Below are 56,249 nucleotides of genomic sequence, written 5' to 3' on the forward strand. Positions count from 1 at the left end.
CGGCGCAACTTGCATGCCCAACTTCTGCGCGACGTCAGCGATGTCGAGCCGGGCAACCTCTACTTTCCAATCCGGCATCGCCGACCTGTCTTGTACTTCGCCCCGATACGGTGCCCGAAATCGTTGGAGCCCTTCGTACTATCGAACACTGCCAAGCGCTACGGCACAGGTGGTGCGTGCAGCGCAAAGCCGGCACAATCAACAATTGGTGATACCGAACCGCGTGCCTTCGTCCTGAAAAGGCGGACGTAACGGTCGGGCTTCGGCGCAGATGGTCGCTGGTCGCTGGTCGCTGGTCGCCGGTCGCAGATGCGCTCCCATGCCGGCAGGTTCTCTTTTGTAGCCGCTGATTTCTTGGCGGATTTGGCTGTTGAGGCCGTCGCGAACGCGGTCTTCTTACTCGTCCCCGTGAACAACGGGGATGCGCCGTGGAGCCTTCCAAATCCGATCCGGAGATGTCGCGCAGCCATCGCATGCTGCGGACGGCCTTAGGCCCACTGCTGCTTGCGCGGCTGGAAGATCCTGGCGTCGCCGAGGTCATGCTCAACCCCGATGGGTCGGTCTGGATCGACCGGTTCGATGTCGGCCTTCGACCCGCTGATCTGACACTGAGCGCCGCCGACGGCGAGCGGATCATCCGGCTAGTCGCCCACCATGTCGGGGTCGAGGTGCATGCCGGTCGGCCACGTCTGGCGGCCGAGCTGCCGGGCGGCGGCGAGCGGTTCGAGGGGTTGTTGCCGCCCCTGGTCTCGGGCCCGACCTTTTCCCTGCGCAAGCCCGCCAGCGTGGTCTTTCCGCTCGGAGCCTATGTCGAGCAGGGCGTGATGAGCGCCGAGGCGGGCAGGGCGCTGGCCCTGGCGGTCGTCGAACGGCGCAACATCCTGGTGGCGGGCCCCACCTCGAGCGGCAAAACGACCCTGGTCAACGCGCTGTTGGCGCAGGTGGCCGCGCTTGATGAGCGCGTGATCCTGATCGAGGACGTTCGGGAGCTGCAATGCCCGGCCCGCAATGTCGTGGCCCTGCGCACCCGTGATGGCGTGGCCTCTCTGGCGGATCTCGTGCGCTCGTCCCTACGCCTTCGGCCCGACCGGATCATCATCGGCGAGGTTCGCGGGCCCGAGGCCCTCGATCTGATCAAGGCCTGGGGCACGGGGCATCCGGGCGGCGTGGCGACCCTGCACGCCGGCTCCGCGCTCGGCGCGCTGCTGCGCCTGGAGCAACTGATCCAGGAGGCGGTGGTCACCGTGCCGCGGGCCCTGATCGCCGAAACCATCGACCTCGTGGCGGTCATCACCGGCCGCGGCCGCCAGCGTCGCCTGGTCGACCTCGTGCGTCTCCAGGGCCTTGGCCCGGACGGCGCCTACCAGCTCACCCCCGCCCTGACCTGAAGGAGAGACCCCATGTCCCATAGTCTCGTCGCGCCTGGCGTTTCGTTTCAATTGCCGCGTCCGCGGCTCTCGCGTCTGACCCTGCGATCGTTGGGAGCCGGCCTCTCGGGGATGGCCATTCTCGTCGCCAGCCACGCCCAGGCGGCCGGTTCGTCCATGCCCTGGGAAGAGCCGCTGCAGCGGATCCTGGAGTCGATCGAGGGGCCAGTCGCCAAGATCATCGCGGTGATCATCATCATCGTTACGGGGCTGACCCTGGCGTTCGGCGACACCTCGGGCGGCTCGCGCAAGATGATCCAGATCGTCTTTGGCCTGTCGATCGCGTTCGCAGCCTCCAGCTTCTTCCTCTCGTTCTTCTCGTTCGGCGGCGGGGCGGTCATCTGATGGCCGGCGATCGCGCTATGGGGTTCGCCGCGCCCGTGCATCGGGCCCTGACTGAACCGATGCTGCTCGCCGGCGCGCCTCGCGCGATCGCTTTGGTCAATGGCACCCTGGCTGCGGCCTTGGGTCTCGGTCTTCGCCTGTGGCTGGTTGGCCTGTTGGTCTGGGTGACTGGTCACGGGCTGGCCGTCTGGGCCGCGCGCCACGACCCGCTGATCTTCGATGTCGGGCGGCGGTCTGTTCGCATTCCCGCCCGGCTGGAGGTCTAGCGATGCTGGATCTTCGCGAATACCAGCGCCGACCCAAGCTCCTGTGCGACTACCTGCCTTGGGCGGCCCTGGTCGCTCCGGGCGTGGTCCTCAACAAGGATGGGGCGTTCCAGCGCACCGCCGGCTTTCGAGGGCCTGACCTGGCGTCGGTCGGTGACGCCGAGCTGGCCGCCGTCGCCGCGCGGCTGAACAACGCTCTGCGTCGATTGGGTTCGGGCTGGGCGCTGTTCGTCGAGGCCCGCCGCGATCCAGCCATGGCCTATCCCGACAGCGTGTTTCCCGACCCGGCCTCGGCTCTGGTCGATATCGAGAGGCGGCAAGCCTTCCTGGAGGAAGGCGCACACTTCGAGAGCCGTTATTTCCTGACGCTGGTCTACCTGCCGCCAGCCGAGCGGACGGGTCGCCTGGAGAACCTCTTCGTCGAGGGACGAGAGCAGGCAGGCGTTGATTGGCGCGCTCAGTTGGCCGGTTTCGTCGAGCGCTCGGACCGTCTGCTGGCGCTGATCCAGGGGCTGACCCGCGAGGCGGCCTGGTTGGACGACAGCCAAACCCTCGGCTTCCTGCATGGTGCGGTGACGACCCAGCGCCAGACGGTGCGCGTTCCCGAAATCCCTATGCAGTTGGACGCGCTGGTCGCGACCCAGCCGCTGGACGGAGGCCTGGAGCCCCGACTGGGCGGCGCACATTTGCGGACACTGACGATCGTCGGCTTTCCGAGCCAGACCCTGCCGGGCTTGCTGGATGAGCTCAATCGTCTGGCCTTCTCATACCGCTGGTCAACGCGGGCGCTCTGCCTGGACAAGGCTGACGCCAACCGGCTGATCGGCAAGATCCGGCGTCAATGGTTCGCCAAGCGCAAGTCGATCGGCGCCTTGCTGCAGGAGGCGTTGACGCAACAGCCCTCGGCGCTGGTCGACAACGATGCGACCAACAAGGCGGGGGAGGCCGACCAGGCCCTGCAGGACCTTGGCGGCGACGCCGTCGCCTATGCGCTGGTCACCGCGAGCCTGGTCGTCTGGGACGACGATCCCGTCCAGGCCGACGCCAAGCTTGCCTTGGCCGAGAAGGTCATTACCGGCCGCGACTTTACGATCATCAAGGAGCGGATCAACGCAGTCGAGGCCTGGCTGGGGACCTTGCCGGGTCAGACCTATGCCAATGTCCGCCAGCCGCCGCTGTCGACGTTGAACCTGGCCCATATCGCGCCGCTGTCGGCGGTGTGGGCCGGGCCTAGGTGGAACGAGCATCTAGGCGGTCCGCCGCTGCTGATGGCCAAGACCGAGGGTTCGACGCCCTTTCGGCTCTCCACCCACGTCGGTGATGTCGGCCACATGCTGGTCGTGGGGCCAACCGGCGCGGGCAAGAGCGTGCTCCTGGCGATGTTGGCCTTGCAGTTTCGGCGCTACGCCGGCGCACGGATCGTCGCCTTCGATTTCGGCGGTTCGATCCGCGCGGCGACGTTGGCCATGGGCGGAGCCTTTCACGATCTCGGCGGCGTCCTGCTCGATGCGGACCGACCAGCCGTCGCGCTTCAGCCCTTGGCCGACTTGGACGATCCCGCCCAACGGGTTTGGGCGGCCGATTGGATCGTCGGACTCTTGACGGCCCAAAGCGTGGACGCGACGCCGGCCATTCGCGATCACGTCTGGTCGGCCCTGGCGAGCCTGGCGTCCGCCCCGGTTCAGGAGCGCACGCTGAGCGGACTTGTCGCGCTGCTGCCAACCCTCGAGCTGAAGAACGCCTTGGCGCCTTACACCCTGGTTGGGCCCTGGGGGCGCCTGCTGGACGCCGAGCATGAAGCGCTCGCCGATCATGCGGTTCAGGCCTTCGAGACCGAAGGGCTCCTGGGGACACCCGCCGCCGCGGCTGTGCTCGCCTACCTCTTTCATCGCATCGAGCGCCGCCTGGATGGGCGTCCGACCCTGATCCTGATCGACGAGGGTTGGCTGGCGCTCGATGATCCGGCGTTCGGCGCGCAACTGCGCGAGTGGCTCAAGACACTGCGCAAGAAAAACGCCTCGGTGGTGTTCGCCACCCAGTCCCTGACTGACATCGACGCCAGTCCCATCGCGCCGGTGATTGTCGAGAGCTGTCCGACCCGGATCTTCCTACCCAACCCGCGCGCCTTGGAACCGCAGAGCGGGGCGATCTACGCCCGCTTTGGCCTCAGCGCCCGCCAGGTGGAGATCCTCAGTCGGGCCACACCCAAGCGCGACTATTACGTCCAGTCGCGGGCGGGCGAGCGTCTGCTCGACCTGGGCCTTGGGCCGATCGCCCTGGCGCTGTGCGCGGCCTCCTCGAAAACCGACCAGGCCGACATTGCCTCGGTTCTCCAAGCCCATGGGCCCGAGGGCTTCGCCGCTGCCTGGCTACGTCACCGCCGGCTGCCATGGGCCGCCGACCTCCTGCCTTCCATCACGCTTGCGGAGTCCTCCCGATGAGCTTTTCCCGACGCCGTCTGGTGGCGCTCCTGTGCGGCGCGACCGCCATCCTTGGCGCGCCAGGTCTTGTTCCCCACGCCGCGGCGCAGGTGGCGGTCTATGACCCCAGCAACTACGCCCAGAATGTCCTGCAGGCCGCCCGCGCCCTGCAGCAGATCAACAACCAGATCACCAGCCTGCAGAACGAGGCTCAGATGCTAATCGGCCAGGCGAGAAACCTGGCCAGCCTGCCGTATTCGTCCCTGTCGGCCCTTCAAACCCAGGTCGCGGCGACCCAGGCGCTGCTCGGTCAGGCGCGAACCCTGGCCTACAATGTGCGCGATATCCAGGACGCCTTTCATCGGCGCTACGGGCCGGCCGATCTCCTGGCTAGCGACGCCGACCTCACGCAGCGCGCCGACGAGCGCTGGACGACCTCGGTCGCCGGATTTCAGGACGCGCTGACCGTCCAGGCCGGTGTCGTCGAGGGGCTGGAGACCAGCCATGGCGAGATGCAAAGCCTGGTGTCGGCCAGCCAGGACGCCAGCGGAGCGCTGCAGGCCGCGCAGGCCGGAAATCAACTTCTGGCGCTTCAAGCCCAGCAGCTATCCGCGCTGACGGCGGTGGTTGTCGCCAACGGCCGTGCTCAGGCGCTGGAGGCCGCCGATCGCGCCGCGGCCAGAGCTGACGCCAAGGCGCGCTTTTCCAAGTTCATGGGAGCCGCGCCCCAGCCATGACCCGGTCCCTCATTTGGGGGACCACATTGATCATCTTGCTTGGGGCCGCTGTCTTGGCGGGCAGAGCGTCCCAGGCGCCACAACCGATCAAGGCTGCGAGCATCGCGCCGGTCGATACCGAACTGGCGCGATGCCGGACGGCCGGGCAGGGCGACCTTGCTTGCCAGGCGGCCTGGGCCGCAGCCCGTGACCGCTTCTTCGGGCGACCGGCGTCATGAGCGACACCGGCGTCATCGACAGAATGCTGGACGTCTTCAACCAGCACATCGACAGCGGCTTTGGCCTGCTGGGCGGCGAGGTTGGTTATCTGTCCACCACCCTGGTGGCGATCGACATGACCCTGGCTGCGCTCTTCTGGGCTTGGGCGCGGGAGGATGTCACCGCGCGCCTGGTCAAGAAGACGCTCTATGTCGGCTTCTTCGCCTTCCTGATCGGCAACTTTCACAGCCTGAGCCTCGTGATCTTGAAGAGCTTTTCAGGGCTGGGCCTGAAGGCGTCGGGGGCGGGCGTCTCAGGTGATGACTTCCTGCGGCCGGGCAAGCTGGCGGCGTTGGGGATCTCGTCCTGCAAGCCGATCCTCATGGCGGCCAGCGAACTGGGCGGCTTCCCGGGGTTCTTCGAAAACATCGTCCAGATCGTCATCCTGTTGGTCGTGGCTCTGCTGGTGATCGTCGCCTTCTTCGTGATCGCGGTGCAGATCTTCGTGGTGTTGATCGAGTTCAAGCTGACCACCTTGGCCGGCTTCGTCCTCGTGCCTTTCGCCCTTTTCGGCCGCACCGCTTTCCTGGCCGAGCGCGTGCTGGGCAACGTCATCGCCTCGGGCGTGAAGGTCATGGTCCTGGCCGTGATCGTCGGCATCGGATCGACCCTGTTTTCGGAATTCACCAGCGCCGCTTCGGGTCAGCCAACCTTGGAAGAGGTCCTGGCCATGGCCTTGGCGGCCCTGACCTTGCTGGGCCTGTCGATCTTTGGTCCCAGCATCGCCTCGGGCCTGGTGTCGGGCGCGCCGCAACTGGGAGCGGGCGCGGCGGTCGGCACGGGCCTGACGGTCGCGGGCATGGCCATGGTCGGCGCCGGCGCGGCCCAGATGGTTGCGGGCGGTGGGGCGAGTCTGGCCTCGGTGTCCGGCGCGGCCGGCGCGGCGGGTTCGGGTCCCGGTCCCGCAGCCCCGACACCGGAAGGACCGACCGGCGGCGGACCTGGTCCCACGTCCGGCGGTGGCGCGCCCGGGGCCGCGGGCGGTCAGCCCAAGGCCGCGCCCGTCTCCGGCGGCGGGGATTCCGGTTCAGGAAGCGCGTCTGTTGGGTCCGATAACCCAGAGCCGCCCGATTGGGCGCGCGACCTCAAGCAACAGCAGACCCTGGCCCACGGCGCGAGCCTGGCCGCGCACGGCCTGGCCAGCGGCGACGACCACAGCGGCGGCGCTAGTCCCTCTCTTTCGGAGCAAAGCTGATGAACCCCTTCAAGGGCGGCTCGCGCATGGGCGCGACCCCCGTTCCCGAAACGCCGTACCAGCGAGCCGGCCAAGCCTGGGACGAACGTATTGGCGCGGCCCGGGTCCAAGCCGCCAACTGGCGCTTGATCGCCGTTGGCCTCCTGGCCAGCAACATCGTCCAGTCAGGCGGCATGATCTGGCAGGCCGCCCACGGCACGATCACGCCTTGGGTCGTGGAGGTCGATCGACTGGGCCAGACACTGGCGGTCGGCCCGGCCACGCGCGGCTACCGGCCGCCGGATCCGGTGATCGCCTGGGCGCTGTCGCGGTTCATCGAAAACACCCGCTCGGTGCCGGCTGATGCGGTGGTCCTGGGCCAAAACTGGCGACGAGCCTACGACTTCACAGACGCGGGCGGCGCGGCGGCGCTTTCCGACTATGCGCGCGGCGCAGATCCCTTCGCTCAGATCGGCGAGGCGCAGGTCTCCGTCGACATCGCCAATGTGGTGCGGGCTTCACCCGACAGCTTCCGCCTGGCCTGGATCGAGCGGCGCTATGTCGAAGGCCAACTGGTGTCCACCCAGCGCTGGAGCGCAATCTTGACCTTGACGATCGTTACCCCGAGCTCGGCGGACGCCTTCGTCAAGAACCCGTTCGGCATCTACGTTCGCGCCGTCTCCTGGTCACGGGAGTACAGCGCATGATCGCAACCATGCTGATCACCGTCCTGGCCGCGGCGACGGCCACGCCTGGAGCCGCCGCGTCCAGAGCAAGGCCGCCTCGCCAGCCACAGGTCGTGGCCGCGACGGAATACCTTTTCGTGGATCGGGCGGTCTATGAACTGGTCGCTTCGCCGGGACGGATCACCGACATCACGCTCGAGGCCGGAGAGACCCTGGTGGACTCCAATCCGATCGCGGCGGGCGACACCGCGCGCTGGGTGATCGGCGACACCACGAGCGGGGAGGGCGCCAACCGCCGGGTCCATGTCCTGGTCAAACCTGTCCAAGGCGACCTGTCGACCAATCTGATCATCAACACGACCCGTCGCACCTATCACCTGCAGATGCGCGCTTCTGATCGAGCCTTCCTGTCTCAAGTCGCCTGGCGTTATCCCGCGTCATCGGAAGCCGCGCCGGCCATGATCGGCGCACCTGTCATCGCCGTGCCGGCGCCGTCGGTTCCGCCTGTTGCTGAACCCGCTTCAGCCAGTCTCAGCTTTGCCTATCGCGTTACGGGCAATGCGCGGTGGCGGCCTGTGCGGGTCTATGACGACGGCGTGCGCACCTTCGTGGAGTTTGGGCCCAGCCTCGTGCTGAGCGATCTGCCGCCCCTGTTCCTGGTCAGTCCGGACGGCAAGAGCGCCGAGTTGGTCAACTACCGGATTTCCGAACGCCGCATGGTGATCGACCGGCTGTTCGACCGCGCCGAACTGCGGTTTGGCCTCAAGCGGTGGCGACAGCGCGTTCGCATAGAGCGGCTGGCCACATCGCCGGAGGTGGTCCGATGAGCGAGACCATCGACGAGGAGCAAAAGGCCATCGCCAAGGACCTTCGCTTGCGCGGTGCGCCCAAGGCGGCGACCCGGGTCTCGCGAAAAGCGCTAATCATCGCGGGCGGACTGATGGTGATCGGAGTTTGCGCCGCCTTGGGCTGGTCATTGCGCGAGCGCGAACGCGCTGTGTCCCAGCCCGTCTTTCAACCGGCGGCGCCACCGCCAGAGCAGATCTCGGCTCTCCCCAAGGACTATCTGCAGCGGCGGGAGGCAGTTCCTGTTTTGGGGCCGCCGCTGCCGGGCGATCTTGGTCGGCCCATCCTCAGCGCTCAACGGGCGCGCGGCCTCGGCGAGGTGCAATCGGGCCCCGCGGACTTGGCGACGCCGAACCTGGCCAATCCGCCCGGCTATGTCGCGCGGCCCGTCGCGTCAGAGGAGGCCGACCGAAGCGTTGCCGCCAGGAGCGCCGCGCGGGCCAGCGATCTGTTCGCGACCCGGGCGGGGCGATCGGGAACGGCTGCTGGGCCTGCGCTCACGACGCAGCAGGCACCGGTGCCGGACGAGCGTTTGACCAGCCCCGAGCGATTGCAGGCGCCGGTCTCTCCCTATTTGCTTCAGGCCGGCGCCGTCATTCCTGCCGCCCTGGTCACGGGACTTCGATCAGACGCGGCGGGCTTGGCCATTGCTCAAGTCACTCAGGACGTCTTCGACAGCCTGGGCGGCCATCACCTGCTCATTCCGGCCGGCGCGCGTCTGATCGGCGAGTACGCGACCACGACCCAAGCTGGGCAGAGCCGTATGTCCGTCGCCTGGACGCGGCTGATCCTGCCTTCGGGCCGATCCATCGTCCTGGACAAGCTTCCTGCCACGGATCCGCAAGGCATGGCGGGCCTGCAAGATGGCGTCGACCGGCATGGGGGAGCGGTGCTCGCGGCCGCAGCGCTCAGCACCGTTTTGGCCATCGGCGCGGAGGCTGGGCAGTCGAGCAACGGAAGCGATCTGGAACGCGCGATCCGCCGCGGAGCTAGCCAGTCGGTCAGCGACGTCGGCCAGCAGGCGGTGGGACGCAGTCTGTCCTTGACGCCCACCCTGACCATTCGCCCTGGCGCGCCGCTGCGGGTCTTGTTGACCCGCGACCTGGTGCTCGAGCCCTATCCGGAGAGCAAGATCCGATGAGCAAGCTGAAGCTGGGACCGCTTGAAGACGAGACGCCCGTCAAACTCAGCCTGGACCTTCCGGCCGCGATTCATCGTGACCTGTTGGCCTACGCCCAGGCCCATGCGGCTCAGAATGGCGGAAAAGCGGTGGAGCCCGCCAGGCTGATCGGGCCGATGCTGGCGCGGTTCATGGCCACGGACCGTGTTTTCGTGCGCGGCCGGCGCGCTAGGGGCGAGGTTTGAGACCAAGGAGCAATCTTGTTGGCGCTAGCGACCGCTCCGGTCGTCATCGATTGGTCAAACCCCTCACGCGCTTCAAAGACCGGCCTGCCGCGGGCCACGGCCGACAATCGCCACTGGCGCAGCGTTAATGCCACAGCAACGAAAGAGGGCCGACGCTAAGGTGAAGCTTATGCGTATGTCCGGGCGCGCACGTGCCTGCGATAGATTACGATCGGGGCACGATGACGTCGTACCGTTGGACGATGCACAGGGTCTACGACGCGACCGGTAACGATACGTTGGGACCCGCGGCGATCAGCATGTGGTGGCTGGCCCGCGCGGCCGCCGAAGAAACCCTTCAAGGCTCGCCTCTAGCCTCAGCGTGGCTCAAGCTCTTTCGATCGCATCTGAGCGTGGATGACCCCTACTGGTTTCGCTGGGCTGAGGACCTGGCCCAGAGCGCTGAACTGCGGCGAGCCTATTCTGGCCTCTATGGGCGGTTTGTCGCGCGGGCGCTGTTGTCGGCGCATCTGGGTATCAACCGCTTCGTTTCGCTCAAGCGCAACGGCGTGGTCATTCCGGGCTCGGTCGCGGTGACGCGGATCAGCAAGGGCGACATCCCTGATTGGATCGCTTGGGATGATCGCGCGTCGCGTCATGTCCTGTGCGAAGCCAAAGGCAGTCTGACGTCGCGCGACTTTCTGGCCCCTGGCGTCCCCAAGTGCGTAAAGGAAGGAAAGGCTCAGTTCGACCGCGTTGAAACCACCGGCGCGAGCGGCAAGCTGTATCCGGCGCGCTGGGTAGCGGCGACCCGGTGGGTTACCGATCACCGTGGTGGCACTCCCGCGACGCTGCTCTGGGATCCACCGCAAGACCACCGCCCGTTCAGCGAAGACGAGGCGGCTCGGCACCGGGAGGCCATGACTCGCGCGTGGCTTGACAGTATCGCACCGGGTCTTGGCTGGCGTGACGCCGACGAACTATTGGCCCCAGACCGAAGCCGCATGGCGATCGTCGTCAACGCCGAACCCGGCCCGGTCCCGCCCAGCCAGGACTGGCCTGAGTTGCCCGATAATGACCTCCCGTTAATTGCGAGGCTGACGGAAGTCGCGCGGCTGGACAGGTTTGTTGCGCAGCGGCGGCCAGTGCCGTCCGATGGGCCGCAGGACGTAGCCGACCTTGCGGGAGCCCAATCGGGATCTCAAACCTATCAAGCCTCTTGGCTGCCCCGGCCGAGAGGGCCGGAGGCTAAGCCCCATCAAGGCGACTACATCGCCGCGCTCGCCACGCCGTTTGGGCTAAGGCCCATGCGGACAAGAGCTGACTTTGACCTCCTACGCCGCGCGCAGGACAGAGCGCGGGATCTGGAGGAGCCTGCAATGATTATCGGCCTGCCGGTCGGCATGGACCCTGGCGCTGCGCCAGCGCAGACCACCTGGCTGGACGGCGCGGGAATTTCCAGAAAGCAGGATTTGGCGGTGTTTGACCTTCGCCGTGTGAAGGTCGACCTGCTCGATAGCGGGCCTACCGGTTAGGCCCCCGTAGCCGAATGTCACGTCTCGCAGGACAGACCCGTCGCCGGGTCAGTTGCGCGCCCAAGATCGAGGTCCCGTTCATATGGAGTATGCGTGATGTCCATCAGTGACGACGACTACCGCGAACACATGGAAACCGTGATGCGCGAGGGGTTCACGTTAAGCCCCCCCGGCTACGAGCGGCTCACGCAGTGGACCCACCTGCTCATGCATATCGTCAATGCGCGTCATAATTTCGAGCGCGTGCGCGACCATGCCGGCGTGAAGACTGGCGAGTTGGCCGACTTTTTCGACCAGCAAGCCTTCTTCGTGGCGGGCGTCATGGCCTACTGTCGGTGCTACGCCGCGTCTGGAGCGCAGATCTCCAAGCTCGACGCAAAGCAGGTCTATGCTGGAAGCGACCAAGGCAAGGCGGTGCACGAGCGTTTGATAGAGCTGCGCAATAGGGTCGCGGCTCACACCGATCACTCCGACCTGATCCAGTTGACATTGGCCGTGAAAGAAGGCGCTGAAGAAATCACTGTGCGGCATCTGTCGACGACGGTGACTCCGATCAACGAAATCAGTGATTTTCTGGAGGCGGTCGCCCACTCCGAACATTTCGTCATACTGAGCATCAATAAGCTGCTCGATCATCTGGGAACGAAGGTCGGCAAGAAGATCATTCTGGACTGAAGGAGCGGCCGGGGCGGCCGCCCGTCTATCGGCTTTGCTGGCCCGCGTTTCTGCCTTGGTGCTGAACGGGCTCGCGGTTCCATCGGCCAAACGGCGCACGCCGTTCGCGAACTGAAAAACGGAGGACGCCCTGACCAAGCCGATCGATCCGACAAGCCTGGCGGCGGCTGACCTTCTCCAGACCGCCTCGGAGGCGAATGTCAAAGCCACGCGCGCCTGGATGCTCAGGATGCTGCGCTGGGGCGCGGGCGCCAGCAATCTTGGCCTGCTGACAAGTCTTCTGACCCAGGTCGGCGTGCGCCAGACCCGTGACTTCGTCCAAACTCAGGGGCAATGGCTCGCCCAGAACGGCTACGTCGAAACCAAGATGTTCGACAAGACCGTGGTCTATGAGTTGACGCGCCTTGGCGACGAGGTCGCGCGCGGCCTGGTCCTGGATCCGGGTGTCGAGGCGGTTCAGCTAGCCGATGTCGCGGACGACGAGTTCGTGATGAGTTCACTTCGCTCCAGATGAACCTTTGGGACTAGGGGCGTTGGTCGATCCAGCCCAGATCAGGAAGTCCAGCTTCTTCATCGGGCCGATGGCGAGGCCGCCGGTCGGCGTGGGGAAGGTCTGATCGAACCATTGCGACCAGGACCGGGCCTCCGCTGTGGCCTGCATCCGCCGCAGGATCTCGTCGAGCGCCTTGTAGTACGCAGCGGCGCTGTCTGGAGCTCGCCTTAACACCGGTTTTGGCAAACGTTTGGCCATGAACTTGGAGACGATGCTGTCGATGATCGGCGCTTCAGGCCGAAGCGTCGCCACCAGTTTGCTGACGAACGAGGCTTCAACCCGGCCTGTCTTCGCATAGAGGTCCAGCAGCACCGTCTCGAACAAAACCTGGTGGGTTTGCTCGGAGGTTCTTGCCGCTTCGAACAGGTCGTAAAATTGGCCGCGCCAATCGGCGTTGCGGCGCACGCCGTAAAAGCCGTTGAACCTGCGTTGAAACTCGATGGCGCTTGGGCCGACGACACTGGCCTTGGCGTCCTGGACGAGCGCCCGATAGGTGGAGACCGGATTGGGCTTGCGTTCCAGCAACTGACCGCGTGCCTGTTTCGCCAAGCCCGAGAGCGAAGGCGGCCTGATCTGGGCCGCGCGGTCAGGTGACATCAGCGGCGGGGACCACGACGTTGGGATCGGGTTTGAAGGTTCTATAGACGCTGAAGGCGACGTTCTGGATCTGGCTCTTTTCGAGATAGATGTTCGGAATGCCTTCGGTCTTGGTCAGCACCGTGCGCTTGAACTCGCCCGGCTTCATGTCGACGTAGAAGGCTGTGACATCCTTCAGCGAGATCGAGATGATCTCCTTGTCCGGGTTGAGCGCCATGTTCTGCAGCATGCCCTCATAGCCGAACATCGCGCCCTCATGCTCGATGGTCGTCAGCACGAAGGCCGTCGCGACGCGAACATACTTGGGATCTTTCTCGCGCATCTGGCCGACGAGGTCAGCTGCCCAGCCATAGAGCAAACCCGACAAGCGCTTTTCGACGGCCGCATTGGACATCAGGGCCAAGGTGACCAGGAAACCGCCGACGCACAGCACGACCAGGCTGGCGAGAAAGGAAAAGATGCCCCAACCGTTGAGCGTGAAACCCGGTTTCCCTGCCGCGAGCAGATCGACATAGATATTGGGGTCGTAGTCGACCGTCAGGCGCCACCATCCGGCCTTGACCCACACGGCTTGGAGGCACAGCGCCAGCGCCCATGCGGCGTGCAGCAGCAGGGTGGCCAGCGTGACGAGGGCCAGGGTGACGATCGAGCCCGGCGCCGGCGGCGCAGGGTGAAGACGCCCATCTTTTTGGCTGGTGAAGAAAAGGCCGGTGTAAGCCGCGAATCCGGGCGCGAGGAGAAACAGCGCCAGAACGAGGTTGTAGCTGAACGTCAAGCGCGGCGCGCGCGCCCGTTGGCGGACTTGGTCTGGTCGCTGGATTTAGGCTGCGTCAGATCAATGACGCCGTCGGGCAGTTCGCGGCCAGCTCGTCGCACTTGCGACCAGTCGTTACCGTGCTCTTCATAGAGCCGACGGCCTGCTGCTAGCGCTTGGTCGGAGTTGAACTTCATGGGGAAAATATGCCGTTGTTCGCCTCTGGAGGCAAGTATGGCGCTCGCGGCTTTGGCGCAACGGTACGGACCGCCTTGCACAAGCGGCGCTGTAAGGTCCTGATGGCGCTGTAACAACTTACAGGTGCGCGATTCGCGCCGTGGGCGTCGAGCATGGCGAGAACTTTCAGCGGATCGACGATCAAGTCCTGGTTCCAGTACCGCTGTGAGCGCAAGACCCGCTACGAGCTGTTCACCGACGCTGAACTGGACGCCGTGCCGGTCGTAAAGATCGTCAAGGAAAACACCTGGGCGGTCCTGGGAAACGAGTTCGAAGCGCGGGTCGTCGGCAAGCTCGATCGCACCGATGGCGTACTCCTGCCAGCCTCGCCCAAGCGTCCGCTGGACGAGCGCCTGACCGCCTCTTTCCTGCAAGGCCAGCAGAGCAAACCCTACGCCGCTCAAGCCAATCTCACGCCGCGGTCTCAGCCCAAATTCCTTGAGGGCACGGATCTGGCGTTGAAGCGCAATCTGCCCGACCTGATCCGCTTCGCCGCGCCGGCAGGGCATGGCGATCGCGTCTTCACCATCATCGACGTCAAGGCCACGCGACGCGCGACCGCGTTCCACAAGACGCAAGTGGCCTTTTACGTGCGGGTGCTGGAAGAACTGTTGCGAGAGATGGGTTTGTCGGCGCAAGCCCGCCTAGATGACCATGGAGAGATCTGGCGCATCCCCGATCACGGCGTCGCCACGGGCGAGGACCACCAGGTCGAGCGTTTTGCCCTGGCGCCCTATCTTCGGATGGTTGACGACTTTTGCCGCAACATCCTGCCCGGCATCGCCAGGAAGAAGGTGCTGCCCACCTTCGACGAGACCTTCTTTCACCTCTATTTCAAATGCGAGCAGTGTGAGTTCATCGATCACTGCGCTCGCAGCATCGACCCGCAACTGCCGCCGGAGAAGCGGGATGTCTCGGCCGTGGCGGGGCTGACGCATGAGGCCAAGCGGTCCTTGCTTCGCTTGGACGTGCGATCGGTCGCCGATCTTTCCAAGGCTGCGGGACTGGCCAAGCAGCCGGGGATTGGCTGGTCGCTAGGACGTCGCGCCGAAACGCTGAAGGCGCGCGCTCAAGCTCTGGCGACCAACCAGATCATCCGCACCGTCGACGAGCACACGTTCCTGATGCCGCCGCGGGCCGACGTCATCCTTTTGCTGTCGGTCGACCACGACCCCGTCGACGACCGCATCGCCGCCATAGGGTATCGGCGGGTCGAGGGCGGCAAGGTCGTCAGCCAGAAGATCGAAATCCCAAAGAGCGGTGAGGCCGAGGACGAAGCCTTGGCGATGATTACCGTCCTGGCCGCCCTGATCGACGACCTCACCGCGATCGACCAGGCCAACGCCAGTGCGCCAGCTGGGCAGGGGGTCTTCGCCCACATTTTCTTCTACGAGCCGACCGAAGCCACGGCCCTGCAAAACGCCCTTGGCCGGCACCTGGACAACGCCCAGATCCGCGGCGGCTTGCTGCACCTGGTGCGCTTGTTCCCGCCCGACGAGGTCGTGCCCGAGCCTGAGTTCAAGGGCGTCCATCATCTTCCGGCCACCGCCGTCCGCAGCGTTGTGGAGCAACTCTACGCTCTGCCGGCCATGGTGGCCTATGACTTGCGGCAGGTCAGTCGCGCTCTCGAGGGCGTCGGCGGCGGCCCCGCCTATCAGCCCGCGTCCGGTTTCCAACGACAGTTTTCGTCACTCTTGTCGATCGACGTCATCCGGCCCATCCGCGAGCAAAAGCTCGACGCCAAACCCGTCAGCGCCGTCGAGGCTGACGTGGCCGCGCGTCTGGACGCGCTGCAAGGCGTCATCGCTTGGCTCTACATGCAAAATCAGGCGTCGACGGCCAAGGGCGCACCGTTGCTGCGACTGGCCAAGAAGCCCTTCCGCTTCCACGCCAGCTTCGACCCGCTCAACGCCGTCGATCTCGATATCCTGGTGGCGTGTGAGTTGCTCGAAAACCGCGCGGGTCTCTTGGAAGCGCTGGTAGGCCTGGCCCAGCCCGCCGAACGCAGACGTGATACCGGGCGCTGCATGGCGGGTCTGACGCTGATCAACCACGCGGTCTACGGCCGCTCGGCGATCCTGACTTTCAGCGTGCCCGAGGCGAGCCGCGCAAGCGACCTTGGCCCTGGATCCTTCAACCTCATCCTAACCGACAATGATCCGGATCTGCGCCTAAATCTTGGAAACTGGCGGTCGGTCAGTTGCTCGATCCTGGCGCCGTCAGCCGATTATCAGGATCGACCCGATCGGGTGTCCGTACGCATGGAGCCGGCGATTTACAGGGCGCCGGAATTTGACGCCCTGCTGCGCCGCACCGCCTCGAACGGGTGGTTCATCGATCAGGCGTTCGGCGACATCAACAGCGTGCGCGCCGCGCAGTTCCTGACCAATCTGGCGAGCGCCCAACCATGAGCGGCCCCGGTCAACTCGTCAGGTTTCTGCGCGATCCCAAGGCTTTCGCGTCAGGCGCGGCCGATCCGGAGGTTTGGCGCGCGGCGCTGGAAACGTTCGTAAGCCCCCAACTGAAAGCTAAGGACGACTACCCGCTGCGACCGGCTCAGATCGCGGCCTGGCAGGGCTTGGCGACGACACGGGCGGGCCTTGTGCTCGGGCCCCCGGGCACCGGCAAGACCCATTTACTGGCCTGGCTCGTGGTCGGCTATATCCAGGCGCGCGCGGCGGCGGGCCTGTCGACTCGGATCTTTGTCAGCGCCTTCACCCGCAACGCCATAGGCAACTTGCTGGACGCCGTGGCCAAACGTGCGTCCGAGTACGCCCCGGGTCTTTGTGACGTCCGCTACATTGGCGCGGGACCCCCAGCGGGCCTCTCGGGCCTGGTTGAACATCGTGAGCGTCTTAGCGCCTCGGAGGCGGATGCGGCTCTGGCCGACCTGCAGGCGCCCTATGTGGTCATGGGCGGTTCGATCTGGTCGCTTGCGCGCCTGACCGCCCGCAAGGCGGCAGGAGGCGACGGTTTTACGGCGGACCTCTTTGACCTGGTGTGCATCGACGAAGCCTCGCAGATGGTGGTCAGCCACGGGTTGATGGCCCTGGCGGGTTTGAAGGCCAGCGGACGGGTGGTCGTCGCCGGCGATGACCAGCAATTGCCGCCCATCCGCTCGGCCCGCGACATCCGGGTCGACACTCGCGACCTGGGCGGATCGCTCTACAGCTTCCTGAAGTCTGGTCAGGTTCCGGAGTTTCCTCTGGACGAGACCTTCAGGCTCAACGGCCCGTTGGCCGAGTTTCCCGAGCGCGTTTTCTACAAGGACAATTATCGCTCGGTCGACGAGGTGCGCGATGCGCGTCTGGCCCTGATCGACACTTGGCGTGACGGGCTTGATCCGTGGGAAGCCGACCTCCTGGACCCTGACTGGCCCGTGGCCGTTCTGCTGCACGAGGGACCGCCAGCGGCCAGCCAGAACGAATTCGAAGCCGGTTTGGCCGCGAATTTGGCGCAGAAGCTGGCCGAGCGGATGGTCGGCGCCAAAACGGGTGGCACGCTGGCGCCGGAGTTCTGGAAAGACGGATTGGCGGTCGTCAGTCCGCACCGGGCGCAGAACAACGCCATCCGCTCAGCCCTGCCAAACAGTTTGGCCAAAGGCGCGTTCGTGGAAACCGTCGATCGTATCCAAGGCAAGGAGCGCGACGCGGTCATCATGTCCTATTGCGTGGCCGACGCAGAATTTGCGGTGGCCGAAGCTGACTTCATCTTCGCGCCCGAACGGCTGAACGTGGCCATCACGCGCGCCAGAACCAAGCTGATCATCCTGATCAGTCGTCGGCTGTTGGACGCCGCGCCGGGCGATCAGGACGCCATGGACAAGGCCGAACTCCTTCGCGAGTTCGTCTTCAGCGCCAAGCCTCGACGCTCCTGCAACCTTCAGAACGGCGGCGGCGGTCAGGTCGGCGTCCAGATCCTGCTACGCGGGTTCGACGCACCGCCGCTGTTCGACGACAGCCCCCAGGTCGCGCCGGGGCCGACGGCCGCCGATGAAGACCTCACACAGGATCAAGCACGACTCCTGGCGGCGGTGCGTGTCTGCGTCACGCAGTCTGCGAACGGGGCGGCCAAGATCAAGGACCTGCAAGCCAAGCTGGCGACGCAGCGCGACCTCTTGCCCGATCTTGCCCGGCTTCACGCCTTGGGCTGGATCAATCTCACCGAATCCACGCGATACGGTAGTTTCTGGCAGGCCCGCATCGTCGATCCGCGTCGTCAGGTCTTCGCGGTCGATATTGAGACCGTCCGGGCCAGGCTCGAGGGCGTCATCAGCCAAACGCGCTCCGGCCGCGCGCCGCCTTTCTATGACAAGGTGCGTCAGCGCTTTGCCTGGATGAACGGCAAAGGTGTGGACGTCCTTAAGCCGACACTGGATGTGCTCAAGGCCGAAGGGCTGATCGTCTTTGCGACCGCCAATAGCGCCATGACGGTCGATTGGGTCGAGACCGAAGTCCCAGACGAGAGCGAACCGCCTGAGCCGCCGCCGGCGTTGTCCGATCAAGACTTCGTTGTCCTCAACGCCCTTGAGACCCTCGAGGCCACGACGATCAATTTTGGCGTCTTCGAAGCTTGGACATCGATCGCCACCTTGGCCGATCAGGGCGGTCTGGATCGGGAAGTGGTCGCTGGCGCGGTTGGTCGTCTGGCCGCGCAAGGCTGGCTGATGTTGGCCGATGAAGGCCGTGTTCGAAGCCGCATGAGCGAGATGGCGCGCGAGCTTCGCTATGTGAAGCAACGCTTCAAGCCCGACGACGCCGACACTCGGCCCTATCTGGTCCGCAGCCTGAAGATAGAGTTGCGCGATCGCGACAAGCCCGAGCGGCGCGATGTGGTCGGCGATACGGTCGAGCGCGCCGCCGAAGGCCTGCCCAAAGCTCATCAGCAGGCGCTCTTTGCGCTGCGGGACATGTTGCAGCGGCGTTGGGGAGAGAAAGCCGCGGTCGCGGGTTTTCAAGCCCGCAGCCTGATCGCGATCAGCCAAGCCTGGGCGGGTCGGGCAGCGAACGCCTACGTCATCGCCGCCGATACCGGGTCGGGCAAGACCGAGGCGGCGATCTTCCCATTGATCGCCGGCGCCGCCGCCGACCGCCTGGAGGGTGTACGCGGGGTCCGCGCCATCTTGGCCTATCCGCGCATTCGCCTGGCGACCAACCAGGCCCAGCGCTTGGCGGGCTATCTGTCCGATTTCGCCCGCGAGCCGGGCATGCCGACCGTGACGGTGGGTCTGCAGGTCGGGGCCGTGCCTCGGACCTTCGGGCAACTGCAAAAATGGGATGAGGACGCCGGCTGGCGCCAAGTGAGCGATCGCACCTACACCTTCCCCTTCTTTGCCTGCCCCACCTGCGAACAGGAACTCCTCCTGTCTCACGGGCAGGGGGTAGACGGCGCCGACAAGCTTTCCTGCACCCATTGCGCCTGGACGTTCTCGGGTTGGGTGGGCTCAAAGCAGGCGCTTCGCGACAACCCGCCCGCATTGTTCCTGCCGACAACGGACTCGCTGCATCAGTGGATGCACAACGTCGACTACGGGCGCTTGTTTGGGGACGATGACGGGTTCGCGCCGCCGCGCGCGGTGCTCGCCGATGAGATCCACCTTTATTCCCATGTTCACGGGGCGCAGGTCGGTTACGCGCTGCGACGCCTGGTGGCGCGGGCCGCCGTCAACGCCAAGAGCGCTCTTCCACTCCTGGCTATCGGTATGAGCGCCACGCTCGGCGATCCGGCAAAGGCCTGGGAACGCCTGGTTGGCCATCCGGCCCAACTGATCACGCCCCTCGACGGCGAAAAGACCGTCAATCCACGAGGGCGGGAATACTTCTACTTCGTCCAGCCCGAGGTGGAGTCCCGCGGCAAGGACATCGCCGGCGCGTCGACGACCATTCAGAGCCTGATGTGTCTGGCCCACGGCATGCGGCGGCGCACGGGGTCGCAAGGCGGGTTCCGCAGCCTGGTTTTCCTGGATTCAATCGACAAGGTCCGCCGTCTGCACGCTGCCTATGCCGACGCTGAGACCTATAAAAAACTCGCGAAGCTGCGGACACGGGACTATCCTGACGATCCCCTGACAGGGCAGGCGCGCCAAGGCTGCTGTGGGCAGCCCCATGGCTGCGATGTCTTCCAGGAGGGCGAGTGCTGGTGGTTCGCCGCGCAAGACAGCGCCCAGACGGGCGCGACGGGGCGCCGTCGTCCAGGCGCGCCGCTCACGGTGGCCGAACAGCCGGTGTTCTCGGGCACGTCCGGCCGTGTTGAGGGCATGATCAAGCGCTCGGACATCGTCTTTGCGACCTCGTCCCTGGAGGTCGGTTACGATGATCCCGACATTAATCTGGTCTACCAACACTACGCGCCGCGCGACTTGGCCAGCTTCATCCAGCGCAAGGGTAGAGGCGGGCGCGGGGTCGATGATCGGCCGATCACGGGCGTCACGCTGTCGCTCTATTCGAGCCGCGACACCTGGTGGTTCCGCAAGCCTCACGAGATGATCTCGCCGGCGGGTTTCGACAGCCCGCTCAATCCCGACAACTTCTTCGTTCGTCGTGGGCAGGTGCTGGCGGCGGTGTTGGACGCCTTTGCGCGACGAGAGCGCCGTGGCCGGCCCGTCGATCTGGAGGCGCCGGATCAAGACGCCTGGAACGAGGCGCAGATCTTCGTCGAGACCCTTTTTGGCCCCAACGCGTGGGAGCCGTTCGCCCAGGAGGGGCTGGCGGTCTTCTGGCGCAAAGCCTTGAAGGCGCGTTCCAAGGATGAAGCGCTGACTTCGACGCCCAAGGCGCGCGCGCTACTGACCTGGATCCCGGGAACGCTTTTTGAAAGCATCAACCTTCCGCACCTGACCGTCAGGTCGGCGGGGGCAAAGGACGCCGACGAGGACATCTCTCTGGCCCTGGCCACGGCGGCGCCGGGCAACGCCACGCGTCGCTACGACGGCGTCAATGTCTACTGGCGTCCGCCGGTCGATGGCCGCGGTCCCTGGCTGGCTGCGGAAGACTACGAGCATGGGCGCAGACACGCGGTGGGGGAGGGCGCCCAGGCCTGGCTTGCTCAGTTGCCCGACGAGGCCCGCCCTCTGCTTGCCGACCTGCATGACACCTATTTCCGCCCCGGCCAACTGACCCTGGAGGTTCTGGGCCGTATGTATGGCGCTGGCTGGCAGTCGGACTGGGAGGCCGGTTCGGGTACGAGCGCTACCGTCGCTAAGGTAGGCGACCCTTCCGATCAGGCCCGCCAGATCCGGCACGACAGTCGCGGCTTCTTACGCGGCTTTCCGGTCCTCAAACCCGCCGATGATCTGGCTCGCTCTCTGCCCATCACTGGATTGGAGCCGTGGGTTTCGCGCGTTGATCTTTTCCAAGGCGACGGCGTGGGGGGCAAGACCACCGGTCTTGGCATGGCCCGGGTATTTTGGGGCGCGGATGCCGAAGCGCCGCTCAACGGACCGCCGGCCAGTTCGGAGACCTTCACCCAGATCTTTACCGGTCCGGGCGATGAGCGACCGCTTCTGCACGGTTTTCACGTCCAGACCGAAGGTGTTCGGTTTGTCATCGACACCGAGCGACTGACCCGTTTCGTCGACCGGGAGGCCAAGCGGCTTGAAACCGCCGATGGCGAGCGCGCCTGGCACGAGGGGCAACTCTTCCGCTATGTCCTCGAAGCCGGCGCCATCGCCGCGGGGGTCAATGGCTTTGAGGCGCGCCGGGCGGCCGAACTCTTGGCCACGGCGATCGCCGATACAGCGCTGCGCACCCGTCTGAAGTCGGTTCTCCGGTTCTGGGACAGGACCGACGTCGCCACGCTGTTTGAAGACACGCGCGCGGCGTACCTGTCGCATCATCCGATGCTGAGCATCGCGCGCGTCATGCGCGTGGCCGAAATCTTCGGAGCGCCAGCTTTGAAGCCGATCCTGCAGGCGGCCTTGGACAGCTTGTCGAACCCCGCAACCTTGCGGCGTTACCTTTGGACGTCAGTGGTTCATGCGCTGGCCATGCGTTTGAAGGAGTCCTTTGTCCAGACCGCTCGCGGCGACGAGCGGCAGGTGATCGTGCATACGCGCCTTCCATTGCAGTTCGAGGCGATCGAGGAAGCGGTGATCACCCTTTGCGAAGCGGGGTCATACGGTGACGGAACCACGCGCGCTTACGCCGAGCAATTTGATCAATCCAAAGCCCATTGGCGCGACGGGTTCATTACCGATTGCCCCAACGCTCTTGAGGACGCGGCGCTGGCGCGATTGTTCGAAGCCGGGGACCATCATGGCCAATGGCGGGCCTTGGATCCTGACAATCCTTCGACCTTGCGCACGCTGGTCGAGGCGTTGGATTTGCCGCCAGGCGCGGCCGCGCCGCCGGCCGTCCTGCGCGTGCTCTATGGCAAAGAGCAAATCGGGATCGAGCGTTTCGACCTCTATGACCTGGCGATCGAATTGCGAGCTGTGGAAGCGGCGCTTCAGTCCAAGCTCAAACGCGAGCCTTCGGCATGGGAGCTGATCAGCGCCTGCGTCGATCAGGCCACGGCCGGCAAGAGCCCTGTGGCTGCGCGCCTCCTTGCCGCCTACGCTCAAGTCGAAGACGCAGCCCTTGATGACAGCCTCAGCCCTGAAAACCGGCTGGCGGATCAGCTCTACAGGCTTCATGGGCGGCTTTGCGTCGACGGGTGCCATGCGTGTGTGCACCAACCCAGCGACCTGATGTCGGAGGGCTTGGCCCAGGCCTCGACAAGCCGGAGCCTGCTGGCAAGGTTCGTTTGCGAAGCCTAGCCGGTGACCTTGAACGCGCCGAGCGCCTCGTGCTTTTTCAGCCAGGCCGCGACGGTCGGCGTCACCATTTCAAGGGTCGCTGCCCCCTTGGTGACCGCTTCCAGGAAGCGATCAACCTCGGGGCTGGCGGTGAACGCCGCCATCTCTTCCAGCGCCTTGCCCCGATCGGCCTTTAGCTTGGCGATTTCGGGCGCGAGGGTCTCGGCCGGCTGGGTTCGGGCCGCGAGCGCTTCGGCCCTCTGACCCGTTTCCACCAAGCTGGCGCCCAGCGCCTCGGCCCCGGCGATGCGACCCACAAGATGACCGACGGGAATAAGCGAGGCGTAGTCGCTTTTTGATCTGATGTTCCACAGGAAGCGAACCTGCTGGTCCAGATCCCGTAGCGCCGTCGGCAGCTGGCCGTAATCCTCGTCGATCGCACCAAGGTCATCGGCGGTCTTGGCCGTGGCGAGCAGTTCGCCGATCTCAAGGGATTGCGTGACAGCGTTTTCGGCGGCGCTTTTCACGCCGGCTTCCGACAGCCCGCCAAGGAGGTTGGCAAGGTCAATAAGGGCTACGCAACGCTGGCCTTGGCGAACACAGTCGCTGGTCTTTTCGCTGACCTTGCCAAGGATCGACCCCAAGGCGCGCGCTTGCAACGCCGTGGGAATAAGTTCGATTTCCGCTTCCAACTGGATCAGGGCGTCGGTCATTGAGCGCTCGCGGGCATGAGAACGGTTTTGGCCGCCGCCGAGGCCGCCTTCAGGGCTTCGCCACGTGCGTGCAGGCTGGCCAAATCCACTCCGCCGGAGGCGGCATGGACCAGGTCGTGTACGTGCGGAGCCAGTTCCTTGACGGTGTTTTCGCCTTTCTGAACCTGATCCAGCACCGTTCTCAGATCCGCTGCCGGCGCGGCGATCAGCCAGGCCAACTGTTGGGCGGGCGTCCGCGGCGGATCGTCTTCGACAGCCTCGATCATCATCGTTTGCAGTCGCGTCAGGGCGGTCCGATCCTCGAGCAAACGACGCAGCTTGCCGTAGGACTCCACCCAGTCACGCACCTCGGCGGGCGATCGGGTCGGCAAGGCAACGGCCACAGCACGAACCACCCGATCGACCCGGCCAAGGTGCTCAGCCACGCTGTTGTCGCGAAGGAGCGGAAGAAGGGTTTTGCTCCGTTCACCCAGCAAACCGCGCTCTAGCGCCGTGACACGCGGGAGCGCCGCGGCGACTTTGAGCGCAACCTCGCGCAGGACCGGCAGTTCGCTGACGGGCGGCTTGGCGTCGGCCTCGGGCGGCAATCCATCGACCCGCAGGCTCTGAGCTAAGTCGATCATCGCCGCGGCGGCGACCGATAGGTCCGCCAGGCCGAAGCTGCGGGCGCGCCCCTGAGGCAGGCTGACCATGTCGATCAGCATGGCGCGCAGGTCCGCATGGCGCCGGCCCGTTGCGGTCAACACCTCCTGCCAGGGCAGGGTGCGCATCATCGGCGCGGCCTCGGCCTCGCCCTCGTCGCTGAGCAGCACCCGCCATTGCTCCGACAGCGGCGCGTCAGGCGATACCGCGCCCCTCAGCCAAGCCCGCGCCAGCAGTACCTGAACCGCGGCCCGGACCGGACGCCATCCCTTGCCGGAGGCCAGCGTAGGCAGGCGGCGGTCCAGATGGTCGGCGGCCAGACGTTCCAGTTGCCGCACCAGCACCGCAAGACGCCGCCTTGCGTGCTCGATCTCTTCGAGACTGAGTTCGGCGCCCTCCGTCTTCAAGGTCGCATAGGCTTTCAGGCCCTGGGCCAACCAGTCCTTGCGCGGGACTTCCATATGGCGCGGGTCGATCTTGCCGGCCCCGGCGATCTTGACGCTTTCGGGCGTGAACACCTTGTCGAACGTCCAGCGATCGATCTGCAGTCGCCGGATATCGATCGTCTGCATCACCTCGTGAACGAGCGAGTTCCATTTCGCGGCGCTGGGCAGAGCCTCATCGCCCTGCAAGTTCTCGACTTCGGCCAGCAGCCTTTCCAGCTCTTTGCGGCCGGCCGATTTGACGGCTGGCGCGGGCGGACGTTGGGTTGGCGGTCGAACGGCGGTTTCGGCCTTGGTCGTCGTGGGTTTTGTCGCCGTTGCCGGAGGCGCTGTCGATGCTTCCGCCGCAGGGGTAGCTTCTGCGCTTGGCTGACCCTCATCGTCTGGCCCGTCAGCCGGCGCGATGGACGTTTCGAGCGCACGCACATCGGGCGCGGGCATTCGAAGATCGTCGGCGATCCAGGGAAGGTCGAAGGCCTCGACCACGCTGCGACGCAAGCCGGCGTAGCGGATCTGCCCGTCATCGTCTTCGGAAAGGCCAGGGCGATTATCACCCCAGTAGGCGAACAGTCGGCGAAGACGACCGCGCTGGGTCTCGTCCTCGACGCGGTTCGTCAAGCGGCTTTCCAGCAGCGGCGCCAGCGCCACCTTCTGGATGTAGGTGCGCTCGATTTGGGGACCTGGGTAGCGGCCTTCGGCGAACACCTCGGTGCTCAGAAGCGTGGGGCTCAGGACGCCCTGCAACAGGCCGCGCGGGGTTTTGAAGGTTTGCCCCCGCGCGTCCGATTTCAGCGCCGCGAAGAAGCCGTCCACCGCCTGGCGGGTGAAAGGAAACAAGCCAACCCCATCCACCTCACCGAAGGTGGCGATGCAAGGCTCGCTGCGCGGGCAGGTCTCACAGACGTTGGGTGGCGGCAGGCTGTGCTGCGTGCGGACGTCTTCGCGCCAAAGCTTCAGCCGCGCCGAACCTGCCCGAGAGGCCGCCAGATAGCGCGAAACGAAAGCGGCTCGCCTTTCTGAATCCCTCAGGGTGCCGATCTCCTCAAAACGCCCGTCCGACTTGCCCAACCGAATATCGATCGTGATGCGTTGTTGGTAATTGCCCTTCAGGTCGCGCTCGTAATAGTCGGGCGTAACGCCAATGACCGAAATCAAGGGGCACAGGTCATCTTCTGGCCGCGTCTCCGCGTTCGTGACCAGGACGTCGATCAAGCTGTCGTCGACGCCTTGCCAAGTCGTCACATCCTCCAGGAGCAAGACGAGCCGCCGCCCCTCCCTTTTGAGAGCCGTCCGCAGTTCCTCGAAAAGACGCTTCAACGCGTCTGCCGAGACGCCGATGACGTGCTGGACAGCGTGGTTGCGGCGCGCGTTGAGGGCCTCGACGAGCTTGAGGCTCTCGGGCAGGACCAAGGTGTCGTTGCTGATCTCCACCCACGAGCGACCTTCGGCCAAGGCCTCGCGAATGTGAACGGCCTCGCCCATGAGCCGTCGCGCCAGGGTGGCGGATTTCTCCGAGTCCTTGGCGTCGGGGCAATAGTCGACGAGATCGAAAACGTCCTCGAGATTGAAGCTCGCCGATTCCGAGTTTCGAGCGTCTCCGCCACTCATGATCTCGAGCACCCGGCGAGGACCCTTCCAGTTCTCACGGACCTGCGCGTTGAGGATCAGCTTCTCCGGCTCATACTTGCGGCACCACTCCACGTCTTCGGGCGCGGAGTCGAAATAATCCGGACGCAGCGACACGGCCAAGGAGGTCAGGAACTGCATCGAGCGGCCCACAAGGCCAGCGGCCTGCTGCTGCTTGAGGCCGTCGAACAGATGCTGGAACTGAGCGGGGATCTTGCGCTGAAGCTGACGCAAGGTACCATCCAGGCTGCCATTGGCCCGCTGGATCAGCAGGCGCAGGTCACTAGGTTCGGGCCAGTTGACGTCGAGCCAGCGAATGATGTGCGACTTGCCAGAGCCTGGCTCGCCCTGAATGACGCACAGCGCGTGTTGGCGGTGCGGATTGGCCAGAGCTGCGAGCAGGCCGCTTTCAGTCGGCGCTTCAACGTCGGTGGCGTGCGAGCCTTCGACGTCGAAGCCGTTGACCGGCGTGTGGGTCGCCAGGAAGATCTCGTCGGCGCCGGCCAGCGCCTCAGTCCGCAGGATCGCGCGCGCATCCTCGCTCGTCCAGCAGGGCGTCGACAACAGGCTCACAGCGCGCCTCCCTTCAGAACGATATGCTGGACGCTGGTCTGGGGCCTGTCGTCGGCGGCGAGCCGGACAATGCCGGAGGCGTCGCCGCGGACACGAAGTTCGATGAGTTCGTCATCGGCCAGATCCCGCAACGCCATCGACAGCAGGCGCGAAACATCACGGCGATCAGGCGTAAAACCCATGCGCGCAATGACCGGTGCCTGAAGGGAGCCACCGTCCAGATAGGGCATGCGACGGGCCAATTCGGCCAGGACCTCGCTCGCCGGCAATTCGACGTCTCTGGCCAACGCCGATCGCGCCAACTCGCGGCGCACGCGGCCGGTCATGCATGGATAGAAGCCAAAACCTCCCGGCAGTTCGATGGCCAGGTCCAAAAACTGGGTCCAGCGCCGCCAGGCCGTGATCTTGGTGCGGTTGTAGCGAAGATCCCCACCTGCCGGATTGCCGATGTCGGCTTCGATCATGCTGGCGGTTCTGTCTGGGCCCTGTCCGGTCCATTCAAGCGACTGGGCCTGATCGACCTTGAGGATCATCCAGGCGAGCGCTTCCACGACCAGGTAGTCCGGATCGTCCGGCCCGATCGTGCAGAGGCGGTCGTGAACGCGATCGGAGAAGTCTTGGTAATCGTCCGGCAGGGCCTGGCTCAGTCGGTAATCGGTGCTGTCGAGTTCCAGCAAACCCAGGCTGACGCTCGCCCCGACCGCCTGCTTAGCCGCCGATCCGTCGCCGGCGTCGTTCTCACCGCCATTGCGAAAGAACTTTGGGCTCAGAAGGCTCCACAGTTCGTCACGCGGCACGGGGCGCCCGACCGCCGCAACCGCGCTGATCGAGGACCAAACGCGTTCCGGCGTGCCCTGGGTGTCGGTCAGCAGGCTCATGCGAAAACTCCAGCGACGGACTTGGCCAACTCATCGAGCGCTTCTTCTTCGATGGGCGCTTGCTGGGAGGCGAATTGATGCAAGGCGCGTCCGTCAATCCGCCGCTCGGGATCCACAACGAAGGCCAAGGTCTGGTTGGGACGTTGCGCGGCCAGGCGTTGGGCGGCGCGCAGCCAGCGCCAGACATCGACGCTGTCGGCGGGCAATACGGCTGTCGGCACGTCTGGCAAGATCCGTTCGTGCGCCATCCAGTCCTCGGCGTCTTGAACAAGGCCCAGGCGAGCGGTCGAGGCCGCCAGCATTTCGGCGATGGCGAGGGCCTGTTGTCGGCCGACGATGAATTGCTCGACGCCGGCTTTCACCAACCTGCGCACCAGGCCCTCGGCCGAACCATCGGCTTGCGGCGCCACCAGCACCAGCCCGCCGCCCAGCGGCGAGCGGCCGACAGAAGAGAGGATCGGCCAAGAGGCTTGCAGCCCCGACGGATGGAGAAGCGTGGGCGGCGCTTGGCCGCGGGCGCGGCAGTCGGGGCACCGGCCGCAGTCGGGCGCTTCACTTCTGGGTTCGATCAGTCCGTAGGTTTCACGCAGAAGGCAGCCGGAGACATCGCGCGCCAAGAGACGGCGGAAGCGGTCCAGTTCCAGTGTGGCTTGCCCCTGTTCCGCGTCACGGACACGATAGATCCGGTCCCAGACCTCCGCCCAGGCCTCCCCGTCGCCCAAAAGGCCGTCGTCATTGAGGATCGCCTCCCAAGTCTCGGCGCCTTGGGCGATGTCGGATCCATCAGCCGGCGGGGCCGCCTCGATCTCGATCACCCCGGCGCGCTGCAGCAGGTTCAGGAGGCTGCGATTCCAGCCGCGATTTTGCTCGCCGGTGTAGCGACCAAGTCCCTCGCGGGCCGCATCCAGCGACAGCCTCAGGCGACGTCGGTCGTCGGCGTCCCACGTGGGTGCGCAGCTGTTACGCAAGGCGATCCACCTGGCTTCGGCCTTGGGTCGCGAGAGCCATCCGCCTCCCGCCAATGCGCGTGCCAACTCTTCGTCGGATCGCGTTTCATCTTCCTCATCGGTATCGCCACGACGACGAGCATCCCGTTCGTCCTGGCGCGTGCGCGTCCATAGGGCCAGGCCCAGGCCTTGGCGTCCATCGCGCGCGGCGCGCCCTATCTCTTGGTACCAACGCGACGGGGTTTCGGGCAGGCAGGCGTGAATGACGGCCCGAACATCGGCCTTGTCCACGCCCATGCCAAAGGCCGAGGTCGCGATGACGAGATCCAGTTTTTGTTCAGCCCAGTCGTCGACGATCCGCCGCCGTTCCTCGGCGTCGGTGATGGCGCCCGTGAAGAGCGCGACACGCTCGTAGCCGCGCACCTTGACCAAGCTGTCGTACAGATCGCCCGCTTGATCGACCCGCGTGGTGTAGACGATCGCGGGCCTTGGTGCGTGATCGATCGCGCGCAACAGGACCGCATCGCGCGTTCCGTGATCGTCGAACGTACGCATCGCCAAATCAAAGTCGTAGCGCGGCGTATGCGCATGCACTTCGAGCCAGTCGCCGCGCCCGTAAGAAGACTTCAAAACCGCGCAGGCCGCGGGCGTCAGCGTCGCAGACAACAGAACAGTGCGAAGCGCGGGATTGCGGACGCGCAAGGCGTCGACGAGCGCGGGCAGCCGCTGAAAGTCTGGCCTGAAAGTGCGACCCCAGCTTTCGACGATGTGCGCTTCATCGATGAAGACCGCTACAAGTCGGCCCGCCAATCCAAACTTGTCTTCGGACGGCGCGGCGGCGTTGAGAAGTCCTTCCCAGGCCGAACCGAACGCGGCCTCGGGCGAAAGCAGCAGGACGGGCGTTTCTCCGCGCCGAAATGCGTCGATGACTTCTTGTCGTTCCTGACGGCTCAGGGCGCCCGTTAGCGCCCGGCTGCCCTGCAGCCCTTCAATCTTGCTGAGTGTCCGAGCGTGATCCTCGGCTAGGGCGACCGTGGGCACGATCACGACGACGCAAGCGCCCGGCTCTTGCCGACGCCACCACAAAGGGGCCAGTTGGAAGAGCAGGCTCTTGCCCGAACCGGTGGGCATGGACACCATCAGCGATGCGGCGTCAGGCATGGTCAGCAAGGCGTTGAGCGCCGCCTTCTGGGTGATGCTGCGGTAGCTGGCGTGGCTCGTACAGCGCAGGAGCGGCGCATCAGCCACGCCGCCTTGGAAGAGTGTGCGCGGTCTGGGATCGATTTGCAGCGCGGCCTCCAGGCCAGGCGCGATCTCATCGAGGACGCCATCGACAAGACTAACCGCACCGCCGCTGGCTCGCGCCAGTCCAAAGCGGCCAAGCTGCATCTCTTCGTCGATGCCAAGCGTTATCCCGGCGCTCTCCAAATCGGTGCGGCCGCCTGACAGGCGCGCCAGTTCACGGATCAGGGCGAGACGATCGCCAGGCGCACGCGCAGCAGTTAGGGCGCCGCGCACACGCGCTTTGGCCTGATCTAGCCAGGCCGCATCGCTCTGAAAGGAGCCGCCGGAAGAAAGGCCGCTCACACCGCCTTCCCGGACTGAATCATCTGATTATGCAAGCTCCACCCCCATGCGCAGCTTTGCCCGGTTGGCGTGCATCTGCAAGTCCGGCAACCCTAAAACGGGTGTGCGTCAGAGCCGGACGTTCAGCCTTCGCGCCAGGCGCGGTAGCCATTGCCGCGCAACTCGCAGGCCGGGCAGGTTCCGCAGCCGTAGCCCCAGGCGTGGCGATGTTCACGGTCGCCCAGATAGCAGGTGTGAGTGTGTTCGATGATTGCATCGACCAGCGGTTGGCCGCCCAGGTCATTGGCCAGGGCCCAGGTCTGGGCTTTGTCGATCCACATCAGCGGCGTGTCGATGACAAACCGGCTTTCGGTGCCCAGGTTCAAGGTCACCTGCAGCGACTTCATCGTGTCGTCGCGGCAGTCCGGATAGCCGGAGAAGTCGGTCTCGCAGACGCCGGTGATCAGGTGCTTGAGGCCGCGGCGATAGGCGACCGCGGCGGCATAGGTCAGGAACAGGAGATTGCGACCCGGGACGAAGGTGTTGGGCAGACCCGTCTCGTTGAACGCGATCTCGCGGTCGCTGGTCAGGGCCGTATCGCTGATCGCCGCCAAGGAGGGCAGGGCCAGCATGTGGTCCGGGCCCAGGCGTTGCGACCACTGCGGAAACTGCGCGCTCAGTTCGGCGCGGAAGGCCTCACGAACGTCAAGTTCGACCCTGTGGCGCTGTCCATAGTCGAAGCCGATGGTCTCCACGTGGTCGTGGCGCTGCAGCGCCCAGGCCAGGCAGGTCGCCGAGTCCTGACCGCCGGAAAAGACGACGAGCGCGCTGCTCGACATCAGGCCGCGGGTCCAAAGTAGGTAACGCGATCGGACGTGCTGTCGCGCAGCACAGACACGCTGTGGAGCATGGTCACCTGGTCCTCGAGCTTGCGCCAGATATAGGCGCAGAGGTTTTCCATCGTACCGGGCCCAAGGTCGTTGATTTCGTCCAGGAAGCGGTGGTCTAGCGCCTCGCGCGCTTCCTCAAGCTTCAGTTCAAGCACGCTGGTGTCGATGATCATCCCCGACGCCGGGTCCGGACGGCCGCGCAGGGTGATTTGCGCCCGATACGAGTGGCCATGAATACGACGGCTGCCATCAGCGTGGATCGTCCGCTCCAGAGTATGGGCGGCGTCGAAGCGAAACTCTTTGGTCAGTTCATACATGGCGCGATGAAGCTCTTGAGGGACGCGCAAGCCAGGCCCGCGCTTGAGCAGATCATGAGTCGGCGGTTTCCAGGAGCGCGCCTTGATCGCTGTCAGCCAGCGCGCCCGCCCGGCGTTTGATGTCGGCGCGGACGATCGAGGTCAGGTAGTGGGTCAGGGTGAGGATGTCGCGATTGACGTTCTGGACGCCGTTCCAAGGACGAACGTCGCCTTCGCCGAAGTTCCAGGATCCTTTCGTCCAAGCCGTTTTGCCTTCCAGGCAGCGCAGGCCGGTCGCGAAATCGGTCCAAGTGCGCGCGCCGTCGAGCGAAGCCAGGGTCTCCATGACATAGCCCATGGCCTGGATACCGGCGCTGTGCACCAGGCGTGAGGTCGTGGGCTTGTGGGCGATCCAGTCGTCCTTGAACACGTGAGCGACGGCTCTGAAGAACTCGCTGGCCAGGACCATGCACTTGCGCTCGCCAGTGTTCTCTTGAACCAGATCACGCATGATCCCGTCGCTGAGCGAGGCCATCAGCACCCGCTGCACCGAGGTGTCGACGATCGTCCCCGCCGGGTTGGTGTGCTGGCGGATCATACCCTTGAGGGAAGAGATGTCCGAATAGTTCAGGCGGGCGGTGAGCGCCGCGGCGGTCGAGCGGACCTCCATGCGGTTGGGTAGGCCCTTCACCGTGGGCAGCAGCTCATAGATCAGCGATTTAGGCAGTGGACGCGTGTTGTTGATCAGCACGAACTGGCGGCGCAGTTCGGCCTCGTCACGGCAAACCATGGCGGCCACGAAGACCTGGAAATCTTCGCGTTGCGTGGCCGTCAGCGCCGAGAGGCGCTGTTGGCCGTCAACAACCAGGCCTGGCGCACCGCCCGTCATGTCAATGGTGATCTTGACGACGCCCGAGCCGAGGTCTTCCACCTCCACACGGTCGGTGAAGGCCACGACCACCGCGTTGGGCAGGATCGAATCCGGTTTGGCCAGATAGTCCTGGATCTCGCGGATGTGGCCGGCGATCTGCGGGCGCTGGAAGCCGAACAGGTCGCCTTGCGCGTCACGGGAGACACGCTCGATCTGGGCGAACTTCAGGATATCGCTGGCCGTGGCCGCGAAGGTTAGAACCTCGTGCTCGGGGCTTTGCTTGGCCCTTACGGCGGTGAAGGATAGCTTGGTCATTCGGCGTCGCCCGCAAGGCTCGTAAGATCGTCGATCAAGGTTTTGTAGACAGCGAGGTTATGAATCCCCCGCCGCTTGTTGCGATTGCTCGCCCGAAACAGCATCACCTCGATGCCGGCCTGGCTGCAGATGGGGCAGCCGCAAGCCTTCCAGGGACGCTTGGTCAGGGTCTCCCGATACGCCGATTCCAGCCGCTGCATGACCGCTGTGTGACGCACGGCCTCGTAGGCTTGGTCGGTGGCGATGATGGCGTTGTACTTCAGCACTGGCTCCAGCACGCTCTCCAGATCGCGCTCGCCTTTGTCGAAGGCGCGCAGCGCCGCCAGAGACTCCACTTCGAGTTTCGAGAGGTCCTCGGCCTTGAAGGTCCCTTGCTTGATCAGCCGCGTCAGGCGCGGGTTCTCGATCGCCTGTGGCACCCGGATGGCTGTGTAGTAGCGCAGCGCGCCTTGGCCATCGTCATCGCGCAGGAAGTAGTTCTGCTTGGCGTCCTTGAAGGCGCGGATCAGCGGCGAGGTCGTGTCGAAGCTGGTGATGTTGTAGGCGCCGAACGAGTCGATCTCGTTGGCCTTGGCAAAGCCCAGGATGTGGAGCCGCGTGCTGGCCGGGATCGCCGCGCGAATGGCCGCCAGACACGTTTTGATCTGCTCGGACTTGAGGGGCACCATCCCCCCGATCGCCAGATAGGTGTAGCCCATCGCCACCAGTGAACGCGCCGCTTCGGCCATGCTGTTGGGAGACCAGCCTTGGACGACGCCGAGTGGCGTAAAGCGCTTCATGTCGCGTGTTTCGCGCCAGAAAACGTCGGCGTTCTCCAGCGTGATGTCATAGCGGCGCTTGGCTTCCGCCGAGCCGCCCGCGAACCCCACCAGGGTCTCGTCATAGTCGAAGATGATGTGGTCGACCGAGCAGCCGTGGGTGAAGCCGCAGTCATCGTAGAACTCTGCGGTGTCGCCAGGGGTATAGGGCGGCACGTCCTGGGCGACATAGGTGAAAGCGCCGCAGTCGCCGAACAGCGCCAGATTGGCGAACTGCGGCTTGTCCAGCCGCATGAACTCGCGCACGCCCACCCGACGAAAGCGCATGGCCTGGCTTTCGGTGTACTTGCCCTTGATCCGGTGATCGCCAACGATGCCGCGCGAAACCAGCACGCCGTCATAGGGCGCATAGCCCATGATCTCATGGGGATATGCGTCGTCCCAATACGGCTTGCGATTGGGCGTGTTGCGATCGTTGACGAAGTCATAGCCCGGATCGACAAAGTCGAGGCTGTCGGCAAAAATGAACTTCATCGGCTGGCCCTGGAGAGTTCTCGGTCGAGGCGCAGCAGGTAGTCCGTGAGCCCTTTGATATGCTTGCTGGTGCTTTGCGGGTCGTCCCACGCCCAACCCAGCTCCTCCCATACGCCGCTGGTCCAGCGGCAATGGGGAGCCAGGCGGGCCAGAGACGCGGCGACGTCGGCGCGAGGATCAAGGGACGCGTCGGCGCGGGTCCAGATCGGGTCCATCAACGCGCCCATGACCCGCACGCCGACCGAGTGGGTCAGACGGCTTTCCTGAGCCGGCCGACCCCAGGCTTCGCCGAAGATTGTCCTGACCGCGCCCCAATAGATATGCAGCGCTTGCAGCATGCTGGGCAGATCAACGCCGTCGGCGGTGCGATAGGATCCCAGGGCGCCGCCGGGCCGAAGGTTGGATTGCAGCGCGCTCATCAGGGGCGTGTCGGTGATGACAGGGCCGGCCACGCCCGCCTCCGACTCTCGCTTGATCATCTTGTGGAAGGGCGAGACAGGGTCTTGGTTGAGCGCGTTGCAGAGCACGCTGGGAATGAGGCGGGGGGCCAGATCACGAGGCAGGTCGACGCTGACCTCGGGCAGCAACTCGTCGATCAGGCGCGAGGGGAGGGGTTTGGCCTTGTTGACCAGGATGAACTGCTCGCGCTGCACCTCAAGATCGGACGAAACGAAGGCGACGATCGGCACTAGCAGGTCCGATTGATTGGCTTTCGACAGCGCCAGCGATCTCTGTTGGCCATCGACGATCCATGCCGCGCGCTGACCTTCGGGACGTAGCGGAATGCACAGCACGCCGCTTTGCACAGCGTCCGTGCCGCCTTGAGGCGCGGGACCGCGCGAAAGCTTGAACGCCACCTCCTTGGAGAGCGCCAGGATGATGGCGTTGGGAAAAAGGACCTCGCCCTTCTTCAGGAATTCGGCGATCTCGGAGACGTGGCTCTTGATCTCTTTGCGCTGGAAGCCGCGCAGCTGGTTCTCGTCACGGTGAAGGCGCGAGATGTCGGCGATCTTCATGACCTCGTCGCCGCGGATGAAGAAGGCGAACACGTCCAGGCTCGCGCCCTGGCGGGTGCGCAGCGCGCGAACCGACAGCACCGGTGCGCGGGTCAAAGCAGGGCTCCGACGCGCTGACTGGCTACGGCTTGGAACAGCAGCTTGAAGCGACCTTGCTCGCAGGCCACGCCAAGCTTGTCGCGCAGGTGGCGCAGCATCGCGCCTGATCGCCCCTCCACCAACGCCCAGTCGCGCGCGATCAATGCCCGGATCTGCGTGTCGTCGAGCCGTTCCCGAGCTGGCGTCTCACGCGCCTCCAAACCCTCGAGCGCGGACAGGACCGCCTTGCGATGGAGAGCGACGTCTTTGGGGGCGACGCCGATCTTGTCCACGAAGTGCTTGAGCGCGCGTTGGGCGAAGTCACTTTGCGTGCCGGCATAGAGTCCATCGCCAAAGCGATCCAACCGATCATCGTACGGCATCCATGCGGGGCCGAAGGTCTTAGCCAGATCGCCGTTGGGTGTCTCTTTCGAGAATAGCCGCAAACGGGCCAGGCGTTCGCAGGGCCAGCGCGACCAGGCGTCGGCGACCATGTCCAGGTAGGGACGCGACAGGGCCGCCAGGATCAAGCCTTCGCCATCCAGCGCCGGCGCGGGCTCCAGAGCGGTTTCGACCTGTGACCACCAAGCGCGCGCATCACCGCCGGTCTTTCGCAGGATCGAGTCCGGGGCGTTTGGCGCAACCGTCAGGTCATAACTTGGTGCGAAGTTTTCGGCGCTGATCAGGCCTAAGCCGGCCGACACGATATAGAGACGCCCCTTGACGGACTTGGTGGCTTGGGTCGCATCACTGAAAGCGCGGCCCAGATAGAGCGAACCGGCTGTCCAGGGCCGCTTGGCCGCCGACAGCCGTTCACGCCATGCAACTCCGACCTCTTCGGACAGACCTGACGCCAAGTCGCGTGCGCTGAGGTCCGGATCCGGCGCGTGCCGCTTGCGGTTCGTGCAGGTCGTAATGATGATGGGGTGTGCAGTTATTGGCTTGGCCTCTGAAGTTCGATGCTGCAGTTTCCTACTGCAGTCAGCTGAGTTGGGGCGAGCAGTTTTTCTGGAGATCGGCCGTTCTGGTGCGGGAATTTTGCTCCGAGTCTGGGACCTGAGCCAGTGAAGGTTATGACGTCCCGGAAGGGCGGGTAGGGCGGTCAGTGAGCGAAGAAAAATGCCTGACAGTTTGGGGCTTGGCGCCTCGACGGCCAAGCGGCCCCGCCGGTTGGCATTCGAGCGGATGCGCCCGAACGAGCGTGACCGCTCCTTGCTCGCTGTTAGTCGGAGACCAACAAAGTTTGGGTCGGACAGAGGATCAGTTGGCGGCGACCGGATGGCGCAGCGACCGTGCAGCGGTCGCGATTGAGATGTTGGATGCCATCGGAGTCGACCAGGCTGATCCTGCGCTCGCTGATCGAGCGGATGCAGCTCCAGTGGTCGTATCGTCCCACCATTCCGAGGAGAACCGAACCTGCTTCGAACGTTTCGGCATGCGCCTGCACGCGAGTCCAATAGTCAGCCAAGCCTGCAGGCTGGGTGTTGAAAGCGCGCACGCTCTTCAGCCGTAGGCCGTAGTTTTCAGCGGTCCATTCGTGAGCAGCGCGAACCATCTGCTGAAACGTCCGGATCCCGGTGCCCTGTGTGATCGCGTCAGCCAAGCGTCCGCCATCGGCCAGGACGACGCAAAGCTCGATGAAGAGATCTCGGCATCGAGTTCGACTGATACGAACACCGCGTCGATCCGCCATAGCTTTGGTGCTGTTGATCACGGCGTAAACGCCGCACAGACTATCGAGCGCGCCCTGTCGATACATGATGTCCCCCAAACATATTTGAAGCTTGGTTATAGGGCGGGCGACGTCCTGGCGCAGGTGTATCCGAAGTTCGAAGCGGGAGTGGGCGGGGCGCGGTGTAGCTCAGCTGCCTTGAAGGTCATCGATCATTTCCAGCATCTCTTTGAGCTTCTCGCGTGCGCCCGCGAGCTTGCGAGCGGTGATCAGGTCGTGGCGGCCGGCCAAGAAGAGGACGGTTTCCAGGACCTCTTCGGAGTGGCGAAGGAGCACGACCAGGTTTTCGCCGCTGGGGCCATTGTTGGCGGCGAACCAGTTACGGACAGCGCGCGGGTTGGCCCGGGTCAGGCGCACCACGACCTTCACCGCCGCGGGGCTTTGGCCGTACTCGCGCCGCAGCGCTTGGGCGATCGCCTCAACGAAATCCATGCGGTGCGGGTCGGGACTTTGTGGAAAAGTTTTTCCCGAATCTGACCGAAGTTTTCGGTCCTTCTGCGAACGCGACATTCCCACCATCCCCGACCTAGGGTCGTAGCCAGAGCCACGGTGCTCCGGCTCGGTGACGTTTGGCGTGGGGACTGAAGACAGATGGAAAATGTAACCGGCGACGAAAAACCCGCCGGCGCTACGGTGCGGGCGGCCCAGTACGTTCGGATGAGCACCGAGCACCAAAAGTACTCGACCGAGAACCAGGCCGAGATCATCGCCCGGTACGCCGCGCGCAAAGGCTTTGAGATCGTCCAGACCTATGCCGACGAGGGCAAGAGCGGCTTGCGGCTGGACGGGCGCGATGCGCTCAAGGGCCTGATCGCCGACGTGAAGGCCGGCCGAGCCGACTTCCAGGCGATCCTTGTCTACGACGTCAGCCGCTGGGGTCGCTTCCAGGACGCCGACGAGAGCGCCTTCTACGAATTCCAGTGTCGCGAGGCCGGCATAATCGTTCACTACTGCGCCGAGCAGTTCGAGAACGACGGCAGCCTTTCGGCCACCATCATCAAGAGCATGAAGCGGGCGATGGCGGGCGAGTACAGCCGCGAGCTCTCCGCCAAGGTCTTCACCGGCCAGTGCCGGCTGATCACTCTGGGCTTTCGCCAGGGCGGGCCGGCCGGCTTTGGCCTTCGCCGCGTGCTGGTCGACGAGCATCGCCAGCCCAAAGGCGTTTTGAACCGCGGTGAGCAGAAGAGCCTGCAGACCGACCGGGTGGTTCTAGCGCCGGGACCGGCCGAAGAAATCGAGATCGTCCAGCGTATCTACCGGATGTTCGTGCTGCACCGGCGGTCCGAGCGGGAGATCGCCATTCTGCTCAATGAGGAGGGTCTGGTGACCGACCTTGGGCGCGCCTGGACGCGCGGTGTCGTCCACCAGGTGCTGAGCAACGAAAAGTACGTTGGCAACAACGTCTACAATCGCGTCTCCTTCAAGCTGAAGAAGAAGCGGGTGGTCAACGAGCCCGATCACTGGGTGCGCGGCGACGGCGCCTTCGACGCGATCGTCGACCCTGACTTCTTCCTCGCTGCGCGGCGGATCATCGAGGAGCGTACGCGGCGGTTCACCAATGAGGAGTTGCTGGAGCGGCTCAACGGATTGCTGAGCGAGCGCGGCTGTCTCTCGGGGCTGATCATCGACGAGGTCGAGGACATGCCCTCAAGCTCCACCTATCGCCATCGGTTCGGCAGCCTTGTCCGGGCCTATGAACTGGTCGGTTATGCGATCCCTCGGGACTATCGCTATCTAGAGACCAACCGCGCCTTGCGGGCCCTGCACCCGAAGATCGTCGAACAGACGCTCGGGGCCATCCGCGGCCTGGGTGGCGCGGTGCGGGTCGATCCCGCCACCGACTTGATGACGATCAACGAGGAGTTCACCGCCTCGCTGGCGATCGCTCGCTGCGCACCCACCCCAAGCGGTGGTCGCTGGAAGATCCGGCTCGACGCGGGCTTGCGGCCCGACATCACCATCGCCGCGCGCATGAACGCCGACAACGCCACCGTGCGCGACTGGTATCTCCTGCCGTGGATCGATCTGGGCGAAGCCTCCAGGCTGAAGCTGGCCGAGGACAACGGCGTCTTCCTCGACGCCTACCGCTTCGATGACCTGGAGCCGTTCTTCGATCTGACGCGGCGCTTTCGCCTGCGGAGCGCGGCATGAGCGAGCAGGAACAGCATATCCGCCGCGTACCGATCGCGGCGATCACCGTTCTCAATCCGCGCTCGCGCAACAAGCGCATCTTCCAAGAACTGGTCTCCAGCATCGCCAATCTTGGCCTGAAGAAGCCGATCACGGTCAGTCCGCGCGAGGACGGCGGCTTTGACCTGATCTGCGGGCAGGGACGGCTGGAGGCCTTCATGGCGCTGGGCGAAACCGACATTCCAGCCGTGGTCATGGAGGCCAGCGTCGAGGACTGCTTCGTCATGAGCCTGGTGGAAAACCTGGCGCGTCGCCAGCACAGCCCCATGGAACTGGTCCATGAGATCGGCGCCCTGAAGGAGCGCGGCTACTCGGTCAGCGAGATCGCCCGCAAGACCGACTTCAGCCCCGAATATATCTGGGCGATCGTCTTCCTGCTCGAGAACGGCGAGGTCCGGCTGATCAACGCCGTCGAGCGCGGCGTCATTCCCCACACCATCGCCATGGAGATCGCCAAGGCCGGCGACGCCGAAGTCCAAAGCGCCCTGGCCGACGCCTACGAGAACAAGGCCTTGCCTGGCAACCAATTGGTGGCGATCCGTAGGATCATCGAGCAGCGCAAGACCAGCGGCAAGGCAGGTCACAGCGGCGCGCGCGGTCATGGGGCAGGGCGCGTTCGGGTCACTGCCGATGCCCTGGTGAGGGCCTATCGCAAGGAGACCGATCGCCAGAAGCTGCTGATCAAGAAGGCGTCGCTCGCCCAGAGCCGGCTGCTGTTCGTGGTCAATGGACTTCGACGGCTTCTGGACGACGACCATTTCGTCACCCTGCTGCGGGCCGAGGCCATGCACACCTTGCCCAAGCCCCTGGCCGAGCGCCTCGGCGTGCACGAGGCCTGACATGGCTCCCGTTCGCGCCGCCTTCGAGCAGGACCTGGTCACGGTTCGGCTCGACGAAATCCTGCCCATGCGCAAAACGCCCGAGAAGGTCCTGACGTCGGTGAAGTTTCGGCGCATCGCCCAGTCGGTCGCCGAGGTCGGCGTCATCGAGCCGTTGGTCGTCGTCCGGTCACCCGGTGGCGGACCCTACATGCTGCTCGATGGGCATGTGCGGTTGGCGATTTTAAAGGATCTGGGGGAGCGCGAAACCCGCTGCCTGATTTCCGACGACGACGAAGCCTTCACCTACAACAAGCGGGTCAATCGCCTCGCCACCATCCAGGAGCATTACATGATCGTTCGCGCCATCGAGCGCGGCGTTTCCGAAGAGAAGCTCGCCCGCGCCCTCAATGTCGACGCCAAGGCCATCCGCCGCCGGCGCAGCCTGTTGGAGGGCGTCACGCCCGAAGTGGTCGAACTGCTGAAGGACCGCGCGGTCAATCCGGTGTCGTTCGACGCCCTGCGCAAGATGAAGCCGATGCGGCAGATCGAAGTGGCCGAACTGATGATCTCGGCCGGCAACTTCACCTCCGCCTACGCCAAGGCGCTGCTGGCGGCGACCCGGCAGGCCGATCTCCTTCATGCCAACAAGCCCAAGAAGGTCGGGGGCATGACCAGCGACCAGATGGCCCGCATGGAGCGGGAAATGGAGTCCCTGACCCAGGACTTCAAAGCCCTCGAGACCTCGTACGGCGACGACGTGCTGCACCTGGTGATCGCGTCGGGTTATCTGTCTCGTCTTATCGGGAACGGCGAGATCGAGCGCTATTTGCGCGGGCGCCATTCAGAGATCCTGGACGAGTTTCGGGCCATCGTGGCGGCGGCGTCGCTCGATCGGGCTGTGACCTTGGGTGGGTCCGGCGAAGCCTAGGCGTGATCCACGATCGCTCAAGGGCAAGGCGAGCGCCGCGAGAAATCCCTATCCGCCGCCGATCCGCATAGCCATTTCTACCGGGATGCGGGGATTGCCCCAACTTCCCTCAAAAAAGGCGTCGAACTGTTGCGTTTGGCCATGGATGGTCTCGCCGGCAACCTCGGTCCAGTTGGCCGTAAGTATGTCACCGACCGAGATGGCCCCTTCATCGCCCAAGAGTTCAGCGAGCGTGAAGCCATCGCCATGCTGGACGACAATCATGCCGCCATTGCGCGACACAAAGACCACCTGTCCCGTTGCCATGATTTCCCCTGGAGTGAGCGCGCAGAACGCCGACAGATGACTCCGGGCGCCGCAGCCTCCCGACCTCTATCAAACAATGGCTCTAAGCTTTGCGTCAAGAAACGCTGAGATCTGGGCGCGTTTCAATTGGGCGACGAGGTCGAGCATGACGGCAAAATCGCTGTCATCGAGCGCGATCACGTAGCCGCGCTTGTCGGAGGCGGTGTCCTTGCAGCGCTGCGTGAACAGCACGCGATCTTGGATTTGCCTACAGACCAAGAAGCCGAGATTTCCTCGCTGGTGGCCAAAGCGGCTACTTAACTGGTCAAGTTCTGGGTTTTTCACGTCGCCGGTATAGTTCTTACATTCTACGAATAGGTACAGTGTCGATGCAGGAGGCCAGCTGCGAACTGCAGAAAAGAACCCATCTTTTGAGGCGTTCGTGTACGTAATGTCTATACGCTTTCGACCATCGTGAAGGGGGTCTTCTTTTTTCGGTGTGACGAGATGAGGGTAGAACAAGAAAGATAGAACACCGACCATGTACGCGTGATATTCATCAGCGTGGTCTCGCCCCGCTGGGATCTTCGCGAGCCCGTCCTTCAGCGCTAGGGCGAATGCGGTTTCAACAAAATCCTCATCGAAATCTCGGGCAGTTAATGCGCCTTGGGCGCCTTTAATTTGCTTGTAGCGCTCAATGACGTCCGGGTTGGCTCGGGCGAAGGCCTCCAAATCTGGCTTTGCGAAAGGATGAACCTCCTTCAGGTCAGATTTATACACTTTCTTCGTGCCGTTCTTGAGGAGATTAACAAGGCTTCCCCCTGTTCTAATTTCCTCCTGTTGAAGAAAATTCAACATGTGGTGGTTATAAAATTCCTGGCTATCTAATGACAACTTTCTCCGTACCAAAACCTTTGGAATGAATAGAACGGGATATTTTCCAACTATAGGTATATTTGCGTAGTGCGTTTCCCATCGACCCTTGGTCGGATTCCATGATGGTGGCATTGCGATTTTATGCGTCGGTATGTCATGGAGCTGGCACTGTTCGAGTGTGTAACGTTCAAGCGGCGATCGAATAACATTCGTTGTGAGATCGGAAAGCTTGTCGCTACTGATGCCGTCAATGAAAAGTTCTGTCTCCGCTAGGTCCGTAAGCGTTCCGGTCTGAAAGGACTTGCTGCGCTTGAGAGCCGAAATAATCTGGCGAGCCTGGTTAGGCCCCACGCCCCGACCTGCTGGGCTTCCCTTTGAGACGCCGAGGAATGTCTCGCGCGGTTCGCTGAGGTGAGAGGTCAGGGACGCGGCAGCGCTCGCGCTACCAGATCTGATCGTCTCAAGTAGAACTTCAAAATATGTGACGATGTAGTTTTGTAATTCTAGGGCTAACGGATCTTCGCTTATTTCTATGGCGTAAGGATCCACGAATAACTTCAAGTCGAAGCTGGTGTCTACGTCGATAAAATCCAGCTCGGACTGGTTTTTCTTAAGCTTGAACGCCTTGGATATTTTCACGAACTGTCCCTTCAGCGTTAGCTTTTTTATAGCGTAACATCGTTTTCCCAGCTTCACAGGGAAACGCTATTTGGGAGCGCTGGAGACGTTGCGGCCACTGTCGGCGCCTATCCCTGTTCTGGAGTCAGGCGGTTCCACTCAGCTTCAAAAAATTGGTGCTGGCCTGCCAAGTCCACGCCCTCGAACACGTTGGCGGCGAACGGGGACACCGCCCATTGCCGGTGCTCGTTGGTGGTCTTCTCGCGCATGAACCGGTCGATGCCAACCTGGGCGATAATGCCCGCGGCGATCTCCAGTTCAGCGGCCGAGGCGATCGTATAGGGCCTCTTGTCGGGAAGGGCCGGGTCCAGGCCTGCCTCAGCGAGATGGCGCCGCACGCCATCGTCGAGGAGACCGTAGATCGTGGGGTTGAACACCCACCAATCTTCCAGGGTCACCACCAGCGGATAGGGGGTCTTTTGGCTGGGCGCCCAGTGGGTGAGACCGGCCAGCGCATCCTCGATGTTCTTGTAGTTCTGAGCGACGGCCTTGGCCAATCGATCGAGCGCCTCGCAAAGCGCCTTGGTGTCGGACGACACCTTGGCGTCGACGCGTAGGCGGCTGGTCTTGCATTCGATGAACAGCGTGGCGTCCGCGTCCTGCAGGATCCAATCGAGGCCGTCCTTTCGGTTCTTCCCGATCCAGTACTCGCGCTCTTCGAAAAGCTCGAACCGAGGCGCGGGGCAAGACAGGGAAAGGATCTCGCCGACATAAGTCTGAAAGGAGCGACCAAACGCGTTGGCGAAGGCCGGGACCTCGATCAGGTCATAGTAGAGGCCTTCGGAGACGCGCCTCATCAGCAGGCTGGGAATGGGGCAGAGGACGCGATCGGGGTGGACCGGATCAAAACGGATCAACGGCCGCGCGCGTAGGGGATTCCAGGCATAGAGCCAGGCGCCGTCATAGCGCTGCTCTTTCTGAACGGCGGCCCTAAGCGTCGGCACATCCGACGACAAGCGATCGAAATACCGCCGCGAGGTTTCGGCATCCAGGCCGAGGACAGCATAGGACTGCTGCGTCGACAGGCCAGGCCGGCGCAGAAAATGGCCGCACGTCGCGAAGGTCAGTCGGTTGAGCTCAAGAACCGTCAACCCGGTCTGCTGCAAGACGATGGGCTCGACCTCCTCGCGGCCGAAGATGCGCATGTAGCGCAGCAGGCTGTTGCGATTAGGTGGCATCTGCCAGGGGAACTGCCGGTGCGCGAGGCGGTGCATCTCCCTCATGACGTCGCCGCCATCGGCGAAGAAAGCCTGGGTGGCGACATTGTCCAGGCGCCGAAGATGATTGATCGCGGGGGCCAGATCGTTCCAGCGTTCGAGCACCGCGCCCGCGGGCTGAGCGTTCAGAACGATCTCGCGCGCCAAGATGTCCAGGTCCCAGGCGAAGAGATGACCGCCGAGCTTCCGGCCCTGGGCCCAACGCTCCGGAGGCGGGCCCATCTCCCCGGGCAGCGGACCGTCGTGCTCCAGATGTTGGCTTAGACGCCACAGATGGACCAAGGCCGGTTCCAGCGCGAACCGGCGCATATAGTTTCGAAATGGCTTGTAGGCTTCATGCATGCCGACGTTCTAGGCCGGGCCGGCTAGGACGGGGGTGCAAGGCGCGAGCGTCTGATCGGCGGGCTTGGACATGACGGACCTTGCTGAGCGCGGCGTTCGGTCAGACTTGCGGCGCGCGAATGAAATCGATGAAGGCCAGGCCGTACTCGGTGGTCTGGGGCGATTGCAGGCCCCCGCCCGTCATCATCGCTTTGAAGGACCCTCCCACTAAGTCCTCGCGAGCTAGGTCAGCGTAGAGACGGTCCAGTAAGGCAGGCGATTGGCCCAGATCCGGGTGGGTTTTGGCGATTATCCCGTGGATCGAGCCACCGAAGGCGATCGACCGAGCCTCTTTTGCATAGGCCGGATCGGCCATCGGGTCGGCCAACAGCGCCAGCAGTTTCAAATGGCCCTCGGAGAAGCGCTCGACATAGGACAGGAAGGCGCCCAGCAGCACCTCGTCGAGGCGTACGCCCGCAGCGGTGTTGAGCACGACATTGCGTAGCGCTTCACGCTTGACCTGCCCGTGACTGGCCAGAGCCATCTGGGTCGCCCGGGCCACGGTGGAGACGAACGCCTCGTCGCGCGCGAGGGTCTCAGGATCTAGGCCTTCGACACGCGCTGTGAGATCGGCCAAGGCAAGACCAAGCTCGGCGAACCACGCTTCCTGGCGTCGCCGCAGCGGGCTGCCGATCATTTTGTCGAGGAGTTCCTGCGCGACTCCGCCAACCCCGGGAATGGCTCCCAGCGTGACCTTGGCGACGCCGTAGCCGAACTCGCGCTCATCGCCGGTGGGGAAGGGGACGATCTGGGGTTGGTCCATGGTCGAGACTCCGGATCCGAAAAGGGCGCGAGCGCATGATGAGCATCAGTCTTGCCGTGTCCTGCGACAAATCTGGTCGTGGCGTCCGCGGTCTTTCGTTTTTGCTGGCCGCGTCCGCGGCCCGGGGCTTGGGGCTCCGCCCCTGGCGCGCTTCGGATCGCCTTCCGCCCAGCTTCGGGCTTTGCCCTGCAGCCGGGCCCCCGCGAAGCCGCCCCTCCGCTTGCACCCCCGGTCTCGCCGACGGGCAAGGGTTCATGCTGAACCCCTGCTTGAAGGATGAGGAAGATGGGACAAGCCGCTGAAAAGCTGGAGCCTCGCATCTATGTCGCCTGCCTGGCGGCCTATAACAGCGGCCGGCTGCATGGCGCCTGGATCGCCGTGGAGGATGACGCCGAGGCCGTGCGCGAGGCGGTGGCCGCCATGCTGGCCGCCTCGCCGGTGGCGGGCGCGGAGGAATACGCCATTCACGATCATGAGGACTTCGGCGGCGTCGAGGTCCGCGAATATGCCGACCTCGACCACCTCGTCGAGATCGCCGGCTTCCTGCGCGAGCGCGGCCATCTCGGCGCCTTGGTGCTCGAGCATTTCAGCGGCGATCTGGAGGCGGCGACGAGCGCCTTGGACGAGCAATATCGCGGGGTGTTCTCCAGCCTCGCCGACTGCTTTCAGGAGCTGGTGGAGGAGACCACGGTCATTCCGGAGGCCTTGCGCCTCTATATCGATTGGGAGGCCATGGCCCGTGACGCCCGGTTGGGCGGCGAGGTGTTCACGGTCGAGACCGGCCATGACGAGGTGCATGTGTTCTGGACGCGCTAGCGGAGGACTGCTTGCCGCCTAAGTCTCGGCGGGAGGGACGAACCGTTCTGAAGGTGACCCAGTAGCGTAAGGGCGTTGACGCCGAGACCGGAACCAAGGTCGCCGAGCCGGTCACGCTGATCGCGTCGGTGCTGGCGGGGTTCATGGAGACTGACCGGGGTTTCACCTTGGGGCCGCAAGACCCGCCGGGGGCGAGTCTCTGGCGCCGTTTGGTTGCTGATGCGGATCGGCCACAGAGGCCGTTTTTAGTGCCCGATGATACCGATCGGTCTCGCAACCGCGTCGCGGCTTCCCATGTTGGTTGGGTCCAAGGAAATCCGCCATGCATTTCGATCTCGCCCCGCTGTCCGCCCTGATCTCCGACCACCGCGCCTGGGCGGGCCTGGTGCTTGGTTTGGCGACCTTCCTGGAGTCGCTGGTGCTGATCGGCGCCTTCGTGCCGGCCACCGCCCTGATGCTGCTGGCCGGTGGTCTGATCGCCACCGGCGCCCTGGACCCGGTGTCGGTGGTGTTGTGGTCGGTCGCCGGCGCGGCGCTCGGCGACGCGGTCTCCTATGGCCTGGGCCGGCGCCTGGGCGGCGGGGTCCTGGCTTTGCCGCTCCTGCGGCCGCACCGCCGGACGATCGCCCGCACGCGCCTGTTCTCGCGCCGCTATGGCGTCGCCTCGATCTTCCTGGGCCGGTTCTTCGGGCCGCTGCGCGCCTTCGTGCCGGTGATGGCCGGCATGGCGCGGATGAAGACCCACAGCTTCCAGATCGCCAATGTCGCCTCGGCCTTCGTCTGGGTCGGCGCCCTGGTGTCGCCAGGCTATCTGGCCGGCAAGGGCCTGTCGGTCCTGCCGAGCCTGGATATCGGCCAGGTCGGTCTTGTGGTCGCGGCCCTGGCCGTGGTCGCGGGCGGGGTGGTGCTGATGCGCCGCAAGCCGGCCCCGAGCACCGCGCCCGTGGCGCGCCAAGTGACGCAGGGGTCGGCGATCGCCGCCTTCGAGCCGATGGACCGCTGCGCGGCCTAGAGGGTCGCGCCGCCTCAAACTCAGGCGGGTCGCGGCGGCGCTGTCCGGCAGCGGCGGTCCCGAATATTTCCAGGAGCGTCCGCCCCGGGCGATCGCAGATGGGCGCGGCGGCGGTGCGGCGCCATCAAAGCGTCACCGATCCTAAGTCAGGCTTGACCGTCGGATTCCCCGACCGGAGAGACTGATCGATGCGCCGCACCCTGGCCCTGGCCGCCGCCGCCCTGCTGACCCTGGCTGTTTCCAGCCCGTCCTTCGCCGCCCAATGCCGCGACGCCAAAGGCAAGTTCATCAAATGCCCGGCCGCCAGCGCCCCGGCCAAGCCGACCAAGTGCAAGGACGCCAAGGGCAAGTTCGCCAAGTGCGGGACGCCGGGCGCCAAGCCGGCCTAAAGCCCGTCGAGGGCGTTTCTGGCGATCGCGGTTTCGGTCGCCAGGCCGGCTTTGGCCTGGGCGGGTGAAGGATAGTGCGCGGAGGTTCGAGTTGGTGGTGTCGCACCAAGGTGCTTGGACCTAGCGAGGCGTGAACACCGTCAACAAGGTAATGCCGGCCACGCCTGCCAGTCCGATGATCGCCGCGATCCCGGCCCAGCCAGCGGGCGTCAGGATCCGGGCGCTGGGGCGACGGCGGGACGACATGGTCTGGATCCTAAGCAGGGTTGAGGGCCATCGACACGCCGCTGGGCGCCACGTCAAGGCCAAGGCCTAGCTGTTCGTCCTTCAGGGCGATGGCCTGGTCGAAGTTCGATAGGGTCACGCCCACCAGGCGGATGCCCAGGCGCGGCGGATAGACCGAGCGGATCAGATCCAGGCTGGTTTGGCGCAGGGTCTCCTGGTCGGTGATCGGCGAGGGCAGGGAGCGGCTGCGCGTGGCCTGCTGGAAGTCGGCCCACTTGATCTTGACGGTGACGGTGCGGGCCCGGGCGCTCGTCTTCTCACACCAGGCCCAGACGTCGTCAGCCATGGCCAGGACGCCGGCCTCGATCGGCTCGGGCGCGACATGGTCCAGGTCGAAGGTGGTCTCCGAGCCCGACGACTTGCGTACCCGGTCCGGATTGACCGGCCGGTGGTCCTGCCCGCGGGCGATGGCGTAGTACCAGGGTCCCGACTTGCCGAAATGGTGCTGCAGGAAGGCCAGGCTCTGGCGATGCAGGTCCTCGCCGGTATGGATGCCCAGCCGCTTCATCTTGGTCTCGGTGACCGCGCCGACCCCATGGAAGCGGCCGATCGGCAAGGATTGGACGAAGGCCTCGCCCTTGCCGGGCGGGACCACGAACTGGCCGTTGGGCTTTCTCTGGTCCGAGGCGAGCTTGGCCAGGAACTTGTTGTAGGACACTCCGGCCGAGGCGGTCAGGCCGGTGGTCTCCAGGATCCGGGCGCGGATTTCCCTGGCTGTTTCCGAAGCCGTCTCCAGGCCGCGGCGGTTGGCGGTGACATCGAGATAGGCCTCGTCCAGCGACAGGGGTTCGATCAGGTCGGTGTAGTCGGCGAAGATCGCGTGGATCTGGCGCGAGACGGCCTTGTAGACCTCAAAGCGCGGCGGCACGAACACCAGCTGCGGGCACTTGGCCAAGGCGGTGGTCGAGGGCATGGCCGAGCGGACGCCGAACTGGCGCGCCTCGTAGCTGGCGGCGGCGACCACGCCGCGCCGGGCCCCGTGGCCGACCGCCAGTGGCCGGCCGCGCAGGCTGGGATCATCGCGCTGTTCGACCGACGCATAGAAGGCGTCCATGTCGATATGGATGATCTTGCGAATCCCGGGCTCGCCCATGGCGGCAGCCTAGCGGATCTGGAACTAAAGGGGAACATCGATCGCTAGTCGGCGAGCTGGATCCAGGTCGGCGCATGGTCGCTGGCCTCTTGCTCGCCGCGCGCCCAGCGGTCGACGCCGGCCTCGACCAGGCGATCGGCGAGATCCGGCGTCAGCAGCAGGTGGTCCAGCCGCAGACCCTTGTCGTTCGGCCAGCGGTTTCGGAGATAGGCCCAGAAGGTCCAGAGCGGGCCGGTCGGATGGAGCTGGCGCAGGGCGTCGGTCCAACCCTGGTCGAGCAGGCGGTGATAAGCAGCGCGGACCCCCGGCTGCAGCAACGCGTCGTCGGCCCACGAGTGGGGCTGATAGATATCGGCCTCGGTGGGCACGACGTTGTAGTCGCCGGCCAGCACCACCGGCGCGCCGCTGGATCGCAGGTCTTCAGCGTGGGCGATCAGGCGCTCGAACCAGGCCAGCTTGTAGTCGAACTTGGGGCCCGGCCGAGGATTGCCGTTGGGCAGGTAGAGGCTGGCCACCAGCACGCCGTTGACCGCCGCCTCGATGTAGCGGGCTTGGATGTCGGCCGGATCGCCGGGCAGGGCGGTGCGGGTGACGATCGGCTCGGCCTCGCGCGCCAGGATCGCGACCCCGTTCCAGCTGCGCTGGCCTTTCCAGACGGCGTTGTAGCCCAGCTGGGTCAGCGGCGCGGCCGGAAAGACGCCTTGCTCGGCCTTCAGTTCCTGGAGACAAACGACGTCCGGCTCGGCCTCGGCCAGCCAGTCGATCAGGTTGTCCAGGCGCTTGACGACGTTGTTGATGTTGAAGGTGGCGATCTTCACCGGGCGTCGCCGACCTTGGCGGGCCTCAAGCCTCGATCGGCTGGAAGCTGCCCGGGTCCAGGCCTTCGGGCACGCCGCGGACATAGAGGCCTTCGGCGTGGTGGCGCTCGAAGTCCTCGACCTCGTAGACCTGGCCGCTGTAGACGCCCAGATGGGGCAGGTTGACGCCGGTGCGCAGCACCTGGTCGCCTTGCTGGTAGGTTCGTTCGATCATGCTGGGTCCTCCGTCCCCGGCCCCAACGCTGTCGCGCCGTTTGGGGTTTCGCCAGGGGCCAACACGTATGCGTCAGAAGCGCCGCCGAGGCGGGGGCGCACCGTGCGGAAGGTCACCGAATAGCGCAGCGCCTCGACCGGCGGGATGCTGTGCTGCCAGTCGCTGCGGGCAGGCCCGCTCATCAGATAGGCCGAGCGGGGTTGGGCCTCGATCGTGGCCCTGTCCCATTTGTCTCCGGCCTTGCGCCGCAGGCGAAAACTGCAGGGCGAGACCAGCGACACGCCGGCGATGGCCACGGCCGGCGGCCGGTCGCGATGCCAGCCGATGCCGGCGCCGGGGGCGTACTCGGTGACCAGGGCGTGGCGGAAGCTGTCGCGGGGCAGGCCAGTGAAGGCGGCGACCTTGCCCAGCAGCGGACGCAGAAAGTCGGGGATCGGCTCGCCGGTCTCGATCATCTGGCCGCTGTCGTCCCGCCGCCAGCCGAAGCTGGCGACGCGCCGGTTTCCGAGATAGCCGAGGTGCTCGTAGGGCTTGAAGTCCAGGCCCTCGAAGCGCCGCACCAGATCGCGCTCTTCGGCGGGGCCGATCAGGTCGGGCTGGTAGGCGAAGCCTTGCGGCATCGGCCGGCGCGGCGCGGGCGGCAGGTCGAAGAGGCTAGGCTGGACGCTCATCGCCGCGCCGTCCCGTCGGGTTTGCCCGCCGCGGGCGGATCGACCCGGCGCACGGCGCGCCAATAGGACCACGGGACGCCCGCTGTCAGTTCCATCTCGAACCAGGCCTCCTCGCCGTCGAACTCGGGGACGTGTTCGGGCGAGACGAAGGTCACGTTGCTGCGCGAAGCGCGACGCCCGCCGGGAAAGGTGAAGCAGAGGGTGCGGCTGGTCGGATCGCCGGTGCGTTCGCGCCGGCGGGTCAGTTTCTCGATGCTCTTGCGCCAGACACGGGGCGGCTGGCCGGCGGGCGCGGCGAGGCGCCCGCGACGCGGGGGAGGGGGCATGGCGGATGTCCAGGTTGTTCTCTAATTGTTCTCATGGGCGGGCGAGAGTCAATCGACCGGAACGCGAAGTGGGGATCGATCCGCATGAGGCCTTGGCTGGCCTGGGAATCGGCTCCAGTGCTATGCCGGGCGGTATGGAGAAGCCGGCTCTGGATCTGGAAGCGATGGCCGCGGCGCTGCAGGAAAGCGGCGACTATCGGGTGCTGCGCCGGCTGGTCCCGCGGCCGCCGGTGGCGATCCCCGACGGCGTCGTCGTCCGCACGGGGCTGTTCGTCGATGTCGAGACCACGGGCCTGGACTGGCGCCAGGACGAGATCATCGAACTGGCCATGGTCCCGTTCCGCTATGGGATGGACGGGCGGATCTACGAGATCGGCGAGGCCTTCCACGGCTTTCGCCAGCCGGCCCGGCCGATCCCGCCGGAGATCACCGCCCTGACCGGCATCGACGACGCCATGGTCGCGGGCCAGACCCTGGACCTGGACGCCGTGGCGGCCGCGGCGGCGCCGGCCGCCCTGGTCATCGCCCACAACGCCGCTTTCGACCGCCGCTTCCTCGAGCGGTTCTGCGAGGTCTTTCGCACCAAGCCTTGGGCCTGCTCGATGAGTCAGGTCGACTGGGCCGCCGAGGGGCACGAGGGCGTAAAGCTGGCTTGGCTGGCCGCCGGGGCCGGGTTCTTCTACGACCGTCACCGGGCGGTCAATGACTGCGCCGCGGCCATCGAACTGCTGGCGACCGACCTGCCCAGAAGCGGCGTTCCGGCCCTGGCCGCCCTGCTGGAGCGGGCGCGCCTTCCGACCTGGCGGATCTGGGCCGAGAACTCGCCGTTCGCCATGAAGGACCGGCTCAAGGCCCGCGGCTATCGCTGGAACGGCGACGACACGGTGCCCTCGCGCTGCTGGTATGTCGACGTCGCCGAGGCCGACAAGGATGCCGAGCTCTTGTTCCTGCGCCAGGAAATCTACGGCGGCGAGATCGACCTGCTGGCCCGGCGCATCGACGCCTATGACCGGTTCTCCGAGCGTGGCTAGGGGCCAGGGACAAGAGGGGAACGGCATGAGGGTCTCCAGGCGCACGACCCTGGCCACGGGCCTGGCGCTGGCGGCGGTTGGCGGGGCAGGCGAGGCGGCGTCCTCACGCCGCCTGAGCAATCCTCGCGCGTCGGCGCAGGCCAGCGCCCTCTACGACTTTCTCTGGAGGCTCTACGGCCGCAAGACCCTGACCGGACAGCAGGAGCTGGGCGTGGCCCGCGCCGGTCCTCGGGTCGAGCTGGACTACCTCGCCCGGGTGACCGGCCGCCAGCCGGCCATCCTCGGCCTCGACTACATGGACCCGCGCGACAACGCCGCGGTCAACGAGCGGGCCACGGCGTGGCATCGCTCGGGCGGGATCGTCACCCTGTGCTGGCACTGGGGGGCGCCGGACGTCGGGACGGGGTACGAGAACTCCAAGAAGGACTTCGACCTGGTCGCCGCCTTGAAGCCCGGGACGCCGCAGAACCGGGCTTTGCATCGCGACCTGGACGCGATCGCCGACCTCCTGACCGTGTTGCGCGACCGACGCGTGCCGGTGCTCTGGCGGCCGCTGCACGAGTTCAGCGGCGACTGGTTCTGGTGGGGCAAGCACGGTCCGCAGGCCTTCAAGGCGCTATGGGCGCTGATGTACGACGAGTTCACCCGCCGCCGGGGCCTGGACAACCTGATCTGGGTGTTGGGCTGGGCCGGCCAGAACGTCGATCCGGCCTGGTATCCGGGGCGTGAGCGCGTCGATGTCGTCGGCGCCGACATCTATGTCGAGGACCATGGCGCGCTCGAGCCGATGTTCGGGGCGGTCAAGGCGATCGTCGGCGACGGCGTGCCGATCTGCCTGCACGAGAACGGGCCGATCCCCGATCCGGCCTTGCTTGGACCGCAGGCCGACTGGCTGTGGTTCATGACCTGGCACACGCGCTGGCTGATGGATCCTGGCCAGAACGATCCGGCGCGCTTGAAGGCCTACTATGGTTCGCAGCGGTACGTGACCAAGGACGAGCTGCTGGCCGTGGGTCTGCCCAAGCCCGGCTGAGGCGTCGCCCGGGACGGCCCGCACCTTCCTCGAAGGCGCGGTTCGGGCTTACGCCTCTATGGCTTGGCCGGGGCCGCGCCGTCGGCCCATTGCCCGCGACCGGCCGCCTTGGCGTCAGCTTCGGCCTTGGCGTAGGCGCCCTTGCTGTAGCGACGATACTCGGTGGTGAGCCCCGAGCGGATGAGCGCGGCGTTGACGTCCGGACTGGCGCTGGACCAGCACTTGCCGACGAAGCGGCCATAGCGGTCGCGCGCGACGAACCGACAGGCCACGCGGCCACGGGTCAGGCGGATCAACTCATCCCGGGCCTCATAGGCGAAGGGCTCGGCTGGGGTCTGGCCGCGTCGCACTTCGGGCGCGTCGACGCCGAAGAGCCGCACCCGCTCGGAACCGCAGCGCAGGGTGTCGCCATCGTGAACGCTCGGCGCGGTGCAGGCGATGAGGGCGGCGGCGAGGGCGGCGGGAACGGGCATGGAGCGGCTCTAATCCGCTTCGGCCAGCGGAGGTAAGCGCGGAATTCGCATGCTGAGGGCCGACGCCGGTCCGAGGGTCTGTGTCTCACCACACACCTTGGCGCACTGAGGACAAGCCCGGGCACCGACGTTCGATTTGCCCAAGCTACGCCAAACCGCCTTCGGATGGTGCTAGCGGGGGCAGGCGTTCGAGCCGACACCCGTCGGTCAACTCAGAGCATTTCCAGCGGACGGCGGCGGCTTGGCTTTGGGAATGCGGTGTCGAGCGCAGCCAGATCTTCGTCGTCGAGCTCGAGGGTAGCAGCCGCGTAATTGTCGCGCACGTGTGCGATCGAACTCGCCTTCGGGATGGCGATCACGTCCCGCTGACGCAATAGCCACGCCAAAGCGACTTGAGCGGGGGTGACGTTTTTGCGGTCCGCGACGTCCCACAGAGCTGAATGTCCGACGAGCCGCCCCTGTTCAACCGGGCTGTACGCCATCACCGGGATCGAACGTTGTTGAAGCCAGGGCAGGAGCTCGAATTCCGGGCCGCGACGCGACAGATTGTAGAGGATCTGATTGGTGGCGCAGTCTTTTCCGCCGGCTTCCAGCAATTCCCGCATGTCGTCGGTGTCCAGATTGCTCACGCCCCAGCGCGCAATCTTTCCTGCCTCGACGAGGCGCTCCATCGCCTCGACGGTCTCGGACAACGGAACGTTTCCGCGCCAATGCAAAAGGTAGAGGTCGAGCCTCTCGACCGCGAGGCGTTTGAGGCTGGCTTCGCAGGCCCGTGGGAGGCGCGCGCGCGATGCGTTCTGTGGGTAGGCCTTGCTCACCAGGAACACGCGATCGCGCAGGCCGGCGACAGCTTCGCCGACGAATTCTTCGGCGGCGCCTTCGCCGTACATCTCCGCGGTGTCGATCAGGGCCATGCCAAGCTCGACGCCCTCCCGGAGAGCGGCGATCTCCTGCGACCGCCGGTCAGATCGCTCAGCCATCATCCAAGTGCCTTGGCCCAGGGCCGGGACGCTCGCGCCGTCGGGAAAGCTGATCATCTTCATGGTTGGCCTAACGCTGATGGAGCACTTTCGGTCACGGCGAATTGAGGGCGGGCACCCGCCATAGGCGGGTCTTTGGCGGGCGTTAGGTGGCCTTCCGGATGTGGGGATCGATGGCCAAGGACGCGCCCGCGTCGCCGCCGGCCTCGTATGCTTTCGGCGACACCATGCGGGTTGGGCCGCGCACCGTTCTTAGCTTCAGATCGAGCCTGCCGAGTTCAGCGTCGACGACCGCCGATTTGAGAACGACAAGATCCCGCCCGCCGGCGCTGTTGGCCTGGTCGCGCCCGGCCTTCATCGCGGTCAACTTGTCTGCGATCGACGCGATCATGCCCAGAGTGAAGGACGCGTTCGCGATGTGACGCTCCTGGTGCCGAAACCGCTGATAGTCGGTGGTGGTCTTGTAGCGGCCAAGCTCAAACCGGACGGCGCTGTCGACCAATTCGGTCAGGTACCGAGCAGCTTCGATATCGGAGCGGAGGCCAAAGAATACGTATCGCGCGTCGCCCGTCGGGTTTTTCTCGCGCCAAACTCGGCAATCGCAGAAATTCGCGATGGCCCCAATGCAATCGCCCAGCGGTATGCGCTTGTTGCGGTGGGTCTGGTATTCAAGCCGTTCACACGATGCGTCACGAATTTCGACGTCTGTCAGCGACAAGTCGTAGCGACTGAGCAGCTCGGCGACCTTGGCGGCGGCCGACAAGGCTTCGTCTTCGGTGCAACCGTTGTCCGTGGTCTTGGCGCATAGGCCTTGGATGCGCGTCTTGAGCTTATCAAGGGCGGTGAGATCGGGATTTGCGTTCACGAATGCGTCCCGAAAAGTCAACTTTTGGCCATATCAGAGCCGGTCTGCTGAGCTTGCCCGCCGCCTTTCTAATCGAAGCCTGCAGCCCATCCCAGCGCCGTAATCCAACCAAATCGCCGCCGGCCCCAGATCTGCGGCTACCGCCAACAGCGTCGCACGTCCGTGGCCGCCAACTTTTGAGCGATGGCGGCTCCGGTTCCGCTGGCCGCGCCAGCGATCAGATCTGTTTGGGAGGAGTTGGGCTTCATGTCGGGTTCTCTATGTCGGCCAGACGGCGAGCCATCGGGTTCGTAAGGAAGCGGGGCGCGCCGATTGGCCGCCGGCGTTGACCGTGTCCGATCCTTCGACAAAATGATCGAGGACGCCGCAATCAGCGCACGGCTTTATGTAGTTAAAGCTATGCTAAGCGATTGTCGGTCGGCAGCGCCTGGAGGGGCATAGCTCCGTGTTGAGGCGAAATCCAAGGCGCCATAAGCCGTGAGAGCGATTGCAGGTCCATTCGATCATCGTTATAGTAAAAACTATAGTTACTCATTCCGCCCCATTCCGCCCCCTTCTGCCGCGACTCGGACGCTCGCTGGCTCTGGGTCAATAGAACGCCGGCGCGACGCAGCGTTTGGCGTCCCGGTTCTGGGCGGCCTGGTAACCTTGAACGGCCTGCGTCCGGGTCGTCGTCAGCCTGTCTGGAGATGCTATGCGCGAGTTTCTGCAATTCTATATCGGCGGGGCTTGGGTCGAACCGGCCCGTTCGGTGACGCTTGATGTCGTCGATCCGGCCACCGATCAGGTCTATGGCCGCGTCGCCATGGGATCGGAGGCGGACGTTGATCGCGCCGTCGAAGCGGCGCGCGGCGCCTTCTCGGCATGGTCGGCGACAAGTCGCCAGGAGCGTTTGGACGTCCTGGGGCGGGTCCTGGACGCCTACCAAACGCGGTTCGGCGACCTCGCAAGCGCGGTCACCCAGGAGATGGGCGCGCCGGCTGTGCTGTCCCAGAGCGCCCAGGTTCCGGCCGGCATGGCCCATCTGGCGATCGCCAAGCAGGTCCTGGAGCATTTCGTGTTCGATGAGCCGCGCGGCGAGACGCGTATCCTGCGCGAGGCCATCGGCGTCTGCGCGCTGATCACGCCTTGGAACTGGCCTCTCAACCAGATGCTCTGCAAGATCGCGCCGGCGCTGGCTACGGGTTGCACCATGGTGCTCAAGCCCTCCGAGACCGCGCCTTTCTCAAGTCAGATTCTCGCTGAGATCATCCATGACGCCGGCGTGCCGCCCGGCGTGTTCAACCTCGTCAACGGGGACGGCGCTGGCGTCGGCGCGGCGCTCTGCCGCCATCCCGACGTCGATATGGTCTCATTCACCGGCTCGACGCGGGCTGGCGTCGAAGTGGCCAAGGCCGCGGCGGCCAGCGTTAAGCGGGTGGCCCAGGAATTGGGCGGCAAGAGCGCCAACATCGTGCTCGATGACGCGGCGTTCGGCGCCAGTGTCGCCGCCGGGGTCCGGGCTCTAATGGTCAATTCCGGGCAGTCCTGCAACGCGCCTTCCAGGATGCTGGTGCCAGCCGCGCGCATGGATGAGGCGGCCGCGGCGGCCCGCGCCGCCGTCGATGGGATCAAGGTCGGCGATCCGACCGGCAATGC

General features: G+C 65.1%; 53 protein-coding genes and 1 pseudogene (2 of these 54 running past the window's edge). 26 read left to right on the forward strand and 28 right to left on the reverse strand.

Annotated features, from left to right (window positions below; translation table 11 throughout):
• Positions 1-78, reverse strand: partial view of a CHC2 zinc finger domain-containing protein gene (locus tag J2X41_RS16515; protein WP_310083156.1) — the start only. Its footprint begins 7,641 nt before the window's first position; 78 of the gene's 7,719 nt are visible here — the first part of the coding sequence; the start codon lies at positions 76-78; its stop codon lies off the left edge, out of view.
• 395 nt (positions 79-473) lie between these two features.
• Here J2X41_RS16515 and trbB point away from each other — a divergent pair, with 395 nt between their 5' ends.
• The 14 genes from trbB to J2X41_RS16585 all read left to right on the forward strand — a co-directional run bounded on the left by trbB (position 474) and on the right by J2X41_RS16585 (position 12,227).
• Entirely contained in the window at positions 474-1,388 is a 915-nt protein-coding gene (trbB, locus tag J2X41_RS16520) for a P-type conjugative transfer ATPase TrbB (RefSeq protein WP_310083432.1), read from the forward strand.
• A gap of 12 nt (positions 1,389-1,400) precedes the next feature.
• Positions 1,401-1,772 carry a TrbC/VirB2 family protein gene (locus J2X41_RS16525; protein ID WP_404979945.1) on the forward strand — a complete coding sequence of 124 codons (372 nt, stop codon included), beginning with the start codon at positions 1,401-1,403 and terminating at the stop codon, positions 1,770-1,772.
• Complete coding sequence (locus tag J2X41_RS16530) at positions 1,772-2,038, forward strand: VirB3 family type IV secretion system protein (protein ID WP_310083158.1); 267 nt, start codon at positions 1,772-1,774, stop codon at positions 2,036-2,038. The genes J2X41_RS16525 and J2X41_RS16530 overlap by 1 nt, the downstream gene beginning before the upstream one ends.
• A gap of 2 nt (positions 2,039-2,040) precedes the next feature.
• On the forward strand, positions 2,041-4,479 hold the full coding sequence (trbE, locus tag J2X41_RS16535; RefSeq protein WP_310083159.1) for a conjugal transfer protein TrbE: 2,439 nt from the start codon (positions 2,041-2,043) through the stop codon (positions 4,477-4,479).
• The gene (gene trbJ, locus J2X41_RS16540) at positions 4,476-5,195 is read left to right on the forward strand and encodes a P-type conjugative transfer protein TrbJ (RefSeq protein WP_310083161.1); all 720 of its coding nucleotides are present in this window, start codon (positions 4,476-4,478) and stop codon (positions 5,193-5,195) included. Before trbE ends, trbJ begins: the two co-directional genes overlap by 4 nt.
• A complete protein-coding gene (gene trbK-alt, locus J2X41_RS16545; protein WP_310083163.1) occupies positions 5,192-5,413 on the forward strand; it encodes a putative entry exclusion protein TrbK-alt in 222 nt (73 codons plus the stop codon). The genes trbJ and trbK-alt overlap by 4 nt, the downstream gene beginning before the upstream one ends.
• The gene (trbL, locus tag J2X41_RS16550) at positions 5,410-6,648 is read left to right on the forward strand and encodes a P-type conjugative transfer protein TrbL (protein ID WP_310083165.1); all 1,239 of its coding nucleotides are present in this window, start codon (positions 5,410-5,412) and stop codon (positions 6,646-6,648) included. Before trbK-alt ends, trbL begins: the two co-directional genes overlap by 4 nt.
• Positions 6,648-7,334 carry a conjugal transfer protein TrbF gene (trbF, locus tag J2X41_RS16555; protein ID WP_310083167.1) on the forward strand — a complete coding sequence of 229 codons (687 nt, stop codon included), beginning with the start codon at positions 6,648-6,650 and terminating at the stop codon, positions 7,332-7,334. Before trbL ends, trbF begins: the two co-directional genes overlap by 1 nt.
• 92 nt (positions 7,335-7,426) lie before the next feature.
• Positions 7,427-8,140 (forward strand): P-type conjugative transfer protein TrbG, encoded by a 714-nt coding sequence (trbG, locus tag J2X41_RS16560; RefSeq protein ID WP_310083168.1) that lies wholly within the window; start codon positions 7,427-7,429, stop codon positions 8,138-8,140.
• Positions 8,137-9,300, forward strand: coding sequence for a TrbI/VirB10 family protein (locus J2X41_RS16565; protein ID WP_310083170.1), 1,164 nt, complete (start codon positions 8,137-8,139; stop codon positions 9,298-9,300). Before trbG ends, J2X41_RS16565 begins: the two co-directional genes overlap by 4 nt.
• Positions 9,297-9,524, forward strand: coding sequence for a DUF2274 domain-containing protein (locus J2X41_RS16570; RefSeq protein ID WP_310083172.1), 228 nt, complete (start codon positions 9,297-9,299; stop codon positions 9,522-9,524). The genes J2X41_RS16565 and J2X41_RS16570 overlap by 4 nt, the downstream gene beginning before the upstream one ends.
• A 221-nt stretch (positions 9,525-9,745) precedes the next feature.
• Positions 9,746-11,038, forward strand: a complete 1,293-nt coding sequence (locus J2X41_RS16575; protein ID WP_310083174.1) for a hypothetical protein — start codon at positions 9,746-9,748, stop codon at positions 11,036-11,038.
• 96 nt (positions 11,039-11,134) lie between these two features.
• Positions 11,135-11,713, forward strand: coding sequence for a hypothetical protein (locus J2X41_RS16580; RefSeq protein WP_310083176.1), 579 nt, complete (start codon positions 11,135-11,137; stop codon positions 11,711-11,713).
• Between the two features lie 229 nt (positions 11,714-11,942).
• Entirely contained in the window at positions 11,943-12,227 is a 285-nt protein-coding gene (locus J2X41_RS16585) for a hypothetical protein (RefSeq protein ID WP_310083178.1), read from the forward strand.
• Here the strand turns inward: J2X41_RS16585 and J2X41_RS16590 are convergent.
• Together J2X41_RS16590 and J2X41_RS16595 are read right to left on the reverse strand one after the other, a co-directional pair.
• A complete protein-coding gene (locus J2X41_RS16590) occupies positions 12,210-12,791 on the reverse strand; it encodes a hypothetical protein (protein ID WP_310083180.1) in 582 nt (193 codons plus the stop codon). The two genes, J2X41_RS16585 and J2X41_RS16590, sit on opposite strands and share 18 nt — an antisense overlap.
• 61 nt (positions 12,792-12,852) lie before the next feature.
• Entirely contained in the window at positions 12,853-13,638 is a 786-nt protein-coding gene (locus tag J2X41_RS16595) for a hypothetical protein (protein WP_310083182.1), read from the reverse strand.
• Positions 13,639-13,967: 329 nt separating this feature from the next.
• Here J2X41_RS16595 and J2X41_RS16600 point away from each other — a divergent pair, with 329 nt between their 5' ends.
• Positions 13,968-16,265, forward strand: coding sequence for a hypothetical protein (locus J2X41_RS16600; protein ID WP_310083183.1), 2,298 nt, complete (start codon positions 13,968-13,970; stop codon positions 16,263-16,265).
• A complete protein-coding gene (locus J2X41_RS16605) occupies positions 16,262-22,609 on the forward strand; it encodes an AAA domain-containing protein (protein ID WP_310083185.1) in 6,348 nt (2,115 codons plus the stop codon). Before J2X41_RS16600 ends, J2X41_RS16605 begins: the two co-directional genes overlap by 4 nt.
• On the opposite strand, the gene J2X41_RS16610 is transcribed toward J2X41_RS16605, so the two are convergent.
• From J2X41_RS16610 to J2X41_RS16665, 12 genes are all read right to left on the reverse strand, one after another.
• Positions 22,606-23,301: a hypothetical protein gene (locus J2X41_RS16610; protein ID WP_310083187.1), complete on the reverse strand. Its 696-nt coding sequence runs from the start codon at positions 23,299-23,301 to the stop codon at positions 22,606-22,608. The genes J2X41_RS16605 and J2X41_RS16610 overlap by 4 nt on opposite strands.
• Positions 23,298-26,585, reverse strand: a complete 3,288-nt coding sequence (locus J2X41_RS16615; RefSeq protein ID WP_310083189.1) for a hypothetical protein — start codon at positions 26,583-26,585, stop codon at positions 23,298-23,300. Before J2X41_RS16615 ends, J2X41_RS16610 begins: the two co-directional genes overlap by 4 nt.
• Complete coding sequence (locus J2X41_RS16620; protein WP_310083191.1) at positions 26,582-27,463, reverse strand: hypothetical protein; 882 nt, start codon at positions 27,461-27,463, stop codon at positions 26,582-26,584. Before J2X41_RS16620 ends, J2X41_RS16615 begins: the two co-directional genes overlap by 4 nt.
• Positions 27,460-29,997 (reverse strand): helicase-related protein, encoded by a 2,538-nt coding sequence (locus J2X41_RS16625; RefSeq protein WP_310083193.1) that lies wholly within the window; start codon positions 29,995-29,997, stop codon positions 27,460-27,462. Before J2X41_RS16625 ends, J2X41_RS16620 begins: the two co-directional genes overlap by 4 nt.
• A gap of 122 nt (positions 29,998-30,119) precedes the next feature.
• A complete protein-coding gene (gene queC, locus J2X41_RS16630) occupies positions 30,120-30,815 on the reverse strand; it encodes a 7-cyano-7-deazaguanine synthase QueC (protein ID WP_310083196.1) in 696 nt (231 codons plus the stop codon).
• Positions 30,815-31,183 carry a 6-carboxytetrahydropterin synthase gene (locus J2X41_RS16635; RefSeq protein ID WP_310083198.1) on the reverse strand — a complete coding sequence of 123 codons (369 nt, stop codon included), beginning with the start codon at positions 31,181-31,183 and terminating at the stop codon, positions 30,815-30,817. The genes queC and J2X41_RS16635 overlap by 1 nt, the downstream gene beginning before the upstream one ends.
• A 52-nt stretch (positions 31,184-31,235) precedes the next feature.
• On the reverse strand, positions 31,236-32,348 hold the full coding sequence (gene dbpB / locus J2X41_RS16640) for a DGQHR domain-containing protein DpdB (RefSeq protein WP_310083200.1): 1,113 nt from the start codon (positions 32,346-32,348) through the stop codon (positions 31,236-31,238).
• Positions 32,345-33,730, reverse strand: a complete 1,386-nt coding sequence (dpdA, locus tag J2X41_RS16645; RefSeq protein ID WP_310083203.1) for a tRNA-guanine transglycosylase DpdA — start codon at positions 33,728-33,730, stop codon at positions 32,345-32,347. Before dpdA ends, dbpB (J2X41_RS16640) begins: the two co-directional genes overlap by 4 nt.
• The gene (gene dbpB, locus J2X41_RS16650) at positions 33,637-34,752 is read right to left on the reverse strand and encodes a DGQHR domain-containing protein DpdB (RefSeq protein ID WP_310083205.1); all 1,116 of its coding nucleotides are present in this window, start codon (positions 34,750-34,752) and stop codon (positions 33,637-33,639) included. Before dbpB (J2X41_RS16650) ends, dpdA begins: the two co-directional genes overlap by 94 nt.
• Positions 34,749-35,591: a hypothetical protein gene (locus tag J2X41_RS16655; RefSeq protein WP_310083208.1), complete on the reverse strand. Its 843-nt coding sequence runs from the start codon at positions 35,589-35,591 to the stop codon at positions 34,749-34,751. Before J2X41_RS16655 ends, dbpB (J2X41_RS16650) begins: the two co-directional genes overlap by 4 nt.
• Before the next feature lie 365 nt (positions 35,592-35,956).
• Positions 35,957-36,493, reverse strand: coding sequence for a hypothetical protein (locus J2X41_RS16660; RefSeq protein WP_310083210.1), 537 nt, complete (start codon positions 36,491-36,493; stop codon positions 35,957-35,959).
• Positions 36,494-36,595: 102 nt separating this feature from the next.
• Positions 36,596-36,976, reverse strand: a complete 381-nt coding sequence (locus J2X41_RS16665) for a hypothetical protein (protein WP_310083212.1) — start codon at positions 36,974-36,976, stop codon at positions 36,596-36,598.
• Between the two features lie 81 nt (positions 36,977-37,057).
• Between J2X41_RS16665 and J2X41_RS16670 the strand changes: the two genes are divergently transcribed.
• Genes J2X41_RS16670 through J2X41_RS16680 form a run of 3 tightly spaced genes read left to right on the forward strand, consistent with a single transcriptional unit; the run spans position 37,058 to position 40,405 of the window.
• Positions 37,058-38,617, forward strand: a complete 1,560-nt coding sequence (locus tag J2X41_RS16670) for a recombinase family protein (RefSeq protein WP_310083214.1) — start codon at positions 37,058-37,060, stop codon at positions 38,615-38,617.
• Positions 38,614-39,495: a plasmid partitioning protein RepB C-terminal domain-containing protein gene (locus J2X41_RS16675; RefSeq protein WP_310083216.1), complete on the forward strand. Its 882-nt coding sequence runs from the start codon at positions 38,614-38,616 to the stop codon at positions 39,493-39,495. The genes J2X41_RS16670 and J2X41_RS16675 overlap by 4 nt, the downstream gene beginning before the upstream one ends.
• 1 nt (position 39,496) lies before the next feature.
• Positions 39,497-40,405 carry a plasmid partitioning protein RepB C-terminal domain-containing protein gene (locus tag J2X41_RS16680; RefSeq protein WP_310083217.1) on the forward strand — a complete coding sequence of 303 codons (909 nt, stop codon included), beginning with the start codon at positions 39,497-39,499 and terminating at the stop codon, positions 40,403-40,405.
• Between the two features lie 48 nt (positions 40,406-40,453).
• Here J2X41_RS16680 and J2X41_RS16685 read toward each other — a convergent pair whose 3' ends face one another.
• From J2X41_RS16685 to J2X41_RS16700, 4 genes are all read right to left on the reverse strand, one after another.
• Positions 40,454-40,711 (reverse strand): hypothetical protein, encoded by a 258-nt coding sequence (locus J2X41_RS16685; protein ID WP_310083219.1) that lies wholly within the window; start codon positions 40,709-40,711, stop codon positions 40,454-40,456.
• A gap of 69 nt (positions 40,712-40,780) precedes the next feature.
• Positions 40,781-42,205 (reverse strand): hypothetical protein, encoded by a 1,425-nt coding sequence (locus J2X41_RS16690; protein ID WP_310083220.1) that lies wholly within the window; start codon positions 42,203-42,205, stop codon positions 40,781-40,783.
• Positions 42,206-42,312: 107 nt separating this feature from the next.
• Positions 42,313-43,803: a hypothetical protein gene (locus J2X41_RS16695; protein ID WP_310083221.1), complete on the reverse strand. Its 1,491-nt coding sequence runs from the start codon at positions 43,801-43,803 to the stop codon at positions 42,313-42,315.
• Between the two features lie 100 nt (positions 43,804-43,903).
• On the reverse strand, positions 43,904-44,605 hold the full coding sequence (locus tag J2X41_RS16700) for a hypothetical protein (protein ID WP_310083222.1): 702 nt from the start codon (positions 44,603-44,605) through the stop codon (positions 43,904-43,906).
• Positions 44,606-44,890: 285 nt separating this feature from the next.
• On the opposite strand from J2X41_RS16700, the gene J2X41_RS16705 reads away from it, so the two are divergent.
• The 4 genes and pseudogenes from J2X41_RS16705 to J2X41_RS16720 all read left to right on the forward strand — a co-directional run bounded on the left by J2X41_RS16705 (position 44,891) and on the right by J2X41_RS16720 (position 46,822).
• Positions 44,891-45,421, forward strand: a complete 531-nt coding sequence (locus J2X41_RS16705; protein WP_310083224.1) for an antirestriction protein ArdA — start codon at positions 44,891-44,893, stop codon at positions 45,419-45,421.
• A 92-nt stretch (positions 45,422-45,513) separates the two neighbouring features.
• Positions 45,514-45,777: pseudogene (locus J2X41_RS16710) on the forward strand (hypothetical protein); the annotation flags it as partial.
• Positions 45,744-46,433: a DedA family protein gene (locus J2X41_RS16715; protein WP_310083226.1), complete on the forward strand. Its 690-nt coding sequence runs from the start codon at positions 45,744-45,746 to the stop codon at positions 46,431-46,433. The pseudogene J2X41_RS16710 and the gene J2X41_RS16715, both read left to right, overlap by 34 nt.
• 188 nt (positions 46,434-46,621) lie before the next feature.
• Positions 46,622-46,822 (forward strand): hypothetical protein, encoded by a 201-nt coding sequence (locus tag J2X41_RS16720; protein ID WP_028040524.1) that lies wholly within the window; start codon positions 46,622-46,624, stop codon positions 46,820-46,822.
• A gap of 120 nt (positions 46,823-46,942) precedes the next feature.
• Here the strand turns inward: J2X41_RS16720 and J2X41_RS16725 are convergent, their stop codons facing one another.
• The 6 genes from J2X41_RS16725 to J2X41_RS16750 are packed head-to-tail and all read right to left on the reverse strand — an operon-like array spanning position 46,943 to position 50,229.
• Positions 46,943-47,068 (reverse strand): hypothetical protein, encoded by a 126-nt coding sequence (locus J2X41_RS16725; protein WP_310083228.1) that lies wholly within the window; start codon positions 47,066-47,068, stop codon positions 46,943-46,945.
• 10 nt (positions 47,069-47,078) lie between these two features.
• Positions 47,079-48,200 (reverse strand): DNA polymerase IV, encoded by a 1,122-nt coding sequence (dinB, locus tag J2X41_RS16730; RefSeq protein WP_310083230.1) that lies wholly within the window; start codon positions 48,198-48,200, stop codon positions 47,079-47,081.
• 44 nt (positions 48,201-48,244) lie between these two features.
• Positions 48,245-49,018 carry an exodeoxyribonuclease III gene (locus tag J2X41_RS16735; RefSeq protein ID WP_310083232.1) on the reverse strand — a complete coding sequence of 258 codons (774 nt, stop codon included), beginning with the start codon at positions 49,016-49,018 and terminating at the stop codon, positions 48,245-48,247.
• 25 nt (positions 49,019-49,043) lie between these two features.
• Positions 49,044-49,232, reverse strand: coding sequence for a hypothetical protein (locus tag J2X41_RS16740; protein WP_310083234.1), 189 nt, complete (start codon positions 49,230-49,232; stop codon positions 49,044-49,046).
• Positions 49,229-49,903, reverse strand: coding sequence for an alpha-ketoglutarate-dependent dioxygenase AlkB (locus J2X41_RS16745; RefSeq protein ID WP_310083235.1), 675 nt, complete (start codon positions 49,901-49,903; stop codon positions 49,229-49,231). The genes J2X41_RS16740 and J2X41_RS16745 overlap by 4 nt, the downstream gene beginning before the upstream one ends.
• Positions 49,900-50,229 (reverse strand): hypothetical protein, encoded by a 330-nt coding sequence (locus J2X41_RS16750; RefSeq protein ID WP_310083236.1) that lies wholly within the window; start codon positions 50,227-50,229, stop codon positions 49,900-49,902. The genes J2X41_RS16745 and J2X41_RS16750 overlap by 4 nt, the downstream gene beginning before the upstream one ends.
• A gap of 134 nt (positions 50,230-50,363) precedes the next feature.
• Between J2X41_RS16750 and J2X41_RS16755 the strand changes: the two genes are divergently transcribed.
• Together J2X41_RS16755 and J2X41_RS16760 are read left to right on the forward strand one after the other, a co-directional pair.
• Complete coding sequence (locus tag J2X41_RS16755) at positions 50,364-51,260, forward strand: 3'-5' exonuclease (RefSeq protein ID WP_310083237.1); 897 nt, start codon at positions 50,364-50,366, stop codon at positions 51,258-51,260.
• 25 nt (positions 51,261-51,285) lie between these two features.
• Positions 51,286-52,293 carry a glycosyl hydrolase gene (locus J2X41_RS16760; RefSeq protein ID WP_310083238.1) on the forward strand — a complete coding sequence of 336 codons (1,008 nt, stop codon included), beginning with the start codon at positions 51,286-51,288 and terminating at the stop codon, positions 52,291-52,293.
• A gap of 56 nt (positions 52,294-52,349) precedes the next feature.
• On the opposite strand, the gene J2X41_RS16765 is transcribed toward J2X41_RS16760, so the two are convergent.
• From J2X41_RS16765 to J2X41_RS16775, 3 genes are all read right to left on the reverse strand, one after another.
• Positions 52,350-52,766, reverse strand: coding sequence for a thermonuclease family protein (locus J2X41_RS16765; RefSeq protein WP_310083240.1), 417 nt, complete (start codon positions 52,764-52,766; stop codon positions 52,350-52,352).
• A 212-nt stretch (positions 52,767-52,978) separates the two neighbouring features.
• Positions 52,979-53,809: an aldo/keto reductase gene (locus J2X41_RS16770; protein WP_310083241.1), complete on the reverse strand. Its 831-nt coding sequence runs from the start codon at positions 53,807-53,809 to the stop codon at positions 52,979-52,981.
• An 82-nt stretch (positions 53,810-53,891) separates the two neighbouring features.
• On the reverse strand, positions 53,892-54,611 hold the full coding sequence (locus J2X41_RS16775) for a DUF2786 domain-containing protein (protein WP_310083243.1): 720 nt from the start codon (positions 54,609-54,611) through the stop codon (positions 53,892-53,894).
• Between the two features lie 694 nt (positions 54,612-55,305).
• On the opposite strand from J2X41_RS16775, the gene J2X41_RS16780 reads away from it, so the two are divergent.
• On the forward strand, positions 55,306-56,249 hold the 5' portion of the coding sequence (locus tag J2X41_RS16780; protein WP_310083245.1) for an aldehyde dehydrogenase family protein. The gene runs 478 nt beyond the window's last position; the window shows 944 of its 1,422 coding nt (coding positions 1-944); the start codon lies at positions 55,306-55,308; its stop codon lies off the right edge, out of view.

It is taken from the genome of Caulobacter sp. BE254, from assembly GCF_031457295.1.
Taxonomy (GTDB): domain Bacteria; phylum Pseudomonadota; class Alphaproteobacteria; order Caulobacterales; family Caulobacteraceae; genus Caulobacter.

What these genes read in the sequence shown, in the direction of transcription:
- J2X41_RS16740 (WP_310083234.1), bottom strand. Translation starts at nt 49,232, where the DNA reads ATGATCGAACGAACCTACCAGCAAGGCGACCAGGTGCTGCGCACCGGC.
- J2X41_RS16755 (WP_310083237.1), top strand. Translation starts at nt 50,364, where the DNA reads ATGGAGAAGCCGGCTCTGGATCTGGAAGCGATGGCCGCGGCGCTGCAG.
- J2X41_RS16715 (WP_310083226.1), top strand. Translation starts at nt 45,744, where the DNA reads ATGCATTTCGATCTCGCCCCGCTGTCCGCCCTGATCTCCGACCACCGC.
- trbE (WP_310083159.1), top strand. Translation starts at nt 2,041, where the DNA reads ATGCTGGATCTTCGCGAATACCAGCGCCGACCCAAGCTCCTGTGCGAC.
- J2X41_RS16695 (WP_310083221.1), bottom strand. Translation starts at nt 43,803, where the DNA reads ATGCATGAAGCCTACAAGCCATTTCGAAACTATATGCGCCGGTTCGCG.
- J2X41_RS16750 (WP_310083236.1), bottom strand. Translation starts at nt 50,229, where the DNA reads ATGCCCCCTCCCCCGCGTCGCGGGCGCCTCGCCGCGCCCGCCGGCCAG.
- J2X41_RS16745 (WP_310083235.1), bottom strand. Translation starts at nt 49,903, where the DNA reads ATGAGCGTCCAGCCTAGCCTCTTCGACCTGCCGCCCGCGCCGCGCCGG.
- trbL (WP_310083165.1), top strand. Translation starts at nt 5,410, where the DNA reads ATGAGCGACACCGGCGTCATCGACAGAATGCTGGACGTCTTCAACCAG.
- J2X41_RS16565 (WP_310083170.1), top strand. Translation starts at nt 8,137, where the DNA reads ATGAGCGAGACCATCGACGAGGAGCAAAAGGCCATCGCCAAGGACCTT.
- trbB (WP_310083432.1), top strand. Translation starts at nt 474, where the DNA reads ATGCTGCGGACGGCCTTAGGCCCACTGCTGCTTGCGCGGCTGGAAGAT.
- J2X41_RS16600 (WP_310083183.1), top strand. Translation starts at nt 13,968, where the DNA reads ATGGCGAGAACTTTCAGCGGATCGACGATCAAGTCCTGGTTCCAGTAC.
- J2X41_RS16530 (WP_310083158.1), top strand. Translation starts at nt 1,772, where the DNA reads ATGGCCGGCGATCGCGCTATGGGGTTCGCCGCGCCCGTGCATCGGGCC.
- dbpB (WP_310083200.1), bottom strand. Translation starts at nt 32,348, where the DNA reads ATGACCAAGCTATCCTTCACCGCCGTAAGGGCCAAGCAAAGCCCCGAG.
- J2X41_RS16665 (WP_310083212.1), bottom strand. Translation starts at nt 36,976, where the DNA reads ATGTCGCGTTCGCAGAAGGACCGAAAACTTCGGTCAGATTCGGGAAAA.
- J2X41_RS16770 (WP_310083241.1), bottom strand. Translation starts at nt 53,809, where the DNA reads ATGAAGATGATCAGCTTTCCCGACGGCGCGAGCGTCCCGGCCCTGGGC.
- J2X41_RS16685 (WP_310083219.1), bottom strand. Translation starts at nt 40,711, where the DNA reads ATGGCAACGGGACAGGTGGTCTTTGTGTCGCGCAATGGCGGCATGATT.
- J2X41_RS16620 (WP_310083191.1), bottom strand. Translation starts at nt 27,463, where the DNA reads ATGAGCCTGCTGACCGACACCCAGGGCACGCCGGAACGCGTTTGGTCC.
- J2X41_RS16660 (WP_310083210.1), bottom strand. Translation starts at nt 36,493, where the DNA reads ATGTATCGACAGGGCGCGCTCGATAGTCTGTGCGGCGTTTACGCCGTG.
- J2X41_RS16575 (WP_310083174.1), top strand. Translation starts at nt 9,746, where the DNA reads ATGACGTCGTACCGTTGGACGATGCACAGGGTCTACGACGCGACCGGT.
- J2X41_RS16705 (WP_310083224.1), top strand. Translation starts at nt 44,891, where the DNA reads ATGGGACAAGCCGCTGAAAAGCTGGAGCCTCGCATCTATGTCGCCTGC.
- J2X41_RS16585 (WP_310083178.1), top strand. Translation starts at nt 11,943, where the DNA reads ATGCTGCGCTGGGGCGCGGGCGCCAGCAATCTTGGCCTGCTGACAAGT.
- J2X41_RS16720 (WP_028040524.1), top strand. Translation starts at nt 46,622, where the DNA reads ATGCGCCGCACCCTGGCCCTGGCCGCCGCCGCCCTGCTGACCCTGGCT.
- trbF (WP_310083167.1), top strand. Translation starts at nt 6,648, where the DNA reads ATGAACCCCTTCAAGGGCGGCTCGCGCATGGGCGCGACCCCCGTTCCC.
- queC (WP_310083196.1), bottom strand. Translation starts at nt 30,815, where the DNA reads ATGTCGAGCAGCGCGCTCGTCGTCTTTTCCGGCGGTCAGGACTCGGCG.
- J2X41_RS16765 (WP_310083240.1), bottom strand. Translation starts at nt 52,766, where the DNA reads ATGCCCGTTCCCGCCGCCCTCGCCGCCGCCCTCATCGCCTGCACCGCG.
- dinB (WP_310083230.1), bottom strand. Translation starts at nt 48,200, where the DNA reads ATGGGCGAGCCCGGGATTCGCAAGATCATCCATATCGACATGGACGCC.
- J2X41_RS16635 (WP_310083198.1), bottom strand. Translation starts at nt 31,183, where the DNA reads ATGTATGAACTGACCAAAGAGTTTCGCTTCGACGCCGCCCATACTCTG.
- J2X41_RS16610 (WP_310083187.1), bottom strand. Translation starts at nt 23,301, where the DNA reads ATGACCGACGCCCTGATCCAGTTGGAAGCGGAAATCGAACTTATTCCC.
- J2X41_RS16670 (WP_310083214.1), top strand. Translation starts at nt 37,058, where the DNA reads ATGGAAAATGTAACCGGCGACGAAAAACCCGCCGGCGCTACGGTGCGG.
- J2X41_RS16525 (WP_404979945.1), top strand. Translation starts at nt 1,401, where the DNA reads ATGTCCCATAGTCTCGTCGCGCCTGGCGTTTCGTTTCAATTGCCGCGT.
- J2X41_RS16675 (WP_310083216.1), top strand. Translation starts at nt 38,614, where the DNA reads ATGAGCGAGCAGGAACAGCATATCCGCCGCGTACCGATCGCGGCGATC.
- trbK-alt (WP_310083163.1), top strand. Translation starts at nt 5,192, where the DNA reads ATGACCCGGTCCCTCATTTGGGGGACCACATTGATCATCTTGCTTGGG.
- J2X41_RS16605 (WP_310083185.1), top strand. Translation starts at nt 16,262, where the DNA reads ATGAGCGGCCCCGGTCAACTCGTCAGGTTTCTGCGCGATCCCAAGGCT.
- trbJ (WP_310083161.1), top strand. Translation starts at nt 4,476, where the DNA reads ATGAGCTTTTCCCGACGCCGTCTGGTGGCGCTCCTGTGCGGCGCGACC.
- J2X41_RS16580 (WP_310083176.1), top strand. Translation starts at nt 11,135, where the DNA reads ATGTCCATCAGTGACGACGACTACCGCGAACACATGGAAACCGTGATG.
- J2X41_RS16700 (WP_310083222.1), bottom strand. Translation starts at nt 44,605, where the DNA reads ATGGACCAACCCCAGATCGTCCCCTTCCCCACCGGCGATGAGCGCGAG.
- J2X41_RS16760 (WP_310083238.1), top strand. Translation starts at nt 51,286, where the DNA reads ATGAGGGTCTCCAGGCGCACGACCCTGGCCACGGGCCTGGCGCTGGCG.
- J2X41_RS16725 (WP_310083228.1), bottom strand. Translation starts at nt 47,068, where the DNA reads ATGTCGTCCCGCCGTCGCCCCAGCGCCCGGATCCTGACGCCCGCTGGC.
- J2X41_RS16570 (WP_310083172.1), top strand. Translation starts at nt 9,297, where the DNA reads ATGAGCAAGCTGAAGCTGGGACCGCTTGAAGACGAGACGCCCGTCAAA.
- J2X41_RS16680 (WP_310083217.1), top strand. Translation starts at nt 39,497, where the DNA reads ATGGCTCCCGTTCGCGCCGCCTTCGAGCAGGACCTGGTCACGGTTCGG.